Genomic DNA, 54,341 nt, shown 5'->3' on the forward strand with positions numbered 1-54,341 from the left:
CCAAGTAAATCACCTGAAAGACCATCAATATCAATCCACAGAGCTCGGTCCAAACTGACATGGAGTTGGCGGGCTATTTCGGCTTTTTGATCGTCAGCCACAGTAAACGGCAAATTTCTGAAATCAAGGTAATCAGATGCGCTTTGGTAGTCCAACTGACGAGCTGCTGTTAAGAATCCTTGCATACTGGTGCGTGGCGTTTCGCGCCCAAGAGTGTCCCAACCAACAAATGCATTTAACTCTTTTGTTGGTTGTACTTGTAGCTCTGCTTCTTCTTGCTCAAGTAAATCCTTAACGGTTACTTCGTTTTTTGGTTCTGCAATAGCAGAGCCAAAAAACACCATTAAACAAATAAGCACACAACGCCACATCACACTTTTCATGCCCAATAATCCTTCAAACTTGTTGCTGTTTTATACTGGCTATTACGTACCTGATTAAACAGTGCTATTTGTTCTTCGCTTGGTTCATTTGATAGTTTACTGACAACTACTATTGCAATGCTAGCAATAACAAAACCAGGAACAATTTCATACATTAAGCTGCTTAAGCTCTCACCGTTTACAGTGATTGGTAAGTAGATCCAAAGTAACACAGTCGCTGCTCCTGAGATAATCCCTGCAAGGGCGCCTTGTTTGGTCATGCGTGACCAATAAAGGCTAAGAATCACAACAGGTCCAAATGCCGCACCAAAACCAGCCCAAGCGTTACTCACTAAGCTCAAAATAGAACTGTCTCGGTCATATGCAAGGAAAATAGCAAGTAAAGCAACCACTAATACCGAAATACGTCCAACCATTACTAAAGTCGTTTGAGAGGCTTGCTGGTTAAAAAATGCTTTATAAATATCTTCAGTCAATGAGCTTGATGTCACTAATAACTGCGATGAAATGGTACTCATAATTGCCGCTAAAATTGCAGCCAGTAAAAAGCCAGCAATCAGAGGGTGGAACAATACTTGTGAAAGTAAAATAAAAATTGTTTCAGCGTCTTTTAATTCTGTGCCCGTTTGATTCACATACACGACACCAACAAAGCCAGTAGCTAACGCACCTATTAATGAGACAATCATCCAGCTCATACCGATACGTCTGGCGATTGGTAAGTCTTTAACTGAGCGAATCGCCATAAAGCGTACAATAATATGTGGTTGACCAAAATAACCTAAGCCCCATGCCATTGCAGAAATCACACCTAGTACAGACACACCAGAAACAAAGCTCAATAATGAAGGATTTAGTTGCTCAACTGTTGTCACAGCATTTGATAATCCACCAACTTCAGTAAGCACCACTATCGGCACCAAAACAAGTGCCAAAAACATAATACAGCCTTGAACAAAATCGGTTAGACTCACCGCTAGAAAGCCACCAAACAATGTATACACCACAACAACACCTGCTGTGACATACAAACCTAACTCGTAACTCATGCCAAAGCTTGATTCAAATAGCTTGCCGCCAGCTACAACACCTGACGAAGTATACAGTGTAAAGAAAATAATAATTACCAAAGATGAAATCACGCGTAAAATGCGTTTATCATCATTAAAACGATTTTCAAAAAAGTCCGGTAAGGTAATTGAATCATTGGCAAGCTCGGTATAGCTGCGAAGACGCGGCGCCACAATTAAATAGTTTAGGTAAGCACCAATAATTAAGCCAATGCCAATCCAGGCGCTGCTTAAGCCCGATAAATACATTGCACCTGGAAGGCCCATTAGCATCCAGCCACTCATATCAGACGCACCTGCAGATAAAGCAGTAACACTCGGGCTTAGATTGCGCCCCCCTAGCATATAGCCTGATACATCGCTGGTCGATTTTTTATAGGCATAAAGGCCTATGCCCAACATGACTACAAAATATAGCCCTAACGAAAAAATGGTGCCAAACTCCAAAGTAACTCTCCCACATACCCAACTTGGTACTTTATTCGCATTTTCTCAATGAATGCGAGATGTCATAATATTTCACTATATCAAAACATTACTTTGATTTGTTTATTTCTTGCGATAAAAGCAATTGGTAGTGCGTCAAATTAATTCACCTACGAAAAAATAACCAAAAGTAGGTGAAATACACACTCAATTATCCTATATTCAGATCATAAAAAAACACAAGACAACACACAGGACCTCTGCTTTTATGTATTTTTATGCAGCGAGACAGCCTATCTTAAACCGTAATAAAGAATTAATTGGCTATGAGCTACTCTTTAGAGACAGTTTAGAAAATGTTTTTCCTAATATTAATGAAGACGAAGCAACTTCGCGCCTTATAGAAGGAAGCCAGCTAAGCCTAGGGCTAGAAGATATGACGGGAGATAAACCCGCATTTATCAACTTTACGCTTGAAACATTAGTTAAGGGTTATGCAAAAACCTTAGGCACCAAAGAAGTTGTTGTCGAAATTTTAGAGACCGTGCAACCTGGTAAACGTTTACTAGCTGCAGTAAAAGAATTAAAAGAAATGGGCTATACCATTGCCCTTGATGACTATAAACATGCACCTGTGTGGCGTCACTTTTATCCTTTTGTCGACATCATTAAAATTGACTGGCTCGATACTTCAATTGAGCAGATCAAAGAAATCATTGAACAAACCAAAGATTTTCCAAGTATTCAATTTCTTGCAGAAAAAGTAGAAACACCAGAGCAATTTGAACAAGCGATGGAACTTGGTTTTCACTACTTCCAAGGCTTCTTCTTTGCTAAGCCAGAAGTTGTGCAAAGCCGTGCTTTAGCGCCTAACGAGATGACGCTTGCAGAGCTACTTTATCAAACATCAAGCCCAGAAATGGACTTAAAGAAAGTGACAGAAGTTTTTGAGCGTGATGTAAACTTATCATACAAGCTTCTGCGTTATTCAAACTCTGCTGCATTTAAGCGCCGCGCTGAAATAAGCACTATCAAGCAAGCGCTAGTTGTTTTGGGTGTTGAAGAATTAAAACGCTTTTTATCAGTGCTATTCACAGCACAAGTTGCCTCAGACAAGCCACCTGAGTTAATGCGTTTATGTTTAACCAGAGCAAAGTTTGCTGAACTACTTTCAGAGCAAGCAGGCCAATATCAAGAATCTTCAAAGGCATTCTTAACAGGCATGCTATCGTTAATTGATGGTATTTTAGATCAGTCAATGGAATCTATTTTAGAGAAGCTTCCGCTGTCAGAAGAGATTAAGCTTGCTATCTTAAAACGTGAAGGACGTCTTGCAGAGTACTTAGGCTTAGTAGAAGCTTATGAGAAAGCGATGTGGAACGAAGCAAACGAAATTCAAGCGCAGCTTAAGCTTAACTCTGATGAAATTCCAACTGCTTACCACGATGCTCTGCAGTGGGCTAATATCCAAATGGATACGATGAGTAAATAATTACATTACTTATCAATAAAAAAACCGACGTTGACGTCGGTTTTTTTATATCAAAAGTTAAGCTATAGACTTTCAAAAAAGTCATCATTCGCTGTTTCTTCTTGCGTCTTTTCTTTTTCAGGTAACGGTGGGTTACCATCATATAGCTCGTAAAGTTGACGCTGCAAATAAATGTCTTTCATAAACAAATAAGGGTCGAGTGATTCGTTTAATAAGGCCTCTTGCGGGATCAGTGATGCACGCGCTTCTAACACCTTAATTACCCACTTACCAATCGTCACAGGCGTACCGAGCGTTAAACTCGGTAACACAAAGGCATCCACCATATCACCTGACATATTTCGCACAGTGCTTGGACCATAAGCCGGGAACATCAAGTATGCACCATTGCCTGCCCCCCAAACACCTAAGGTTTGGCCAAAGTCTTCTGTTTCTTCAACCAAACCAATTTCTGAGGCAACATCAAAAATTCCAAACAGACCTACTGTTGAGTTCACCAAAAAACGCGCAACATTCACACCTGAATTTGACACCTTTCCTTGTAATAAGGAGTTTGTCGCATCAATTGGGGCATCAAGATTGTTAGTCGCATTAACTAAACCATTACGAACAGGTTGCGGCGTAATTTTGCTATAACCGACTGCAACAGGCCTTAACATGTATGCATCAAGCACATCCATATTAAAATCATAAATTGGTCTGTTGATTGACTGCAATGGGTCGCGTGCGTCTTCCTTTTCAGGCGGCACCTGTGCACACCCTGTTAGCAGTAGGCAACCCCATACCACTATCAAGGTGATGATCATTTGGCATTTTTGATTAAGCACTCAGAATCCCTATTATAACTTAGAGTAATGTATCAATTGTTAATTCTACTTGATTGACTTGTTCGATATCGAAACCGTTAGTCTGCCCTTCAAGTTCGCCTGCTTGCGTATCAACCTTATCGTCATTACTAATTCGTGCGACAACTTTAACACGCTTAAACTCAGCAAACGTCATGCCTGCTACCATTGCATCACTTTCAGATAAAGTGACTTGCAAAGGCAACTGCCAATTTGCCTGCTTTACAACAGCCAATGGCATCGGCGGGCCAACTTCTGCTTTTGCAAAAACAAATAACACACCATTACGTGGCAATTTATCTTTCAGTTCATCAGCAAGTGTAATATTTACCGTGACAGCAAGGCCTTGTCCAAGTGAATTTTGTTTAGAAGTGTTAGTTTCTTGAGCTACTTTAGCCTTTAGCTCTTCAACACGGGCACTCAACATCGCATAACTTGGGTTAGTCTCTGACATACGCCCTAGAATAAGCTCAAAAGCTGCTAGCGACTGTTGCCAATCACCACGCTCATAGGCAATTAATGCCAACATCGAAAGTGCATCTGAGTTACTAGGTTCAATTTTAAGTACATTAGATACTACTTTTGCAGCCTTACTAATAGAAAGCTCAGATCCTTCTAGCATTAGTACCTGCGCTTTACTCACCAATGCATTCACATTTTTAGGATTCATCGCGATGGCTTTCTCAAATGACATATTTGCTGATTCAAAATCATTTAACATCAGCATAATACGGCCTAATAAAAGCCATGCCATTTCATCATCACCTTGCTCAGCAAGTTTGGTGCGAAGCCCTAAAGCAAGCTCTTGCATTTCGTTATTAGACAGTGGTTCACCCTGCTGTAAAACAGCACGTTTACCTAGCTCTGGTAAGTTATCTTTTGCTTCTTGCCATTGTGTAAGTAAATTAAAGCTACCTGTCATCAAGTAAAAGACGACACAAAAAGTCACGGTGAACAAGCTAGCAGTTAATGCTATTACCGAGCGATTTCCGCGCTGATTAAGCTGTTGCTCAGGCGCTAGTTCCTGTAACAGTGCTTGTTTTTGCTCAATTACTGCAATGTTATAAGCTTCTTCGCTAAGTTTGCCTGTATCGACTTCTTGCGATAGCTCTTCGAGTCGCGATTCATAATCAGAAATGCGTAAAGCATTAGCATTTGGGTTGGTTTTAATTGCTTTTTCTTTACGTGTGAATGGAAAAACCACGAAAAACAAACCAACTACTACAAGGGTTGCAGCATAAAAATAAAACGACGTAATCATGCTGGTTCCTTATACTTGGCAATAAGTTTTGCCAGTTTTTGCTCGTCACTATCGCTCCACTGTGCACTGTTTTTCGCCTGTTTCTTTTGCTTAAACAAAATAAAAACAAAACCGAGAAAAACGAAACCCAATGGTAATACCCAAAGTAATAACGTGAGCGGTGTTACAGGTGGTTTGTAGTGAACAAAATAACCATAGCGGTCAATCATATAGTCAACCACTTGGTCTTTATCATTCCCTTCTTGCACCAACTGCAGTACTTTTTCACGTAAATCTTTAGCCACAACCGCATCCGAATCGGCAATATTCTGGTTTTGGCATTTAGGGCAGCGCAGCTCAGCCGTTAGCTCACGAAACAGTTGCTCTTCTTGAGCACTGTTAAACTGATATTGATTTTCTGCAGCAAATAAATGTGCCGAGAAAATCGTTAATAACACAATTAAAAACTTCTTCATTACTGGAGCTCTAATAGCTTAGGTGCAAATTTAGCACGCCATACTCGTTCATTAATATCACCGGTGTGATGCAGGATAATCTTACCGTCTTTATCCACCAGGAAATGCTCTGGTGCACCTGAAACGCCTAGGTCTAACGCGAGGGTACGATTAAGATCTAAAATGTTAAACTGGTACGGATCACCGGTGCGTGACAACATGCCCTTAACCTCACGTTGTAATGCAGGCAAGTCAAACACGTCGCCAAAATCGGGATCGTAGTTTTGCTCATAGTATAAGCCGATTATTTTAACACCTTGGCCGCGAAGCTTGGTTAAATAAGGTAGTTCAATTAAACAGGTCGGGCACCAAGTGCCCCACACATTCAATAAATACACTTCACCAAGTAGGTCTTTGTCTGTCCAACGTTTATTTTCATCCATTAAATCCGGTAAATTAAACGCAGGCATTGTTTGACCTAAACGCCCTGTTTCAATTTCCTTTGGATTGCCAAATAAGCCTTTTAGTAAAAATACACATAACACTGCGAAAATAATAAAAGGAACCAACATTAAGCTTTTGTTTTTCATGCAGTAACTCCTTTTACTTCAGCAGCTACAGCTGTTTTACGGCGGTAACGCTTATCTAACATCATAAATAAGCCTGCAAAGGCCATTAGGAAACCACCTAACCACATCCAACGTACAAACGGTTTTTCATAAATCCGTAACGCCCATGCACCGTTGCTAAGTTGCTCACCAAGCGCAAGGTATAAATCTCGGCTTAATTTGGCATCAATTGCAGCTTCCGTCATCACTTGCATACCCACATCGTATTGACGCTTTTCTGCATAGAGCTCAGTGACTTTCTGGTTATCCTTAAATACCGTTACAACTTTTACACCTTCAAAGCGGTAGCTGTAATCATTTAATTGGACTTGCTCACCAGGGTTCACTTTAACTTGTTTTTCAACCGAGTAAGCAGACGTTAATGTTACGCCGAGCACAACACAAGCAAAGCCTAAATGCGCTGTGTGCATTGCCCAAAAACTATTACCCAATTTTGCGATTGAAGCACCCTCTTTACTCAATTTCTCAAGTAAGTCGATAGCACCAGTTAAACAAACCCAAAGTGCAAAAAAGACACCGACAAGAGTTGTGGTTGAAACATTTTCATAACTTGAGTAAAGCCAAGCAAACGTAATCACTGTTGTCACAACTAACGCGCCAACTAACTTTTTCATCAAATGTGAATACTGGTTTTGTTTCCAGCGCAGCATTGGCCCTAAGCCAAGTAACAGCGAAAATGGCACTAGCAAGTAAAAAAACATTTGATTAAAGAAAGGCACACCAATGGAAATTGTTCCCATACCGAGTTCTTTGTGCACCATAGGAAGTAATGTACCAAGAAGCACAATGAGCGTCGCAACACATAGTAATAAGTTGTTTAACCAAAGGGCCACTTCGCGAGAGAACAGTTTATAACGTGATGTTGATTCAACTGTGCCTGCTCTTAAGCCATAAAGTAATAAGCTTCCGCCTACAACGATAGCAAGGAAAGATAAGATAAATGAACCACGACCAGGATCAGTAGTAAAGGCATGTACCGATACAATAATACCCGAGCGCACTATAAATGTACCAAGCAGTGTGAGTGAGAACGCAGCAATTGCTAGTAACACCGTCCACGACTTAAACACACCACGCTTTTCAGTTACCGCAAGTGAGTGAATAAGTGCAGTAGCAACAAGCCATGGCATTAGTGATGCGTTTTCAACTGGATCCCAGAACCACCAGCCGCCCCAGCCAAGCTCGGCATAGGCCCACCAAGAACCAATTGTAATACCAAGGGTTAAGAACAACCACGCGGCCATAGTCCAAGGACGTGACCATTTTGCCCAGGTATTATCTAACTTACCCATTAAAAGCGCCGCAATCGCAAATGCGAATGACACCGATAAACCTACATAACCCATATACAGTAATGGCGGGTGAATAATCATGCCTGGATCTTGTAACAATGGATTTAAATCATGACCTTCAATTGGGTAGTAAGGTAATAAACGCTCAAATGGACTCGACATCAGAAGCGTGTAGAGAATAAAACCAAGTCCTAGGAAGCCTAAAATCGACAATACGCGAGCGCGCAACTGCCATGGTAATGATTTAGAGGCAAATGCCACAATGGCAGTCCAGCCTGTTTGCATAAGCACCCAAAGCAATACAGCACCTTCGTGACCACCCCAGGTAGAGGTAACTTTGTAATACCAAGGTAATGTAGTACTGCTGTGGCTCGCCACATATGCCACTGTAAAATCATCAATTAAGGTGACGTAAATTAAGATACCAAATGAAAGCGCAGTAAAAATAAACTGCGCTAAGGCAAACGATGGTGCACTTTGCATTAGGCGTAAATTACCTTTAACAGCACCATACATAGGATAAACACTGAGTAATATCGCAAACGCTAGCGCTAGCGTTAACGATAAATAACCTAATTCAGCAATCATAATTAGTAACCGCCGTTATTCAGATTATATTTTGGTTTTTCGTGTTTAATTCCTTTTACTGCTTCAGCAACATCAGCAGGCATGTATTCTTCATCATGCTTTGCTAACACTTCAAATGCTTCAATTACATTTGGTTCAATTAGCACACCCTGTGCAACAATACCCTGACCTTCTCGGAATAAATCTGGAAGAATACCGTGATAACGAATGGTTACTAATGGACCGGTATCAATCAGTTTAAACTCTACATCTAACGATTCTTCATTGCGCACAACTGAGCCTGGCACAACCATACCGCCAATGCGCAGTTTTTGACCGACAAATGGCTTCTCTTTATTAGGCCCTTTACCCTCAATTAGCTCGGATGGAGTATAAAATAGGTTGATGTTTTCTTGTAACGCGTAAAGCGTTAGGCCAATCGCCGAGCCGATACCCAAAAGCACCGCAATAATGGTAAACATACGTTTTTTACGTCTTGGATTCACAGCCCCTGCTCCTTCGCCTTTTTAATACGTGCTTCGCGCGCAATTTGCGATTTTACATCGTCTAAAATTTTGCCGTGAGTGCGTTTACTCGATATAAAAATACCTAATAAAATCACTGCACATGCCCCATATGAGAGCCAGACATAAAAGCCATAGCCACCCATCGCGAAAAATTCTGAAAGCGAGTTAAACTGCATTTTTACCTCCACTCACTAAATTACGCACCCAGGGGCGGTGCTTTTCTCTTTCTAAAATTTCATTCTTTAAGCGCATTAACACAATAACAGCCATTAAACATGCAAATGCTAAAATATTGATAAGCAAAGGATACAACATGCTGCTATCGATTGCTGAACCATCAAACTTGGTAATCGTTGAGCCTTGGTGCAAAGTATTCCACCACTCAACTGAGTAATGAATAATTGGCACATTAACCACACCAACCATAGCTAAGATACATGATGCACGACCTGCTGCACCTTTATCTTCAAAAGCGTGATAAAGCGCAATCACACCAATATATAAAAACAGTAAAATCAGCATGGTGGTTAAGCGTGCATCCCATACCCACCATGTACCCCACATAGGTTTACCCCATGCAGCACCAGTGATTAAGGCAATTGCGGCAACCGCTGCACCCACTGGAGCAATAGCAATTACGGCCAATTCAGCATTTCGGATCTGCCACACCATAGCAATAAATGCGGTAATCGCCATTGAGGTGTAAGCCCCCATTGACAATATGGCGGAAGGAACATGAATAAAGATAATTCGATAACTGTCTTTTTGTTGATAATCTGCTGGCGCATACGCAAGGCCCCATGTCCAGCCAACTATTAAACCAATCACAGCAACGACGGCAAAATACGGCATCAAAGTATTACAAACTTGATAAGCTTTTTCTGCTTTCGCATATGGATGTAACCACTTCCACATAACTAACTCACACTCACTTTTAAAGATGATGAAACGGCAAATGGCGCCAATACACTTGCACCCGCAAGAAGCGCCCCTAATATGGCTAATTGACCAGAGTAGTCAAGCGACATCGCCCCCGCGTCGATAGCGGATGTCGCAAAAATTAATACTGGAATATATAGTGGCAATACTAACAAGCTAAGTAGTACTCCCCCCTTTTGTAACCCAACCGTTAACGCCGCACCTATCGCCCCGATTAGGCTTAATAACGGTGTACCAATCAGTAGCGTTAACAAGGTCGCCGTTAACGCTTCACTTTCTAGGTTGAGCAGTAAAGCAAACATAGGGGTCATTAAAACCAAAGGTAACCCAGTTACAGTCCAATGTGCCGCTATCTTCGCCAACACAGTTAATGATGTCGGGAATGGGCTCAGCATCATTTGCTCTAACGTACCATCCACGTAGTCATCACGGAACATTTTATCTAAACCTAACATGGTAGACAGCAATGCAGCTACCCAAATTATGCCAGGTGCCATGCGCGCTAATAGATTAGGCTCAGGCCCAACGCCTAACGGAAATAAAGTAATCACAATAATAAAAAATAAAACAGGATTAATTATTTCTGAGCGCTGACGAAATGCTAACGTAAGGTCTTTTTTATAAATACTTGAAAATAAGCGCCAGTAAGAATCGTGAGTTTTCATTTAGAAACGGTACTCCAGTACTAAGCGCGACAGCTCCGGGAAATGTTCTGTAAGGTCTTGGTGGCTTGTTAATATAATCGCGCCACCTTGTGCTAAATGTTTTTTGAATTGTTGCTGTAACAGTACTACACCTTTTTTATCGACCGCAGTAAAGGGTTCATCTAGCATCCAAAGCTTTGCTTTGTTAAGCCAAAGGCGTGCAAGTGCAACACGGCGTTGCTGCCCAGCCGAAAGTAATCGGACTGGCACATCTTCAAGGCCAACTAGACCTAATTGCGCCAATACATCGAGAAGATCTTGTCGTGTTTCTAAACCATGAGTTTCTAGCCAAAAAGCCAGATTTTCAAGTGCGGTTAATTGCCCATTAACGCCAGTTTTATGGCCAATATAAAGTGTGTCGCAAGCAAATTGTAAATTGTCTTTTGCAATATCCACACCTTGCCACATCACTTTGCCAGATTCAGCACGTACAAAACCAGCTAAAATACGTAATAGCGAGGTTTTACCTGCACCATTTTGCCCTTCTAACTGGACAATTTGCCCTTGATGTAATTCAAAAGAGAGATCTTCAAACAAACATCTATCTTGCCGAACGCAGCAAATTGAATCTACTTTTAACAAGTTTAACTATCTCTCGACCTAAAATTGGGCATTAGTCTAACATAATGGTATTGTAAAACGTAATCTCCTCGACAAGAGAAATTGGCAATAGCTTGATTTAAAACAGATGACAGATATCCAATCTCTGCTAAATATTGTATCTACCCCAAGTAATGAGCTTGAGCAAAGCACGTTATCTCAACTTACGCAAAGCCAATTAACGCAGGTAAAACAGCTACAACAACTTTTACAACAACTGAATTTACCGCCTAAAGCAAGCCAACAACTTATTAGCGCATTAATGAAGGAGACTGTGAACGTTACTAACCTCTCTGTAACGGACAATAAATTATCTTTCACGCTATCACAATTAACACCAAAACTAGTTGAATTGACGATCCCTTCTCAGCCACTGCAATTACAAACAGATAAAGCACAACTGTCAGTGAAAACAAACTTGAGTGAACTTCTAATAAATCTGCCAAAACAGAGCATTAAGTTGCCACATCAAGTTATTTTTCAACTTTTTAAGCTTGCAACAAATAGTGCAGAAACAACGCAAGGCAAGTTTGCAATACCTGCCCAAATCACAAATTTAGATAAACATCTGTTGGTAAAGGCAAATCATGTGGCAATATCAGCCGAATTGCCTAAAAGTCTTGCAAGCTTAGTGAAACATCAGCAGCCGGCAATTATTGAAGTTGAGAGTAAACGCGAGCAATTAAGTTTAAATATTAAACTTGATAAGCACAGCCAACCGGTGCAATCACAAGTATTACCAATTAAAAAGGCTATCGAGCTTGTAAAACTGCAATCACCTCTTTTACAGTTTGATGCGAAGAAGACACCTGCACTTAGTATTAATAACAGCCCTGTAGTACTAACAAATATCCCCCAAGTTATCACAAATCAAAAGCTTACATTTAATCTTAATAACCTAGGTGATAAAGCAGTATTAAATCTGCCATCGCAAGTATTTAAGGTAGCGCTCAACACCTCTCAATCCCCATTAAAAATTGCACCGCGAGAATTGATTTCTGCGCCTCAATTAGCAGTAAAAGAACTGCCAATCATAAATAGTGTGAACGCGACGCAAAAAAGCTTTAGCCAATCAGTTATAGCACCAATGTTAGCAAGTATTAAAGCCGTTTTGTTTGAACGAAGTATCACGCTAAATCATGCAACTAAAGGGAGTGTAAATTTGCCAAAGCTTGATATAACAAACACTCTACAAATAGCTGATTCTTCTATAAAGCAGGATGTTACACCTTCAAAATTACCATTATTAACAGCAATTTCCGAAAGCCAGCAAAAAGCAGCAGTTTATAGCAGACCAGTTAGAGCAGCTTTACTACAGCATCAAGACACAGATAATTCAAAAGGAGATATAACGACTCGCGTTAAAGCCAATGTCGATATAGCAAAACCAACCCAATTATCGTTAGAAGCAATTGCAAAGCAAAACCCTTTGCATACCTTAGCGACACAACTTAATAAAACAGCAGCATCTCCTCTATTGCCCGAAGCATTAACCAAATTGGTTAATTCAGCCTTCAGTAGGATGATAAATGAGTCAACAGCCTTGCAACCCGTTGTGATGCAAATAAAATCAATCATTGCACCAGCACAAATTACGCAATTTGACTCCTTGCAAACACCCATTGGTATAATTGAACACGCTAAGATTTCCCTTGCCGCAAATGGTTTATTACAACAAAACAATCTCGTGAGCGAACAGCAAGGAAAGTTAGAAAATTTACTGCCATTATTGCTCAGCTTAACAAAGGGATTACAGAATAAAAAAGAAAGTAAGTCACTTAAGGGACAGTTAACACTGCCGGGTGCTTTACAAAAAAGCTTGAGTGACAACTTAACGTCACTGCAAAAAAACTTACAAGGCACTTTTCAGTCAAGTTCACAGCAAGCCTCAAATAATGAACAGCCCCTAGTAAATATCCAATTTGCTTTACCACAACAACAAACAGAAAAACTTACCACGACGCCAATTACCATCGAGCAAGAACAGCGTAAAATGAGTAATGGTGAGGTTGTTTCTATTTGGCATATAAACTTGGCATTTGAAATTGAGAATTACATTTTAAATATTGGAGCAGAGCTTAATAAACAGCAGTTAGCACTAAATTTTAGCTCTGACAGCGCAGCACTAATAAACAAAGCAAAAACGCAAGCACAGTTACTTGAACAAAAGTTAACGCAGCATGGTATTGAAATTTTAAGCAGCGAGTTTAACTTAACTGAGCAGCATCAGCTTAAGACCCGCTCTGGCATAGTGAATATTAAGGTTTAATATGACAACACAAAAATCAGCAATAGGCCTTTTCTATGATGGGCAAGGCGCACCTGAAGTAAGCAGTAAGGGCTTCGATGAGTTAGCCGAGCACATTATTCAGTATGCAAAAGACAACGATATTTTATTACATCAAGATGCAGCATTAGCAACTAGCTTAGCTAACCTAGAAATTGGTCAGCAAATTCCTGAAGAGCTGTATTATGTGATTGCTGAATTGATTGCGTTTTCTTATGTATTACAAGGTAAATTTCCACCAGGGTGGCAGGCGTTACATAACAAATTGGATGTAAAAGCCTAGAAAATTTTGACCTTTTCGGTCTAATCACTAGGCTTTAATTTGGCATGTTACCCTTCTTTTTGGTGAAGCGTAAAAAGTAGTTCGGCTTCTGCTCGCGGTAATTCACATTCGCGAATAACTTCCTCGATGTCAGCGCCTAACTCAATCATCTTAACTGCACGAGAATAAATTTTTGATTCTGGATCAGCAAGTTGAATATCTTGCTGTTTTTGCTTTAGCTCTTGTGCTTCTGATTGTAGCTCCATTACATGTTTACCAATTTTAAGTAAACCTGAACGGATCTCTTCTATTTCATTTTTATTAATTGTTTGTTGTTTTACTAATTGTGACTCGCTGTCTTTGTGTGTTTTTTGTACCTGCTTTAAGCGTGACAAAGCGCTAAACGCAATCATGCAGGCACAAATTGCAACACACAGAGCAACTATCGAGATAATCTGCCAAATCATTAGAAATTACTTAGCTCATCCCACTCTTCATCGCTTAGTAACTTATTCAAATCAACTAAGATTAGTAACTCACCATCACGGTTAGAAACACCTTGAATAAATTTCGCACTTTCTTCTGTACCGATGTTTGGCGCACTGTCAATTTCTGAACTGCGTAAGTAAACTACTTCGGCAACGCTATCAACCAAAATACCAATCACTTGTTTTTCTGCTTCAATAATCACAATACGTGAATTATCGGTAACTTCAGCACTGTTTAAGCCAAAACGTGTGCGTGTATCAATAACCGTTACAACGTTACCGCGTAAGTTGATAATACCCAGTACATAAACAGGAGCACCCGGTACCGGAGCAATTTCACTATAACGAAGCACTTCTTGTACTTGCATTACATTGATACCGTACGTTTCATCTCCTAAGTGAAACGTCACCCATTGCAAAACTTCATCATTCACGTCGGCTGCATTTGACGAAAGAACTCTTTCTTCACTCATTTTTTAGCTCCTATCCAATGTGGATATGTGTTAACTGCGACTAACTTAACGATATTGCATTACGCATTATCGTCTTGGCTATCTAAACCTTGATCTAACAATTCAGTCATTGCCGATACATTAATTAAAGCACACATTTTCTCTTTAATTAATCCGGCAAGCCATGGCCTGCGGCCAGCTTTATCACGCCATTTAATATCTTGGTGCGATAAACTAACATTATCGATTAAACGCTCGGCTAACAGCCCCCAGTTAGATTCACCTAACATTATAAGATACTGATAGTTTAGCGCTTCTTCTAACTTTTTGTTATATTTTTCTGGCATTACCCAACGCGCTGAATCAACAACATTGAGTTTTTCTTCACGGTGTAACATTACACCTTTAAACCAGACTGGCTTGCCAAACAGTTGATTTATTTCACCTAATTGATAAATTCCACCAAGAGATTTAAGTGGAACCGCAAGTGTTAGGCCTGCAACTTCAAAATAAAGTGCTTGGAATTCATCGGCATTAAAGCTCTCATCTTGAGTACGAAGTGGTGGTAATGCGACTTCAACCGCTTCGACGAATTCGCTACTAGTAACTTCTTCAATAATGGGCTTAGCAGGTGCTACCGGTGCTTTAATAGGTTGCGCAATTGACTTTTGATGCTCTGCCGCTTTAACTTCAACATCGCTCAATAGATTTTCAACAGGGCTTACAATATTTTCAGATGACTCTTCTTGTAACAGCGCATCTAAATATTGTTTCATGACCTTTTCATTAGCAAATAACTGCTTAGTCATCCCTTGCCCCTTCTAAGTGCTCAAGCAATGACGTGTATGCAAATACCCCTCGAGATTTAGGGCAGTATTGATGCGGCGCTTGCATAGCAAGACTTGCATCTCTTAACTTAGTATCTACTGGCACAACACCAGGCCAGACTTTCTCACCATATAAGGCGCGTAACTTTTTATACGCTTCTAAGGAAGCTTTTGTGCGTTTATCATACATGGTTGGCACAATGGTGAAGTTATAAGATTTATTCTGCGAACTTTGCATTAACTCCATGGTTCGCATCATGCGATCTAAGCCTTTAAGGGCTAAAAACTCTGTTTGCACAGGAATTAAAACGCGATTACATGCAGCAAGGGCATTCACCATCAGCACCCCAAGCACAGGCGGGCAATCGAGAATTGCAATATCATATTCATCACTTATTTTATCAAGGGCATTGCGTAAAATAAGCCCCATACCGCTTTTTTTACCAAGGCTTCTATCGAGAGTGGCAATGGCCATTGTCGCTGGAAGAATATCTAAGTTATCAACGCCTGAAGGACATAAAGACTGCAAAATTTCTTCCCGAGCCATTGCTTTGCCACGTGTAAAAATATCAAATACGCTAACTTCTAGCTCTTCAGAATCAATACCGAAATAATAGGTCAAGGATGCATGTGGGTCGGTATCTATCAGCAAAACACGCTTTCCTCGCGAAGCAAGTAAGCCTCCCAAGGTCACTGTTGTGGTGGTTTTACCTACACCACCTTTTTGGTTTGCTACCGTCCAAATTTTCAATTCAGTACCTATTGTTGTTCTTGTTCTCTGGTTGTAATGCGGATCCCGCCATTTGGCAATTGGATTACCTTAAGTGTATCGTCTTGAGTTGCTTGTTGCTTTAATTTTTCAATTTGTAATTCTGTATTCTTAGCCGATGCATTTTGTGATTCAGCTTCATCATTTTCTGGCAGCGCATATTTCGAAATAGCAATCACAACCTTACGGTTTTGCTGACGACCCTCTTCTGTCTCATTATCACTAAACGGTGAATGCTGCCCATACCCTTCAATTGCCATTCTTGCAGAAGTCACTCCGAGGTATTCCAACCACACAAGTACCTCAGTTGCTCTTGCAACAGACAAATGCCAATTAGAGCGAAAAATTTCATTGTTTATAGGTAAGTTATCGGTATAGCCACGAATTCTTAAGTAGTTACGATTAGCTGTTAAAATTGGTAACAATGACCTTAGAACATCTCTAGCACGCTCAGTAGCAACTGCGCTACCACTAGCAAATAATAAACTTGAGCTTAATTCTATTGTAAGCCAATCCATATCTTTTTCTAAAAGGGCTTGCCCTGTTTCTAACTCATCAGATATGGCCTTTTTAAGTTCATCTTCTAATGAATCAAGTGGCTGACCTAAATATTTTTGTGTTAGGTTGCTTAGTTCTCCACGCCCATCGACAATTTCAGGTCCTTTTTCTTCATTTACAATACTAATGCCATGCAAATTACTATCAACATTCGGTTCGTTACCATTTAATAACCCTTCGCCTGTTACACCCGTACCATCAGCTTTGACAAATTTGTCGTTAGATTTAAAAACATGAGAAATGGTATCGGATAACACTGAGAACTTTTCTTCTTCAATTATCGCCATTGCATACATTACCACAAACAAGGCAAACATCAGCGTCATATAATCGGCATACGAGACTAACCATCTGTGGCTGCTATCGTTGTGCTCTGGCTTTTTTAATTGCTTAAACCGCGCCATAAAGATTACCGAAACAATGAACTATTATTTTTTTCTATTAAATACGCCGATAACTTTTGTTCAATCAAATTAGGCGAATCGCCTTGTAAAATACAATACATCCCCTCTGCAAGCATTTGGTGGTAACGACAATGCTCATCAACTAAATTTGCCAGTTTATTGGCTATCGGAATATAAATTAGGTTTGCAAAACCAACACCATAAATTGTCGCCACAAATGCTGTTGCAATGCCTGCACCTAACATATCCGGCTGCTGTATAAAATTCATAGCCTGAATTAAACCAAGTACAGCACCTAATATTCCGAGTGTCGGGCTATATCCACCCATTGCATGATAAACTTGACTGGATTCGTGAAGAGCATGGCGTCTTTGCAAAATTTCATTTTCCATAGTGTCAAAAAACTGTTGCTCTTCACTGCCATCAACAAGAAGGTTCAAACCTTTAGAGACAAAATAATCTTTCTCATCTATGGCTAAATTCTCAAGAGAAAGATAGCCATCATGACGGACTTTAGCCGCCCAACTTTTTACCTGTTCAATGCCTTTTTGAAAATCATGCATTGGCGGTTTAAACACCCAAGGTAACATTTTAATAGCAGTGGAAAATTGGTATTTCGTAGCTTGTAGCATCACTGCGCCAATCGTACCACCAAATACTATGATAAACGCTGAAAGATCAAATAAATTACCCAGTACACCACCTTCAATAGTGTACCCAAGCGCAATTGCTACAAACGCTAAAATTGCGCCAAAAATGGCGAGTTTATCCACAACTTATTTCCGTATTGATGTGTTTTGCAACGTCTTCAAGCGCAATACTTTTCTCGCTTAAGCCAGCACTGGCTACCGCTTGAGGCATACCATAAACAACACAACTTGCTTCATCTTGCGCCCAAATTTTTGAGCCTGCCTGTTTAAGTAAACGTGCACCGTCCCTGCCGTCTGCCCCCATACCAGTAAGTACAATAGCAAGCACAGCATCGCCAAAAATTTTTGCAGCACTTGCAAAAGTTATATCCACACTTGGCTTGTAAGTTACGCGAGCACTGTCATCTTCATAAATTCGAAGCTTTTGACTAAAGCGACTCCAGGTTTCAGTAAATCACCATTTTCAGCTTCTTTTACACTTATTTTACACAATGTATCTAAACGCTGTGCAAACGCAGGGGTAAACGCGCCCGGCATATGTTGTATTAACAATATTGGGTGAGGAAAATTAGCGGGTAATTGAGTAAGTACTTTTTGTAAAGCGACAGGCCCGCCTGTAGAGGTGCCAATTGCCATTAATTTATATTTTTTACCAGACGCTTTAGGCCTTTCTGATGACGTTGTAGCCCGTGCATCTGCAACAGGCGTTCTTGCCGAGAAAGTTCTATCTGGCTGGCGAAGTGTCGAGGATGTTGTTCTTACAGCAGACGGTCTCGTTGTGCTACCACTCGGCGTTATTGCTCTTTGAGCTCGAAAGCCACCTACTCGACGACGACCAATTTCTTTAACTTTTTGTTGTAAAACTTGAGTTGCTTCTTCTTTATCGCGTGCAATATCTTCAAACTTTTTTGGTAAAAAATCCAAAGCACCGGCATCTAAGGCATCAAGGGTTGCACTAGCACCATCGTGTGTTAATGAAGAAAACATTAAAATTGGCGTTGGTGTTTGCTGCATAATCTGTTTAACAGCGCTAATACCATCCAGTACCGGCATTTCAATGTCCATTGTAATGACCGATGGCATTAATTCAGCGGCCTTTTCAACCGCTTCTTTACCATTATTTGCAGTACCAATCACTTCAATGTTGGGATCTTGATTCAAAATTTCGCTAACGCGACGGCGAAAGAAACTTGAATCATCTACAACTAATACCCTAATTGTCATTAAATGCTCACTTACTTTTTATTGCGACCTTGGCCTGCATAGTGCTTTAACAAGCTCGGAACATCCAGAATTAGCGCTATACCACCGTCTGAAGTAATCGTTGCTCCGGCCATACCAGGCGTGCCTTGTAGAAGCGCATCTAATGGCTTAATAACCACTTCTTCCTGACCAATCAGTGAATCTACCACAAAGCCCATTTGTTGAGTGCCAAGTTGCACAATAACAACATGTCCTTGTGAGCGTTTTTGCTCAGTACGGGGATTACGAAGTAACCATTTTTCTAGGTAAAATAACGGTATCGCTTTATCGCGAACGATAATAGTTAGTTGACCGTCAACTAAGTTCGTTTTTGTTAAATCTAAGTGGAAAATTTCATTCACACCAGCAAGTGGTAATGCGAAGGTCTGTTGACCAACCACCACCATTAACGTTGGTAGAATTGCTAGGGTTAGTGGTACTTTAATTTCAAGTACAGTGCCTTTACCTTTCTCAGATTCAATATTCACAGTACCGTTAAGTTGGGTGATCTTGGTCTTAACCACATCCATTCCCACACCACGGCCTGAAATATCTGAAATTTCTTCTTTTGTTGAGAAGCCTGGGGCAAAAATTAAGTTATAAGCTTCATTGTTAGAAAGTCTTGCCGCCTGATCAGCGTCAATCACACCTTTGCTAATAGCAATGCTCTTTAATTTTTCCGCATCCATACCTGCACCATCATCTTCGATGGTTAGTAGAATATGATCGCCTTCTTGTGATGCTGAAAGAGTCACTGTACCTGTTCTTGGTTTTCCTGCAGCTTCACGGTCATCCGGCATTTCAATGCCGTGATCTACTGAATTTCGAACTAAATGCACAAGTGGATCTGCAAGTGCTTCCACTAAGTTTTTATCAAGGTCTGTTTCTTCACCAACTAATTGTAAATTGATTTCTTTTTTCAAGCTTCGAGCTAAGTCACGCACAACGCGAGGAAAACGACCAAATACCTTTTTAATTGGTTGCATGCGCGTTTTCATTACTGCGCCTTGCAAATCTGCAGTAACCACATCCAAGTTAGAAATCGCTTTGCCCATGCTCTCGTTGCTAACATTAGCACCTAAGCTAACTAAACGATTACGCACAAGTACCAGTTCACCGACCATATTCATTATCTGGTCAAGACGTTTGGTATCGACTCGAACAGTGGTTTCAGCTGGCGGAGCTGCTGGTTTTGCAGGCGCTTTTGGTATCGACTCGAACAGTGGTTTCAGCTGGCGGAGCTGCTGGTTTTGCAGGCGCTTTATTCGCAGCTGGTGCAGGAGCACTTGCTGCCGATTTTGCTGGTGCAGCAGGCGCTGGCGCGGCAACAGACTTAGCTGGTTCTGGTTTTGCTTTCTGAGGTGGAGCTGTTGGTTTTGACTCAACAGGTGTTGCTACAGCCTCAGTATTGAAGGAATTTTCACTGGCTTTTGGTGCACTACCTTTGCCATGCAGTTCATCAAGTAATGCTTCAAACTCATCTTCGGTGATGTCTTCATCATCACCACTCGCGGCAACCGGTGCAGGTGAAGCTGGCGTTTCAACTTGATTAGTTGGCGCAGAGCTAGATGCTTCTTCTGCAGCACCTCCAAACGAACCTGCACCGTGCAGCTCATCTAAAAGGCTTTCAAATTCATCGTCTGTGATTTCATCAGAATCTGAACTTGGTGAATCCGGGTTTGATGTAGCTGCTGGGCCATTTCCTGAACCATGAAGCTCATCAAGCAAACTCTCAAATTCTTCTTCAGTAATGTCATCAACACTGCCTGAACCATCTAATGAACTTGTGTCATCAGCATCAAATAAAATATCATCAAAGGGATCTTCTTCGATTGCCTCAGGTGCAGATTCTTCTACGACTGGAACAGGCTCTTCTGCTACAACAGCTTGCGCTTCATCAGCACTTTCTGGCTGGCTTAAACGGTGCAATTCGGCAAGTAACTGAGGATCTGCAGGGTCCGGTTGAGCACGATTTTGAATGTGAGCAAACATTTCATTAATAGTGTCAAGTGCTTGCAAAATCACATCCATTAATTCAGGAGTAACTCTGCGTTTGCCTTGGCGTAATACATCGAAAATATTTTCCGCACCGTGACAGGCATCAACCAATTCTGTCATTGAGAGGAAACCTGCCCCCCCTTTAACGGTATGAAAGCCCCTAAATATTGCATTCAGTAGGTCAGCATCTTCTGGATTATTTTCCAATTCAACCAACTGTTCTGAGAGCAACTCTAAGATTTCACCGGCTTCGACTAAAAAGTCTTGTAAAATATCTTCATCGACATCAAAGCTCATGCATTTTTCTCCGATTAGAAGCCCAAACTAGATAATAGATCGTCTACTTCATCTTGACCTGAAACCACATCTTCACGGGTTTCAGCATTTATAATTGGGCCTTCAGCTACTTGGTCTAATTCACCATCAGCAACCATTTGTTGTTCTTGTTGTAATGTCGTCTCAGGTGATTCTGTATGTTCAACAGGTGAACCAAACACCGTCAACATATGAATCAGACTATCTTCGACTTCGCGCACTAGCTCTATTACGCGACGAATAACTTGACCAGTTAAATCCTGATACCCTTGAGCCATCAGTACTTCGGTCATTAAACTATTCAATTCATCCGAGTTAGACTTTGCTTCTTCCATAAAGCCATTTAACTCATGACACAATACCTTAAACTCACCTACTTTGAGGTCTCGAGTCATTAATTTATCCCATTTGGGTTTAATGTTATTGAGGCCAGTTTGGAGTTTATCGGCAATTGGCAGAGAAGCTTCAACTGCATCCATAGTTGTGTTTGCAGCTTGTTCTGTCATTTCCATCACATAATTAAGACGCTCTTTAGCATCAGGGATGGACTCGTTTGTTAACGCCGACAACGTAGTATCTAATTGAAAGTTTTTTAATGAATCATGAAGTTGACGAGTTAGCTTTCCTACCTCACCAAATAATTCATCTTGCTCAATTGCCGTAACTTGCTTTAACAGCTCTTGCGCTTGTTGTTGTTCACCATTTTCAAGAAACGCAACGAGCTGTTTAGCTTGTTCTAAGGTAATTTGAGGCGCAGCACTTGCTGACATGAACCTCTCCTTCCCAATTAGCCTAAACGCTCAAAAACTTTATCAAGCTTAGTTTTTAGCGTTGCTGCAGTGAATGGTTTAACAATGTACCCGTTAACACCGGCTTGTGCGGCAGCAATAATTTGTTCTTTCTTAGCTTCTGCTGTCACCATTAACACAGGAATATGTTTAAGGCTGTCGTCCGCGCGAATTGCACGTAACAAGTCAATACCTTGCATACCTGGCATGTTCCAATCCGTAACTACAAAGTCAAATTCTTGATTTTGTAACATCGGCAACGCAGTGCTTCCATCGTCCGCCTCTTGTACGTTTGTGAAACCAAGATCTCTTAACAGGTTTTTAATGATTCTTCTCATCGTTGAAAAGTCGTCAACTACAAGAATTTTCATGTTTTTATCCAAAATATCCTCCAGTGAGGTATGCACCTAATTGTTTACTTACTACTTTTATTCTATATCCAGTCATGGATTTTTGCTTTAAGGCGCACCATGGCCTGACTATGTATTTGGCTAACTCTTGATTCACTCACCTCAAGAATCAAACCGATTTCTTTTAAATTCATTTCGTCATTGTAGTAAAGCGACAGCACTAACGCTTCTCTTTCTGGTAAGGTTTGTATTGCCGTTACCAATGCTTTATTAAATTTATCTTGTTGAATATCAACTAATGGATTTTGCTCATTGTTACCAAGGCCAGCATCGATTACATCTTCATCAACACCTAAGTCCTCGATGCCAATAATCTTACCATTACTTATATCCCTAAGAATATGATGGTACTCATCTATCGTAATATCAAGTTTTTCAGCAACTTCACTATCTTTTGGTTCACGACCTAGTTCGGCTTCTAACTTATTAATGGCTGCAGCAACCTCTCGAGCATTTTTATGCACAGAGCGCGGCACCCAGTCCCCTTTACGGGTTTCATCTATAATTGCACCGCGAATGCGAATACCAGCATAGGTTTCAAAGCTTGCACCCTTAGTGCCGTCAAAATTCTTTGCAGCTTCTATCAGGCCTATCATGCCAGCTTGAATTAAGTCTTCAACAATCACACTCGCAGGTAAGCGCGCAAGAATATGATAGGCAATGCGTTTAACCAACGGCGTATGCTGTTCAACAAGATGAGATAATTGATTCTGGCTAGCATAGGCAGTGGTTCGTTTCATAGGCATTCCTAGTTGCTAACCAGTTTCTCGATAAAAAACTCAAGATGTCCCGACGGCTGATTCGGAACTGGCCAAGTCGCAGCCTTGCTTGCTAATGCTTTAAAAGCAATTGCCGCAGGTGATTTAGGAAATACATCTACAATGGTTTTTTGTTTACGAATCGCTTTACGAATATTTTCATCAAATGGCACTGTTGCCACTAATTCAAGTGAGACATCTAAAAATCTATCAGTGACTTTTGATAACTTGGCAAACAGTTCCTGGCCTTCCTTCAAGCTGCGCACCATATTTGCTACAATTTTAAACTTGTAAACGCCATGCTCACGGCTTAAGACTTTAATCAATGCGTAGGCATCCGTAATCGAAGTTGGTTCATCACACACAACAACAAGCACATCTTGAGATGCACGCGAAAAGCTAAGCACCATATCTGAAATACCTGCAGCTGTATCAACTACCAGCACATCGTAGTGAGAGTCTAATTCACCAAATGCACGAATAAGTCCTGCATGTTCAGAAGGTGTTAGTTCAACCATATTTTGTGAACCTGAAGTAGCAGGCACAATTTTTACGCCATAAGGACCTTCTACTAAGATGTCTTCAAGGTCACATTCACCAGATAACACGTGTGATAAGTTTCGCTCTACACGTAAGCCAAGCATCACATCGCAGTTTGCTAAACCCAAATCGGCATCCAGTACCAGTACTTTTTGGCCTTGCTGAGACATGGCGATTGCCATGTTTAGAGAAACATTGGTTTTACCAACTCCCCCTTTACCTCCAGTTACCGCAATTACTTTTACAGCCTTGTTATTGTTTGTCATTTTCCGCAGGCCACTAGCTTGATCTAATTCTGGGTTAATCATACATTCCTACTGCTTGATGCGCCATGCCTGATGCACGTCTTGCTTGCGCGTTTGTTCGTTTTGCATACAACTGCTGAGCTTTGCTGACCAATTTTTCCGCATTTGCTACACGGATGTCCTCTGGTACACGTTGACCATTGGTAAGATAGCCTATTGGCAGTCGATTTTGAATGGCTACACTGATAATTTCACCTAAACTTAGACATTCATCAAGTTTTGTGAAGATACAACCACTTAACTGTACCTGTTTGAACTGCTTAATAGCTTCCTGCTGTACCTCTAATTGTGCCGTAGCACTTAAAACAAGGTAGCTTCTAATATCAACTCGACTATTTCGCATTAATGTATTCAGTTGCTCAGTCAAACGCAAGTCCCGTTGGCTCATTCCTGCTGTATCAATTAATACTAGACGTTTATTTCTTAAATGATAAAGAATTTCAGTGAGTTCTTCTGCATTTTTAACCTGTTTAACAGGACAGCCAATAATGCGACCATAAGTCGATAATTGTTCATATGCACCAATACGATAGGTATCCGTTGTGATCAATGCAATATTATTGGCGCCAAACTTTTGCGCGCCAAGCGCTGCAAGTTTTGCCACTGTCGTTGTTTTACCAACACCCGTTGGGCCAACCAAGGCATACACACCACCGCGACGTAAAATTTCATTATTTGCGGTGTAAAGTTGCTTACTTAGCATATTGAGTGTTTCTTGCCATGCTTGACGCGGTGCAACGTCATCGGGAATAAAACACGCTAATTGGTCTGCAACAGCTTCACTAATACCCATCCCTTTTAGACGATCAAGTAATAACGCTCTAGTTGGGTCGCGACGTGCCATATCTTCATTCATCAAGCCAGAAAGCTGGTGCTCTAGTAACTGTCTAATAGAGGCCATTTCATCACGCATTGCTTGCATTTCGTGTGCAGCTTGTGGCTCTGAATTCATCGTTGCAGGTTGTTTTGTTTGATTAAACCCATTAAATGACTCTTCTTGAGCAGAAGTAAGTTTATCTTCATCAAACCAATTATGAGGTTGCTTTGGTTCAGGTGCTTTATCAAATTGAGGTGATTTTTTCGCTTGGCGTTCAAGTAGTGCCGATAAACTATCTGCTACCACTGCTTGCTTTTCAGGCTTTGCCATTTGCGGTTTAGGTTTTACAAACTGACTGTTAAATCTCGGCTTTTCTTCCGAAAGTTTTGGTGAAACAGGTGCACTTTGTACCGTTTTTTCATAATCAACAGCAGCCACAATTTCAATGCCATCAGCCATACGTTTGTTTGACATGATCACCGCATCTGGGCCTAATTCATGCTTTACTTCATTTAATGCTGTACGCATATCTTTTGCAAAAAAACGTTTAATTTTCATGTCAAACCTCACCTTGTCTTATTACTGTTGACCAACCGAGCAAACTATTTTTATTTGTTTTTCTTCAGGTACTTCCTGATATGACATCACACGCAGTCCTGGTAGGCTGTGTTTCACAAATCGTGATAACACACTGCGCAGCATACCCGATGTCAACAGTATTGAAGGTTCACCAGCCATTTCTTGGTTTTGATGGGCATCGCCGAGAGAGTTTTGAAGTCTTTCTGCAAGCCCTGGCTCAATGCCAGCACCTTCATCACCTGCACTTTGAAGTGACTGATGCAACATCTGTTCCAACTCAGGCGCCAATGTAATGACAGGAATTTCAGGGGCGTTGCCAGCAACGTCTTGAACAATTAAACGACGTAGCGAAATACGCACTGCAGCCGTTAATACATCTGGGTCTTGGCTGCGCGGTCCATACTCAACCAAGGTTTGAACAATAGAGCGCATATCGCGAATTGGCACACCTTCGTTCAACAAGTTTTGCAGCACTTTTACAATGGTAGTAAGCGGTAAAATGTCTGGTACAAGCCCTTCAATTAGACGTGGGTGAGATTTGCCCAACATATCTAATAAGTTTTGCACTTCTTCATGCCCAATTAATAATGCGGCGTGGTTGTGAAGCAGTTGAGAAATGTGAGTAGCAACCACGGTTGCAGCATCAACTACAGTGTAACCTAATGATTGCGCTTCATCTTTTTGCTCTGGTGCAATCCATACTGCATCTAAACCAAACGCAGGATCTTTTGTCGCAACACCTTTAACTTCGCCAAAAACTTGTCCCGGATTAATTGCTAATTCATTGTTATGCTTTAACTCACCATGACCGCTCGATACGCCCATTAAGGTTATGCGGTATTCATTTGGATCAAGCTCTAGGTTGTCACGAATATGCACAGGAGGTACTAAAAAGCCTAATTCTTGCGATAGTTTTTTACGCACACCCTTAATTCGACTAAGTAGCTCACCACCTTGAGATTGGTCAACTAACGGAATTAAGCGGTATCCAACTTCAAGACCAATTACATCTACTTGCTGTACATCATCCCAACCAAGTTCTTTTTGTTCAATTTGCGCTTGTTCTTGATTCGGCGATTTACCTTTGGCTTGTTGCTGTGCTTCATCTTCTGCTTTTTGCGTTTTAATGCGTTGATTCCAGTAGGCGATACCGCCAATTAAAAATCCTAAACCTAAGAATGCCACTTTTGGCATACCTGGCACTAACCCCATTACGATTAAAATACCAGCCGAAATATAAAGCGCTTTATCATTACCAAGTTGAGCATGGAATTGTTCGCCCATATTTTGAGATTCATTTTGACGTGTCACTACAATCGCGGTACCAATTGATAATAGTAACGAAGGTAATTGAGCAACAAGACCGTCACCAATGGTCAACAGTGTATAAACTTCCATTGCACGGCTAAAAGATAAGTCGTGTTGGATCATGCCTATAAACAAGCCACCAATAATATTGATCACCAAGATGATGATACCTGCGATAGCATCACCTTTAACGAATTTACTCGCACCATCCATCGAACCGTAGAAATCAGCCTCTCGGGTCACTTCGGTGCGACGTTCACGCGCTTGTTCAGCTGTGATAAAGCCCGCATTCAAATCCGCGTCAATTGCCATTTGTTTACCAGGCATTGCATCTAATGTAAAACGTGCTGAAACTTCTGAAATACGGCCTGCACCTTTGGTTATTACCACAAAGTTGATAATAATTAGAATTAAAAACACCACTAAACCAACAGCGTAATTACCACCGATAACTACCGAGCCGAATGCTTCAATCACTTTACCTGCAGCATCACCGCCCTCATGACCTTCAAGTAAAACCACCCGCGTACTTGCCACATTAAGCGCTAGGCGCAATATAGTTGCTATCAGCAGCACGGTTGGGAAAATACCAAAATCGAGAGGCTTAAGTGTGTACAAAGTTATGAGTAGTACTACTAACGAGAGTGCAATATTAAATGAGAATAAAATATCGAGCAGAAATGCAGGCATAGGCAAAACGACCATACCGAGAGCCGCAAGAACAAGAATAGGTGTTCCTATACCTTTTAAGTAATCTGATTTATTCGCATTAAGTTGATTTAACGTGGCTTTGAAGTCCATACAACAGCTATTCAAAATATTGACACTGGTATAGCTAAAGCAAATTATGTTCCAACTAACTTAAAATTATAACTTATTGATTAGTATTTAAAATCTTCAGGTATAGGTAGGTTTTTAGCTAATTTCTCAGGGCGTTTACCACGGCCCTTATTAAATTGTTTTAATTGATATACATAAGCAAGTACTTGTGCCACGGCAACAAATAACTGCTCAGGTATTTGCTGTCCAATTTCGCCTGTATGGTAAAGCGAACGCGCAAGTAGAGGGGATTCAACTATTGGCACTTCATAACGGTCTGCAATTTTACGAATTTGTAGCGCGATTTCGTCACCACCAATAGCAATCACAATTGGCGCACCAGCCTTTTCAGTATCATATTTAAGTGCGACTGCGTAATGAGTTGGGTTGGTGACAACAACATCTGCATCTGGCACATCTTGCATCATTCTGCGCTGTGACATTTCACGTTGAGTACGGCGAATACGCGCCTTAATTTGCGGATCACCTTCGCTGTTTTTGTATTCGTCCTTCACCTCTTGCAAAGTCATTTTTAGCTGTTCGTTATGGTTCCACTTCTGAAAGGGGGCATCTATTGCAGCAATTATAATTAACGTCATTGCTAATGCAAAAAACATCCAGGCAAGGATCCATAGAGCATGTTCAATATTTCCGGGGACAGCTTCTAAACTCAGCGTTAAAATCTCTGGGAAATACCCTTTAATTAAATAAACAGCAACCGTTGCAATAAGGCCAAACTTGAGTAATGCTTTTACAAGTTCAATGGCTGCCTGTTTACCAAACATCCTTGCAAAACCCTTGATTGGCGACATTTTACTAGCTTTAGGAGCAGCAGCCTCCCAGCTAAAATTAAAGCCTCCCAAAAAGGTGTTACCAATTACACCAGCGACTAATAAACATAACACAAACATCGTCATGCCATACCAAAGCTCACTGGCAATTTCGCCCCAAACTGAGAACATTTTTGTAGTGTCATACACTTCATTACGGTTAAGCGATAGTAATCGCCCCATCACATTATAAAGGCCAACAGCTATGTCTTTACCGAAGAGTAAAAAGCTAACAGCTGCAGTTACCAATACAAATGTGGTACCTGTTTCTTTTGAACGTGCCACCTGCCCTTTTTTAGCTGCATCAGCTAATTTTTTGGCGGTCGGTTCTTCGGTGCGTTCTTGATCTGAGCCTTCTGCCATAATAACTCTCTATACTTGGCAACCAACAAGGTCGCACATTAGCTCAATCATCTTTAACCATTGAAACTCAAACTGTGCAATAAAATTAGTCATAGTTGCCCAAATAATCACAAGCCCAGCTAAAAGGGTAAAAGGAAAACCAATTGTAAAAATATTAAGTTGCGGCGCTGCACGTGTCATAACACCAAATGAAAAGTTTATCACTAGCATGGCAGTTAAAGGCGCTAACGACAACACTAAAGCAGTTGCAAACATCCAGCTGCCCCACAAAGCAATTTTTTGAAAGTTTGCAACGGGCCACCATGTTCCATCAATTGGTAGCGCAGTAAAACTGTGTACCAACATCTGAATCATCATTAAATGACCGTCATAAACCCAAAAAAGTAAGGTCGCTAAAATCAAATAGAATTGACCAACTGCAGGCACATTTTGCCCATTGGCAGGGTCAACAATCGATGCAAAACCTAAACCTGTTTGCATTGCTAGAATTTGACCTGCCAAAATAAAGGTATTCAGCATCATTACTGAAGCAAGCCCCATCGCTGCACCAATGAGTATTTGTTGCAGCACTACTAGTACCATTGGAAAACTAAATAATTCGTTAAATTGGCTCGGTGGCAAGATAGGCATTACAAGTAAGGTAACTAAGACGGAAAGTCCGAGCTTTACGCGCGTTGGCACGGTTTTAACACCAATACCAACCATCACCATAAACATCGCAGAGATACGTGCTAACGGTAATAAAAAATCTGATAAATATTGTACAAGCTGGCTAAATAATATTTCCATAAATAGCCCAGCTAGCCGGCAATTTGCGGAATAATCTCCACCATTTGATGGAAATAGTCAGTGAGTTTTTGTGTAATCCAGTGAGCACCGTAGATAAGCGCCAACAGCGTCACAACTAAACGTGGTAGAAAGCTTAATGTTTGTTCGTTAATTGAGGTTGCGGCTTGAAATATAGCCACAACCAAGCCCACAATTAAACTAGGTACGATAATCGCAGCAACAAGCTTTATAACAAGAAAGAGCGCATCACTCAGAACTTCAACAAATATTTCCGGTTGCATCTAACCTCCCGACATTTTGGTCTGGTTAAACATTGCTTTAGGTTCCTAAGCCATAACTACGGGCTAATGTTCCCATCACTAATGACCAGCCGTCGACTAATACAAACAGCATAATTTTAAAAGGCAGCGACACAATCATTGGCGATAGCATCATCATACCCATGGCCATCAAGACACTTGCAACCACTAAATCAACAATCAAAAAGGGAATAAAGAACATAAAACCAATAATAAATGCGGTTTGTAACTCGCTGGTAATGAACGCCGGGATAACAACAATAAACGGGGTATCTTCAGGTGCATCGAGTTTTTCATAGCCAGCTATCTTGGCAAATGTTTCTAAATCTGAAATACGGGTTTGCGACAACATAAATGCTTTAAGCGGCTCTTTTGCCTGGTCGAGCGCTTGAATAGATGTTAGCTCTTCTTTTAAATAAGGTTGAATAGCACGGTCATCAATTTGCTTATAGATAGGCGCCATAATAAATATGCTCATAAATAGAGCCATACCTACCAACAGCTGACTAGAAGGTGTTTGTTGTAAACCAATCGCTTGACGCAGTATTGCTAACACCACAATGATACGTGTAAACGACGTCATCATAATCACAGCTGCTGGAATAAAACTCAGCGCTGTCATCATTATCAATACTTGTAATGTGACTGAATACTCTTGCGCGCCATCTGCTGTGGTTTTAACAGTTAAAGCCTGTAAACCATCATTCGCAAACGCCATTTCTGGAAGGATAAAAAACAGCGCGACAACGAATAATTTAAGACACATTCGGTTCATATTATTTCTTATTTTTAGGATTCATAAAATGCGCCAATTGCTTGGCAAATTCTGGCATTTGCTGTTCTGCAAGAGGTGATTCTAACTGGTATAAATAGTTTATCGAACCTGATGTTACACCGAGTACATGGTGCTTATTATCCATCTCAACTACCAGTAACCTTTCTTTACTGCCCAAATTAATGGTTCGAATAACTTTAAAATCGTCGCTTTGTGTTATTTGTGGATTAAAGCGTTTAATTAACAGCCCCAAGATAACAATGCACACAACCACCAAGATTAAAGACAATAACATTGAAGCCAACTGTTGAAAACCCGCTGGCTCGGCTGCTAACACGTTAAATGGTAATAATAAAAGTGCAAGGCGTTTTATCATCGTAGCTTTTTGATCCGCTCAATTTGGCTGATAACATCCGTTAAACGAATACCAAATTTATCATTAACTACAACAACTTCACCATGCGCAATAAGTGTACCATTGACCAGTACATCTAACGGCTCACCAGCAACACGGTCAAGTTCAACCACTGAACCTTGGTTAAGCTGAAGTAAGTTACGAATACTAATTTTAGAACGCCCTACTTCCATCGAAATAGTGACTGGAATATCTAAGATTGTATCCAGCTTACGTTTTTCTTCTGTGGTTAAATCCGCTTTTGAATCTTCAGACAACTCTTCGAGTTCAGCAACTTCAGCTTCACCACCGTCTTCACCTTCTGCTTCAGCTAGGGCTGCAGCCCATTCGTCCATTGTATCTTGATCATCGCTCATACTAAATTTCTCTCAATTAATTACCAGTCGAGGTCTACACCATCTGATAAATGTAAATCTTCTTCTAATTGCTCTAATTCAGCATCTGAATCGAGCTTTTTACCACCTTTGGTAAATACATGCAGTTCTGACTTAACCGATTCAGGACGTTTAATCTTTTCGCTAATTTGTACTGCAACATTGTCGCGCGAACGTCCCATTTTAGCGCGATAAGTTGGTAAGTCTTCAATAAATACGGTGATATGCTCAGGCATTTCAACAGGAATGATATCGCCTTCTTTTAAGTCCATAATTTGCTGCAAACTTAAATCGACTTCAAGCATACGAGTACTCAAATCGACTTCCACATCCATGATTTCATCACGCAATGCCTTAGACCAACGTAAGTCTGTATCTTCAGTATCAGATTGAACACCTGCATCGAGTAATTCACGAATTGGCTCAAGCATTGAATACGGCAGTGCAATATGGAAGTCACCACCGCCACCATCAAGCTCAATATGAAATGAACTAATAACCACCACTTCAGTAGGGCTTACAATATTAGCCATTGCAGGGTTCACTTCTGAATCAAGGTATTCAAAAGAAACATCCATTACCGGCGCCCATGCTTCTTTATAATCTTCAAAGATAATTTTCAGCAGCATTTGTACAATTCGGCGTTCGGTGGGTGTGAATTCTCGACCTTCAATTTTTGCGTGGTAACGCCCGTCGCCACCAAAGAAGTTATCTACCAAAATGAAAACTAAGCGCGCTTCCATGGTGATTAAGCCGGTGCCTTTTAATGGTCTAAAGCGCACCATATTTAAACTGGTTGGTACAAATAAGGTGTGAATGTACTCACCGAATTTAATCATTTGAACGCCATTAATTGATACTTCGGCCGTGCGACGCATCATGTTAAACAGCGAAATCCGCATATGGCGAGCAAATCGTTCATTAACGATTTCAAGCGTAGGCATACGACCACGTACAATACGGTCCTGCGACGAGAAATCGTATTGCAGCGCGGAGGCATCGCTATCGCCGCCTTCGTCTATCTCTTCTTCATCAACATCATCAACGCCGTGTAAGAGCGCGTCAATTTCGTCTTGAGATAATAAATCGCTCACCTAAACTCCTAATTATTGCATTACAAAGCCAGTAAACAGAACACGTTCAACAACTTTGCTGTCTTCAATTTCAACTAATGCATTTTGCACTTCCGTCAGTGCGTTATAACGCAGCGCTTCTTTGCCTGCGGTTGTACCTAAATCGTCTGCGTTACTTGCTGAGAAAACGCGAAGAAGCGTATTTTCAATAAGTGGAATATGGCGCTTTGCGGTTTCTTCATTTACATCACCGCGCACTAAAAGTTGTACTTTAATTTGCACAAGGCGGTCTTTCGTGGCGCCTGGCACATTAAAAACAAACGGTCTTGGCATACCAACATACAGTGCACTACCCATTTCAGCGCTACTGCCTTTTGGTTGTCCTTCGCCACCTTCAGTCGAAGCGGTCTCTTCAGAAAGCGTTTCAGCAGGTGGACTGTCGTCACCGCCTAAAAAGAAAAAGGCACCGCCGCCACCTGCGAGTAAGACAACAACAGCAATGATGATAATCATCATCTTATTGCCTTTTTTCTCTCCACCTTCTTCTATTTCAAGATCTTTTTCTTCTGCCATTGTGACATTTCCATAGCTGCTATTTGTTATTTTATATAATAGTGCGTTTATTTCGGTTTAATAGCAATTAGTGTTATGCGTAAAAATCGATTCCATCTTGCTGTTTGCTGAGAATTTGTTCAGATACTTCACTACTGCTCTCAACGTTACCCTCATTCGGTAAAGAAGACCCTGAATTTTCTGCAGTTTGCTGCTCGCTCTGGCCTTGTTCAGAGACATTACTTTCACCTAAATTAATACCTTGCTCTGCAAGCATTTCTCGTAAGCGCCCCATCGACTGCTCGAGCATTTCTTTTGCTTGCTGACTTTGTACAACAAAGTTAATTTGCGCTTGCTCGGCATCTGATCGAATACGAATTTGCATTGAGCCAAGCTCTGGTGGATCAAGCCTAATCTCTGCTTCTTTGAGGTTCAGATTTAACAGCATATTTGCCTTATCGAACAATGCTTTTGCCGCATCACTTCGAGCGATATTAACAGGCTGCTGTAATGCTTGCTCAGCACTGGCGTGGGTTTGTTTTGTATTTTGGATTACCTGCGCTGTTTGCAACGCAATATGCTGTTGATTAACATCTCGTAATTCAGCTTGTTGTAACTGGCTAGATTGAATTTGCGCTACGAGCTGTGATAACACAGGTGTATTTGCATTATTTTTTAAAGAGTTAAGTAATTTACTAAAGCTAAGTGGTTGCTCATTATCTTGCTTTGCTAAATCAGTATCGATTTCAGCATCAAGTTTTTCACCGTCTGAAACCACTTGCTTTGTAATGCTACTTAATTCTACACGCGCTTGTTGTTTATGTTTATTGTCTTGAGTAATCGAAGCTGTTTGCGCTTGCGAAGTAACTTGCTGATTTAATAAATCAGAAGATTTTTGGTTAACGTTAGATGCATTCTCTGTATCATTCGATACCGCTTGTGCTACCGCACTGCCAACACTAGTGAGCGTATGTGGCATTTGTTTATCAGGATGCGTTATTGTGCCTACCTTATCAGCTGGAATAATAGTTTTGCCATTTTCGATTAATTGGCTAAGTGCATTTTGCGTTTTCTCATTCATCTTGATTGCATCATTATTTTTGATATCACTCTTGCTATCAACAGCTTCAGGTTCAACGCCTTCTTTTGAAGATTTAGCTAATACGGATTGCAGTGTCACGTTTTGTTGTAATGGTTTAGAATCAAGACGTTCAAGCACAATGTTAATTTTTTCAATAAGTTGACGTAGATCTTGTTTTGATAACCCAAGCTGCTCGCTACTTTCGTCGTCAAGTGTTGCAAAGAATTGCTTCAGTGTTGCTAAGTCAGCTTTATCTAATTTAGCGAATTCTTTTTCTAACGTAATTATGTTCTGGCTAAGCTTAATATCGCCTTCTTGCTCAATACTATTAATGGTATTTTCTGATACTTTAGCAATTAGTTTGCTATCGGTATTTTGCTCACTTACCGTCTTGGATAAACCTACATTCAGTGATTGGCTTTTAGTTAATTGATCAAGAAAGGCTGATGCATCTTCAGTTTCTGGCGCTGAATTATTCGCGTCAGTCAAAGCTGAGCGAGTTGTATTCGCAAATTCGTTAACGTGAGTACTTACTTTACGTTCTGAATTTTCAATCTCTGTGATGCCACTCTTATTTATTTCAATTTGACCTGTATCTTCTTCGTTCAAATCTTCTTTATTCTGATTTACGCTAGAATTAACTAACTGCTGATATTCCTTAGAGCGTGTAATTGAGACATCATCTTGACTAGGTAGTTTATCTGGCATGTCAGAAACTGGTTGTAGAATTTTCTCAGAGTTATCTTCACCATTATTCTGTTGAGAATCATCTTGAGTGCTTACTTTTTCTACCACATCAATATCTGATGCATCTGCTTCCTTAACTTCATCACTTTCGTTAGCTGCTTCTTGCGCAAACAAATTCAATTTATCTTTCGCGGCATCCAAGTGCTTTGTTTCGGACTCAGTTTGAACAGATTCGAATACGGCTAAAAAACTGCTTTTATTTTCAGCTTCTGAAGTAGAGGAAGTTAATCCCACATCAAGGTTTGTAACGCTTAACTGTGAATCAATTATTGCCATAACACGCTTCTCGTCTTGTTAAAGTTTGCCGCTTTTCGCTGGTATAGAAATAAAAGCAAGAACTAAGCCAGTGTTTTTCTATTTCTTACAAAAATATTGGTGGCAAATTCATCAAGTTGTTTTTGTTCAGCTTTTGCAAGTATTGCTTGCTGTTTTAACTGTTTTCGCTGCTTTAATTTTTCTATAGCTTCAAGCTTTGCTTTTTGCGCTAACCAAAGTTCCTCACGTTGTTTGAGGACTTTATTTGCCGTATTTATCGCATTCAATTGATGTTTTAAAGCATCATCTAGTTTGCCTATAAACTGCTGAAATTGATTATAATAACTGCCACCAACCCCCTGAGTTGCACGGTTTTGCAACTGCGCTAGGTAGTCAGAACGAAAAGTTTCGATACCAGTTAACTGACGCTGTAAATTAGCGAGGTGCTGCTGTGCACCGATAAAATCCATGCGTAACTTTTCTTCTTTATCTGATTCAAGCTTAATCAATAATGCAAGTTGATCGCGTGCCATTAACCTTGTCCTAGTATGCGTGATAAACTAATTAACCCTTCATCATAAGGGATTACATCTGTCATACCTTGCTGTAAAAAGTGATTAATACCCGGCATCATTTCAATGGTTTTATCTAACATCGGGTCACTGCCTTTTTGATATGCACCCAATGTGATTAAATCCTTATTCTGTTGATAAAGCGAATAGATTTGTTTTAATACTCTTGCCTGCTGCAGATGTGCTTCACTAATCACTTGCGGCATTACACGGCTGATTGATTTTTCGATATCGATGGCGGGGTAATGGCCTGAATCTGCTAACTCTCGGGATAACACAATATGACCATCAAGAATCGCACGAGCAGCATCAGCAATTGGATCTTGCATATCATCGCCTTCGGATAAAACAGTAAAAAACGCGGTGATACTGCCTTGCCCTTCCCCCCCATTACCAGCCCGTTCCACCAGCGCAGGTAATTTTGCAAACACCGAAGGTGGGTAGCCTTTCGTTGCTGGCGGTTCACCTACAGCAAGGGCTATCTCACGCTGTGCCATGGCATAACGTGTTACTGAATCCAATAACAATAAAACGTTCAATCCTTGATCTCGAAAATACTCAGCAATGGTAACTGCTGTTTCACAGCCTTTTAAGCGCATTAAGGGGGATGCATCAGCAGGAGCTGCAACCACCACTGAGCGTGCACGCCCTTCTGGCCCTAGTATTTCTTCAATAAACTCTTTTACTTCTCGACCACGTTCACCCACTAAACCAACCACAATAACATCCGCATTAGCGCCCCGGGTCATCATGCCAAGTAATACCGACTTACCCACACCACTTCCGGCAAATAAGCCCATGCGTTGGCCTTGACCAACTGTTAGTACTGAATTAATCGCACGTACGCCAACATCCATTGGTTGTTTAATAGGGCGTCTGGCAAGAGGATTGATTGGCTTAGCGGCAAATTTGAGTTTTGTTTCAGCCTGAATTGGTCCGAGCCCATCGAGCGGGCGACCTAGTCCATCAACGACACGGCCTAATAAACTCATGCCTACTGGTAGGCCAGCATCAGAGTGTTGTGGGATTACGCGCGCTCCTGGTAACACGCCAGAAATTGCATCATTGGGCATCAAATAAAGCGTGTCACCACTAAAACCAACTACTTCAGCCTCAACCAAACCGTGTTGCGTTTCGATTTTGCAGCTGCTGCCGACAGGTGCTTTTAAACCTTCCGCCTCCAGTGTTAAACCGACAACGCGTTTTAAACTGCCAGCAACCGCTGGACGATGTGTTTTGATTTTAGTTTGGTAACTGGCGAGACGCTCAGCAAGCCCTTGGCTCATAATTAACTGTCGTGATTTTGACTATCGATACCAGCTTCTTGCAAAAAGCTTTCCAGTATTTCTTTGAGGCGTAATTCTACCGAGTAATCAATTGATGAATTGTCAGAATTGATGTGAAGGCCTCCCTTAGTGATACTCGGCTCAACTACTAGCTTCCAATTTCTATCTGATAACTGTTCAGCGGGGATCGCTTGATTTACCAGTTCAAAATCTTCAGGGTTTAATAATATTTCAAGGGCATGATGCTGGTTTTTAAGTGCATCCGTTGCCACTTTCATTGCATTGAATATTGCTTTTTCATTAACGGTGAGTTCGCCATGAACAACCGCTTTAGCAAGCTCAGTTGCCAACAATACAACTTGCTTTTCAACTTCATTACTGACCTGCTCAAAAGGGGTTGCCAACTCATCAAGTAACTTGGTCAATTGCGCAATTTTTTCCGCAATTTCTGGTTTAGCGCTTTCTAAGCCTTCTTGCTTACCTTGCTCAAGCCCTTCTTCATAGCCTTTTTGTGCACCTTCCAACTTGCCTTGTTCAAACCCTTCTTGATAACCGGCTTCTTTGCCCTCAGCGTGGCCTTCTTGATAGGCCTCTTCACGGATCTGTTCGATTTCTTGTATGCTTAATGGGGTAAACTCTTCTTCCTGCTCAAGGGCTTGTTCTACCTGTTTTTTTTGATAAAGCTCTTCGAGCGATTTGCCCATTGCGGTAGAGCGGCCCTTGAGATTTCGTCGCTCATCCTTAACATCAGGGATAGGCCAACTTTCCAATAAGGTTTCAATGGCCTCTGCATTTTCAATTTTTTGACCTGAGCGGTACTTTCCTAGCTTCATAAATTAGAGGAACTCCTCACCACCGCCGCCACCAAGCATAATTTCGCCTGAGTCAGCAAGACGACGTGCCACACTGAGGATTTCTTTTTGCGCAGCTTCTACTTCACTAATACGAACCGGCCCCATAGCTTCAAGGTCATCAACCATCATTTCAGCGGCACGTTTAGACATATTATTAAGAATTTTATCTTTAAGTCCTTCATCAGCCCCTTTAATCGCTTTCATCAGTACATCTTGTTGTACCTCACGAAGAATCGCTTGAATACCGCGGTCATCCACATCGATTAAATTATCAAAGACAAACATTAAGTCTTGGATTTGTTGCGACATTTCTTCATCATGCTCGCGAATTGCATCCATTAGCTGACCTTCTACATTGGTATCGAGGTAGTTCATAATGTCTGCCGCAGCTTTCAAGCCACCCATTTTCGCAGCTTGCGCACCCGCTTGACCGGCAAATTGTTTCTCCATGATTTCATTTAATTCTTGTAATGCCGCTGGTTGAACTTCTTCAAGGTTGGCAATACGCATGGTTAAATCAAGGCGAACTTTTTCAGGAAACTGATTAATAATTTCCGCTGACTGTTCAGGCTCTAAGTAGGCAAGAACAATGGTTTGGATCTGCGGGTGTTCATTACGAATAATATTTGCTACCTGCTTCGAGTCCATCCATTTCAGTGAATCAAGACCTTTAGCTCCCGAGCCCATAATAATTTGGTCAATCAAATTCGCCGCTTTTTCTTCACCAAGTGCCGCAGTAAGTGCTTTCTTAATAAAGTCTTCTGATTGGAAGCCAATCGTACTAAAACTTTGAATTTGGTCTATAAACAACTTGTGTACAGCTGCTATTTTCGATTGACTTAAATCATCGAGACCCGCCATTGCCATACCCACTTTTTGCACTTGTTTTGGCTCTAAGTGCTTTAAAATTTGTGCAGCATCTTCTTCTGATAAGCTCAATAAAAGAATCGAGGCTTTTTCAACACCATCAAGCTTATCAACATCAAAACTAGCGTTCGATTGTTCTGCTACTTGGTTCTCTTGATCAGTCATCTTCGGTTAACCACGCTTTAACTACTTGAGAAGAAAGTTCCGGCTCATTTGCTACAAGTGCTCTTACAGCTTTCAGTAGGTCTTCATCGCCATGTAAATCTGGTAACTGAAGCGTACCATCAGGGCTAAAGCCTACCGCGGACTCGTCAAATTCTTGACTCAGCATATCAATTGTATCATCACCTAAGTCTACACCTGCAGATAGGCTTGCGTCATCATAATCCTCAGTTGTGTCTTCTGGACTAATTAGTTTGCGTAACATCGGACGTACAACAGCCAGAATCAGAACAATAATGACAAGCGCACCCAGTGCTAAACGAACAACTTTAAAGAACCACGGTTGCTCCCAAAGTGGTAACTCAATGACTTCACCCAGCTCTTCTTGCACAAATGGAATGGTTACGACTTCTAACGCATCCCCACGTTGCATATCAAAGCCAATACCGCCTTGCAGTAAACGACGAATATTTGCAAGTTCCTGTTGTGTACGAGGATCACGAGTGGCCTCACCGCCTTCTGCCACACCATTTTTATAGTTGACAGCAACAGATACACTAATACGACGAATTACACCCGTTTGTTGGCGCTTGTGCGAAATAGTGGTATCCAATTCATAGTTGCGTGTCGCTTCTTTACTGTTGCGACTTGGCATAGTGCTTTGCGATGAATCCGAGCCCGCTTGTTCAGGAATTTGAGAATTCACTGGTGGCTGGTTGGTAAGTGCACCAGGAATGCCCACTGCCAGACCGCCAATATTGGTATCTTCACGGGTCATCTCACTGCGCACTGCAGGTAAATCTGGGTTGAAACGTTTTTGTGTTTCTTCGATTGAACTAAAGTCCATCACTAAATCAACTTGAGCTGTGTAGTTCCCAAGACCAACCACAGGGATCATGATAGAGTCGATTTTTTCTAAATATTCTTGTTCACGTTTACGCTCAATTTCATACTCTTTGCGCGAACGGGCGGTCAGGGAGTTTTGCGAACCTGAATTCAGTAAGCGGCCATTTTGATCGGTTACAGTAACACGACTTGGCTCAAGTCCTTGTACCGCAGACGCTACCATATCCACCACCGAATCCACTTCTTCGCCATCAAGTGTACGACCGCGTCTTACTGTTAAAACTACTGTTGCACTAGGTTTTTTCTCTCTGCGTGCAAATACGTTTTCTTTTGGGATTGCAAGTAGCACTTTTGCACGGGCAACTTTGCTCAACTCTTCAATTGTTCGCGCAAGTTGTTGTTCGCGAGAGTGCTTTAAGCGTTCTCGCTCTAACCGCTGACTCACACCAAAACCCATATCTTGCATCAAAATTTCAGTGCCAGATGAAGGTGTTTGCTCTAATCCTTCTTTTGCCATTAATAGCTTAATGTTCTGATAGGCTTCTACCGGCACCATCACCACATTGCCATCAAGTTTATACTCAACTTTTTGCGCATCAAGGAATTCAAGGGTTTGGATAAGCTCATCCATTGGCATCTTGCCAAGTGGGCGCATATCAGGCTCTTTAGCCCAAATCATGATAAACACTGCAATTGCAACACAAATGGTTAATGCAATGATTAACGTCACTTGACGCATTACATCAACACCACTCAAGCTGCCAAGGAAACCCGATTTTTGTTCTTGATTGTCACTTTCCATGTCAGTGACAGCTAAGTCATTGGTGTCCATTGTTGTTAAATCTGTTGATGAATTAGCCACAACCCTACTCCACTATCGCTTAAACTGGCATGTTCATGATGTCTTTATAAGCTTCAACAAGCTTATTTCGCACCTGAACCGTTGCCTCAAAGGCCACTGATGATTTTTGTGAAGCGATCATCACTTCCGCAAGAGAAACATTGCGGTCACCCATTTCTAAAGCAGTTGCTTTTGCTTTTGAATCTGCTTGCAAACCGCTAACGGTATCTAACGCATCTTTAAGTAAGTTATTGAACTCAACTTGCGAGCTACCTTGAATGGTTTCAATCGGCTGTTTTGGTTTTGAGAAATTACTTGCTTCAACTGCAAGCGACTGCATTTCCTGATAAAGATTGTTTGCTGAAATATTCATGCTGACAAACCGTACTAAATAAACTTACCAATATGAATGCAAACTTAATGCCAGAAATAAAACCCTATTTATCAGTTATTTACAAAGCCATTATTTTGACAAGGTAGAATATTTAAACAACAAGAAGCCCTCAGAACGAGGGCTTAAGAAGAGTGAAACGCTTTCTTATGCAGGCAGCTCGATGCCCATTTCACGCATTTTTGCTAACTTGTAACGTAATGTACGAGGACTTATGCCAAGTTTATCCGCGACATCTTTACGTTTACCATTGCACGCTTTGAGCATATCAAGAATTATCGAGTTTTCTTTGTCTTTCAACTCTTGTTTGTATCCAAGTGACTCATCATGAATGGGGTCTTTGCTTTGTAACGTTGCAATATCAGGTATGATTTCACTTTTTTCTGCAGCATTCGCTGTAACTTTAGTCGATTGCAAACTAGCAACTGAGCCTAAGAAAATATCATCCGCATGAATGGTTTTATCACTTTGTAAAATCAACGCGCGTTGCACCACGTTTTCAAGTTCACGTACATTACCCGGCCAGGCATGACTTAATAATTTTGCTTTTGCAGCCTCATCAAATTGCACTGGCATGTCATTATTATGACGCTGAATTAAATGTTCTGCTAACGGGATAATATCCCCTGGGCGCTCTGCTAGCGGTAACCATTCAAGTGGAAACACATTTAAACGGTAATATAAATCTTCACGGAACACCCCTTCTGCAACCGCCTCTCGCAAGTCGCGGTTTGACGTTGCAAGAACGCGTACATCAAGTTTAATGGTTTTACGTGAGCCTAATCGCTCTACTTCACGCTCTTGCAGTACGCGTAGCAGTTTTGCCTGTAGACTTAAATCCATCTCAGTGATTTCATCAAGTAAAATGGTGCCACCTTGCGCCTGTTCAAACTTACCTGGGCAGGCTTGAATTGCGCCTGTAAATGCCCCCTTTTCATAACCAAACAATGTGGCTTCAAGCATGTTTTCAGGAATGGCTGCGCAGTTGATAGCAACAAAATTTTCTTCTGAGCGTAATGACTTGTCGTGGATATAGCGGGCCATAACTTCTTTACCCGAACCACTTGGACCCAGCACCATCACAGATGCATCTGACTTCGCTACTTTCTCAGCAAGTTTCATTAATGCTTTACTGGCAGGATCTTCTACAATAGGACCATCTTTAATCGATTCTTTTTCAGGTAGATAACGACTTACCATATTTAGCAATACTTCTGGCGCAAATGGCTTCGCCATATAATCAATAGCACCAAGACGCATCGCTTCAACTGCATCATCTATAGTGGCATATGCAGTCATCATTAATACTGGTAGATCTGGGTAATTTAGCTTGATGCTTTTAAGTAAATCGATGCCTGACATAGCCCCCATTTGCACGTCACTCACCACCAGTGAAATACCACCTTGTTTTAATTTGATAATGGCTTGTTCGGCACTATCGGCTTCAATGCAGCTAATATCTGCCAATGCTAAGGTATCAACTAAAGCTTCGCGTAAACCAGAATCATCTTCTACTACTAATACTTTTGCATCGCTCATAATGTCTCCTAACACGCTTTTTTGCCAATAATAGGAAGGTATAAATTAAATTCGGCACCACCGAGTTCACCATTGCCCGCTTTAACAAACCCTTGATGGCTGTTTGCAACCGACTGCACAACTGCAAGACCTAAACCTGTACCATGTGACTTGGTAGTAAAAAACGGTTCAAAAATTTGCTGAGCGGCATTTTCACTGAGACCTGGCCCATTATCTTGCACCGAAATTTTGACATGTTCCGCAAATCGCTCTGAACGCGTTGCGCTTAAAATAATTTTGCCACCTTGCCCAGATGCCTGCACTGCATTATGAACCAAGTTACTAATAGCGCTGCTAAGCGCCACTTTATTGGCAATTATCTCAATATCCGGCTCTGGTAACTTCAAATCAAGTTCACACTGCTGGCGCATTATCATGGCTTCAGACGCATTGGTAACATCTGTTAGTAATGCCTGCATTGATACGGGTGCTAACACTTGCTGTTCACCACTTTTAGCAAATAGCAGCATGTCATTAACTTGGCTTTCTAAATCTTGTAAACGCGACATCAGCTTTTCATGAAAATTGGTGCGCGCTGTCGGGTTTAATTTTTCAGACGATAAATTGGCGGCATATAACATTGCAGCAGAAAGTGGCGTACGCACTTGGTGTGCAAGCGAGGCGACCATTTTGCCTAATGCACTCAGGCGTTGCATATGTGCAATACGCGATTGTAACTGCCTTGTTTGGGTTAAATCTGTCATTAAGATCAACTGACCCGGCTCAGGTGTCAGTGGCGAGATATCAAGCTTTACTAAACGACCATCGCGTAATGTCACTTCATGACCATCACTACCGTTAGGTGCAAACGAGCGCTGAATAATCGTAAACCAACGTTCCCCCTCAAGCGGCTCTCCCAGTAAATCAATAGCGATTTGGTTTGCTTTCGCTACCATTCCTTTACCATCAAGCACAATCACACCGGCAGGCATGGTATCAACTAAATGACTCAACCAACTTGCTTGTTTTCTCAGTTCACTAAGTTCACCCACGTACTTTTCCTGCATCAAACATGGGTTATATACCTCGTGAAATTGTTGGGGTATGATTTGCGCTAATGCCATAATGGTACACCAATTAATTACTCTAACTAATGAGTACTTATACACGAAGTGTGCCAATTTTTATTTTTATATAATACAATAACTTAAAGCACAAAAAAGACGTCAATTATTTGTCTAAGGGATTTATATGTGCCAACGATGTGAGTGGCTCGATACCACAAAAGCGGATTATATTGCCTACCATGATACCGAGTGGGGCGTGCCATTATTTGATGACCATTTGTTGTTTGAGTTTCTTACACTTGAGTCAGCCCAAGCAGGATTAAGTTGGTATACCATTTTAAAAAAACGCGATAATTATCGAAAAGCCTTTGCTAATTTCGACCCAAATCAAGTCGCACAGTTTGATGAAAGTAAGAAGCTTGAGTTAATGGAAGACAGTGGCATTATTCGCAATCGACTTAAAATTAACGCCGCGGTAAATAATGCACAACAGTTTTTAGCGATTCAAAAGGAGTTTGGCAGTTTTGCCAACTATCAGTGGCAGTTTGTAAATAACAAACCAATAATTAACGACATCAACAGCAAAGGTGATTATCAAGCCACCACCAAAGAATCCGAAGCCTTTGCTAAAGACCTCAAGAAAAGAGGTTTTAAATTTTTAGGACCAACCACAGTTTATGCACATATGCAGGCTTGTGGCATGGTAAACGACCATCATAATCACTGTTTTCGCAAACAAGAAGTTATTGCACTCTACCCTTCTCTTTTTTCTTAACGAACCGCTTCCTAATCCTGCTTATTGATAGTCAAAAGTGAATAATGAATTCACTTTTGAACTATTAAAATTCAAATGAAGCTCAATTAAAGTGTGCCTATCTAATTAAGGAAATGATTATGGTTTTCGATAACGAAACTAAGTTCGGTACAGTTAGCAAAGTATTCCATTGGCTGAGTGCCATAGTAATTCTCGGACTATTTGCCGTCGGTTTCTGGATGGTCGATTTAAACTACTACAGCGAATGGTACCGCACAGCACCATATTGGCATAAGAGTATTGGTATTCTTTTACTTGGGTTTACGCTGGCTAGATTACTGTGGAAATTTATAACGCCATCACCAAAAACATTAACAACGCATACAAAGCTAACCCAATTAGCAACAAAATTAGGACATTTAGCGCTGTACAGCATTTTATTAGTGATCCTCATTAGCGGTTATCTCATTTCAACTGCAGATGGGCGTGCAATTGAAGTATTCACTTGGTTTGAAGTTATGAGCCTTGGTGAACTGATTGCAAACCAAGAAGACGTTGCTGGCAGCATTCATAAATATGCAGCTTACAGTTTAATGGCAATAGTATTAATACATATTTTAGCGGCGCTAAAGCATCACTTTATCGATAAAGATGACACCTTGCGCCGTATGATTAAGTAAATTTATAAGGAAAATGACGATGAAGAAAACACTATTAGCATCAGCTCTTGCACTTAGCAGTTTGGCTATGCCTGTAATGGCCGCAGACTATGTGATTGATACTAAAGGCGCCCATGCTTCGATTAATTTTAAGGTTAAACACTTAGGTTACAGCTGGCTAACAGGTCGTTTTAATACTTTTTCTGGAGAGTTCAACTACGATGAAAAACAACCTGAAGCGAGCAAAATTTCAGTAAACATTGATACAACCAGTGTTGATTCCAATCATGCAGAGCGCGACAAGCACTTACGTGACAGTGATTTTCTAGATGTTAAGAAGTTTTCAACCGCAACCTTCAACAGTACTAAAGTGACTGATTTAGGCAATGGTAAACTTGCTATAACAGGTATTTTATCACTGCAAGGGATTGAAAAAGAAATCACTATCGACGCTAAAAAAATTGGTGAAGGTAAAGACCCATGGGGTGGTTATCGCGCAGGTTTTGCTGGCACAACATCGATTCAAATGAAAGACTTTGGCTACAAAATGGACTTTGGTCAAATTGACTTTGACCTTCATATTGAAGGCATAAAAAAGTAAAAAGTTGATAAGATGAGCAGTTAAATCTCTGCTCATCTAAATCAAATAGTTACTTTCAATATCACATACGGAACTAAATTAAAGAAAACAATAAGTACTTTATAAAACGCAAAATACTGCACATAAAGTAAGTTGAGTGCTTTATGCTCTACATTAAAAAGCTGACTGTGAATTGTTACTATTGATTGGCGAAAAAGTAATAAAAGCACTGCGCTGACGCTTAAAATAACCATATTAACAATCGTTGACCATCCTAAAAAACTCACAATTTGTTCAATCGCCATAATATTTATTCCCTTCTAATTCATTACGCTAGATTAATCCAACCAACTAGTCATCGCAATGCTATCATGGCGTTTCTCTATAAACAGTGGTATTAATTTATAAAAAAGGAATTGGGATCAACAAAGACACTTTATTTTTTCATGGTTACTGATATAGTACTGTATAAAACAACAGTTGAAAAGGTGCGATATGGCCGTTGAGGTATGTTACAAAGTAGTTAGAGATGGGGTGGAACGAATGACATTTACATCAAAAAAAGATGCGGACGCATATGACAAAATGTTAGACATCGCGGAAGCACTTGAAGCCATGTTAGGCGAAGTCGATGTACCACTGAGTGATCAACAAAATGAAGCGCTAGCATTAGAAATGGCTAAACGCAAAGATCAGTTTATTGCAGCTCTCAAAGGCGGAAAGCCCACCCCGCCAAACAACAAAGCAAAAGTAACTGACATTAAAAAAGTCAGCTAAATAAAAAAGCCACCTAAGCGGTGGCTTTTTTAATAGCAATAATCTTACTTGATTACAGTCGCAACGGCATCTGCAAAGTAATCGATGTTTGCTTTACTTACACCTGCAACATTCACACGACTTGAACCAACGATGTAAATTGAATACTCTTTTTGTAAACGCTCAATTTGCTCAGGCGTAATACTTAAGAAAGAAAACATACCGTGTTGCTTTTCAATAAATGAAAAATCTTGTGCAACACCACGGCTGTGAAGCGCTTCTACAATGGTGCTACGTAAACCGTTAATACGATTACGCATTTCAGCTAATTCCTGATGCCACTCAGCAGTTAGTTCTTCACTGCCTAAAATAGTATCAACAATAGTTGCACCGTGTGCAGGTGGCATCGAGTAAATACTACGAACCACACTTAACAGTACTGAGTTGGCAATATCAGCAACAGCACTTGATTCTGAGATAATTGAACATGCACCAATACGCTCACGGTATAGACCAAAGTTTTTCGAACAAGATGAGCAGATAATCATCTCATCAACTGTAGCTGCTAATAAACGAAGACCTGCAGCGTCTTCATCTAAACTTGTGCCGAAGCCTTGGTATGCAATATCAACTAACGGAGTAAAACCAACCTCTTTAGCAAGATCAGCAACTTGTTGCCATTGTTCTGCATTTAAGTCCATACCACTTGGGTTATGACAACATGCGTGAAGTAAAACAATATCGCCTTTTGGAACAGTTTTAAGTGTCGCCATCATTTCGTCAAACAATAGGCCTTTATTCGCATAGTCGTAATAAGGATATTCTTTAACGGTTAAACCTGCAGCGGAAAACAAACCAATGTGGTTTGCCCATGTCGGCGTCGTTACCCAAACACTTGCATTTGGATTTGCTTTAGCAATAAATTCTGCCGCAACACGAAGTGCGCCTGTGCCACCTGGAGCTTGTGCTGTTCTTACACGATTTCCTAAAAGTGCTGGATGCTCACCAAGTAAAAGAGTTTCCATTTTTGCACAAAAACCTAAGTCGCCAGCTAAGCCAATGTAAGACTTGCTAGTTTCATTATCTAAGCGGAATTTTTCTGCTTTTTTTACACAGCTTAGAATTGGCGTATCGCCTTCTTCAGTTTTATAAACACCTACGCCTAGGTCGATTTTATTTGGATTTGTATCTTGGCGGTATTTAGCCATCAAACCTAAAATTGGATCCGTTGGTAATGGCTTTAAGTTTGCAAACATAGTTATCTCTTAAATTGATTTTTTGCTATGGGATGAAGCCTTAGCTTATCACACTCTTAGTTTTGAAGAAGTATCTAAAGAAAATTTCATGACATGATTGTATAGAACTTTTTGCTTTAGATTATTCAGGTAAGTAATTGGGCACAACCTCGCATATAGCTTGTAAAAGCGCTAATGCATCCTGATTAAAAACGTCATTATCAAATGCTTCAGCGTCTATGATGCCTAACACCTCACCTGAATCTGAAAAATACGGTAAACACACTTCTGATTTAACCGCAGGATCGCAGGTATAATATTCACCGCCATTAGCCACATATTGCTTAACGTTATTAATCACTCGGCCTTTTCCATGTAATGCAACAAACGCATTATTGCTTATACGCGCATAGTTCTCATCTACTGGAAATAATGGACGGCTTGGATTACCAAAATAACTTAATTTAAGTAGCTGTGTTTGACCTTCAATCTGACGCGATTGGTAAATTCCAAACCAATCAATAAGCTTTTGTTTCTCAACAAAAGAAACAACACTTGTTAGTGCTGCTAAAGCTTGAGTATTTGACTCGTTTGCTGCAATGTATTGGGTTAACTCAAAGGGAGCTTCTTGTAACTGACCAAATAAACTGCAACTGCCACCTTCACCAAGCTCTGGAATTAAATACTGCCATACAATTTGTTGTTCATTTGATTGCTGAATTTCGGTTTCAAGTTGCTGACGAAAATCCGCCACTTTAGCTGGGTCGATTACATAATCAGTAAAATCTATTGAATTAGCCATCTAAACATCTACACTTCTTAATTTAAAGTTAGAGTTTATATTTCTTTTATGTTGTTATGCAAGCAAAGTTTAACTGTGAATTAACGAGTAAGTTACCGTAATTTTATTGCCACATTCATTTAAGTTAACAGACTCAGCAATTTCCTTAATTAAGCTAAGGCCTCTGCCATGAAAGTTACTGTCATCATGCGCATCTGTTTTAATAAACCCACTGCCAGAATCTGCGATAGTAAAACTGATTTTAGGAGTATCAGGGGTATAACTGATATCTAATTTAATTTCACCGTCAGTCAAATCAGCTAAACGTTCAGCACGCAATTCGTAGTACTGACAAAAACCATCATCGCTATCTTTGAGGCTCGATTCTAACCCCAATACGCCATGCTCTAATGCATTATTAAAGGTTTCTGAAATAAGTAAAAATAAATTTGAACGATGATCTGAACATCCTTTAATGGCACAAATCATTTCGACCACGTCGAGTACAGGATCAGTGCTTTTTAAACGTTCTGCATCAAGTGCCATTGAAACATTAAGCGGTGTACTCATGTATTCATCACTTAGCTTCGGCTTTATTGGTGATGGCAAACACTTTATAAGGGCTAAACTGAGATCATCTTGTTGATCTTGCTTGCCTGTAAAACGCTTAACTGATTCAACAATAGAGCCGAGCTCAGTAAACGAAGGGGCAGATACTTTGCGTAACAAACGCTCTTCACCAAAAAACTCGCCTCGGTTGTTTTCGGCCTCAATTACACCATCCGTGTACAAGATAATTTTGTCATTTAAATCAGTCTCAACATACACAGTGTCACGCTCAAATTCATATTCATCTAGAATCCCTAACGCCATGTGTCTTGATGTCAGTTTTTGTTTTATTTTTCCATCTTTACTTAGTAAAAAGCCATCGGGCAAACCACCTAACCAAGCAGAAAAAGAGCGACCCGAGCTATTCAATTCAAGAATTGTCGCAGCACAAAACATGTTACCCGGCAATAAATCATACAAGGTGTGGTTTAACTCAGCGGCAATATCACCAACAGATAACCCTTTTTGAGTCATAGAATAGAAAATTTTTGACGCAGGAAGAGCGCCCATTGCAGCAGCTAACCCATGCCCTGTGAAATCCCCCATCAGCACATATACCCCACCTGTACAGCTGGGCGCCATTAAAAATAAATCACCATTAAACATTGAGGCAGGTGAGAGATTAAATTCGATAAGTTCAGGTAATAAAAAGCGGTTTTCTAGTGCGTTATCAAAAATATGTTCGACTAACTCGTGCTCTCGTTCGGTATGAAGTTGATAATACGCAAGCTCGCGATTTTGTTTATACGTTTTTTTGCTTAATTCACGAGTACGCGCATGAGCTTTAATTTTTGCTGACAGTATAACTTTGTCAAACGGCTTGTTGAGAAAGTCATCACCACCAACTTGCAAACACTTTTCAAGGCTGCTTTTGTCATCAAGTGCAGTAATAAAGATGATGGGTAAATAAACTTCTGCAGATTTTGCCTTAAGCAATGGCGCAACCTCAAAACCATCCATTTTGGGCATCACAACATCGAGTAAAACAAGATCGGGGGCAAATTCATCAAAGACGGTTAGCGCTTCCTCTCCGTCCACTGCAAGAGCAACTTGATGCTGCTCCTGCTCGAGCATAAAACGCAAAAGATTGCGGTTTAGCTCCTGATCATCAACAACCAATATTTTCATTGGTTAATCAATCAATATCAAATTTCTTATCAAAACGCGAAATTTGCAAAATCTTTTTAATTTGTGGTCTGCAATTTGTTATATGAATGCCACTAACCGAATCACCAAGTGACTTTTTCATATTGAGCAACATGCCTAAAGCAGAGCTGTCCATATACTCGGTTTCACGTAAATCGATAATGACTTTTGGGGTACTACTGCCAACATCTGCATAAGCACTTCTAAATGATTGAACTAGGTTAAAATCAAACTTGCCCTTAATTTCAATCGTAAATAATTTGCCATCTGGCGAAAGAGCCTTATTCAAACTCATTTAATTCTCCTTGGAATGTCCAAATGCATTGCTAAAATCACGCCATTCGCTTTATTTAAATTAAGTATCTAACCCGCTAATTTGCAAATAATAACTGAAAAAAAACTAAAATAGATAGGACAAATAGTATATTTAAAAAATATGTTAAACTTGCGACATTAGTAATTACTTGGATTTTGTATGTCTGATTCAAATTTAGTTTACTCCACTGAAACCGGAAGAATAAAACAACCCAAAGAAGCACCTGAGTTTGAGGTCAAGTTATTTAAAGATGGCGCTGTGCGCATTGAAAGGCAAACAAAAGGACGCAAAGGCAAAGGCGTAATGCTAGTTGTCGGTATCAACCCAGAAGAGCACGATATCAAGAAGTTGGCAAAATCCCTTAAATCTAAAATGGGACAAGGCGGCGCAGTGAAAGATGGCGTAATTGAAATCCAGGGTGATGACCGAGAAAAGTTAAAAGGACTGTTAGAACAACAAGGCTTTAAGGTAAAAATTGCTGGCGGATAATATAATTGGGAGATAACCTCGGTTATCTCCCAACCTCAAATCACGGCTAAAACTTGTGGCCTTGAATTTTATCAATCATCAATGAAATTTCATGTTCTGGTACAGGCTTGCTATAGAAATAGCCCTGCACTACATCACAATTATTCAATTTCAAAAACTCAACTTGCTCGTCACTTTCTACACCTTCAGCAACTAACTCAAGATTAAGTTTCTGTGCCATTGCAATAATCGCGGCAGTAATTTCCATATCATTGCTGTCTTCTGGTATATCTTTAATGAAAGAGCGGTCAATTTTAAGAATATCGAGAGGAAAACGTTTTAAATAACTTAAAGACGAATAACCGGTACCAAAATCATCAATCGACAATGACACCCCCAGCGCTTTAAGTTGATGCATCTGCTTAATTGAACCCTCAACATCACCCATTAGCATACTTTCTGTCAGCTCTAAGTGAATTCGCGCAGCATCTATTCCTGTTTTGGCGATTACTTTTTCTAGCAATGGAATCAGGCTCGTATCTTTAAATTGGCGTGCCGATAAGTTAATTGAAATATTACTGCCGTGATCTTTCAAGGCCATACGCTGTGCGAAGGCACACGATTCCCACAATACCCACTCACCTAATTCAACAATTAAGCCTGTTGTTTCGGCGATTGGAATAAACTTGTCAGGGGCAATATAACCTAACGTTGGATGATGCCATCGAATAAGCGCTTCAAAACCAACAATTTGATCATTATTAATGTTGATTTGAGGCTGATAATAAAGCTCAAACTGCTGCTCTTTAATACCAATTCTAAGTTCATTTTCAATGAACAAGCGCTCTTTTGCTGCAGCATCTAAGGTGTCATTGTAGAAATAATAGGTGTTTTTACCGAGCGCTTTTGCTTCATACATTGCAAGATCAGCATGCTTAAGCAAGACATCTTCTTCAGGACTTTGTTCCGACGCCATAGTAATACCAATACTGGCACTTACAATAACCTCATTACTACCTAAGCGAATTGGTTGGCTTAAGGTATTTTGAATCGTTAAAGCGACATCAGCAGCCTGCTCTCTGTCATCTATACCGCTAAGTAAAACAGCAAATTCATCACCACCTAAACGTGCAATGGTATCTTCAGCGCGAAGGCGCTTTTGTAGACGTTGTGCCACTTCTAGAAGCAATTGGTCACCAGCGTCATGACCTAGCGTATCATTGATACGTTTAAACTCATCTAAGTCAAAATAAAAGAGCGCAAAAGAATAGTGACCACGCAAAGCTAAAGCTAAAGATTTCTTTAATTGCATACGGAATAACGCACGGTTAGCAAGCCCGGTTAATGTGTCATAGTAGGCCAGCTGTTCCATTTTGCGCTGACTTTCTTTAACAAACGAAATATCCTGCGCTGATGCCACATAGCTATACACTTTGTGATTATCGTCACGGATAGGTGAAACCGATAATGAGACCCAAAGCGCACGTTTATCCGTATTGTGTAATAGTGTGTCACCCTTCCAGTGATGACGAGCTAGTAAGTCCTGTACGATGTCTTCTACTAAGATCATCATATCAGGCTCCATTAGCACCAATAATGGCTGACCAATAAAATGACTTTTCTCAAACCCTGTCATTTCAATCAATTTCGGGTTTACATATTCAATATTCAAATGCTCATCAGTAATGACAACTGCTGAGCCCGAGAATTCAACGGCTTTAGAAAGACGACGAGCACGCTGCTCTGCTTGTTCTTTTTCAGCAAGCTCTAGGCGTAAATCACCCATAGTTTTTTCAAGCTTGCCAGCCATTGCACCAAACTCAAAATTCAAAAGGCCAATTTCATCTTTATTTACTGCCAATTTTTGCGCTGTTTCAAACTGCCCTCTTGCTACTTCACGAGAGCTTGCAACCAGTGCTTTAATGCGTTTAATAACTAAGTGTGACAGTGTTTGATGAAGTAATAATACGACCAAAACAGCATATAAGATAAACAGACCAAAGAACTTAACTTCAATTTCATCTATTGCTGAAAGCGCTTCTGAATGGGTTTTATAAACGCCAATATACCAATCAAAATCACTAAACTTCTTGATACTAAAAATGTGTTTACTGTCATCAATAGCGAACTCGCCCTGCAACTCATGGCGTTTATTAACCAATAAATTATCTACTTGCGAGCGCAACTCTTCTGGCAACTGTTTTTTTGTATTCAGTGTGTCGTTCATGCTGCCACTGATACGGGTAATAATGTCTGTTTTACCTTCAAACTGAATTATTTGCCCTGCACTGTTAAGCACAAACAGTTTTGCATCACCCACTTTATCTGGAAACATTGCCTGTAATTTGGGCAACTCAATATCACTACCAGTTACACCTTTAAATTCGCCACCATAATGCAAAGGCACAATCAGGCTTATCACCCAACGTTCCCAAATATCGTCATAATAAATGGGAGTCCAAGAAGCCTCTAGATTAGGGTTAGATTTCGGAGTACCGATTTCATAAAACACATCTTGTCTAAAATCGTGGCTTGCAGGCACGTTAAGTGCCCAATTAGGTGGAGAAATGCGAATAAAGCGATCTTGGCTTATAAAGTAGAAATTAAAGAAGGTTTCATCTGTTAAAATGGGTGCTAGTTGCGACCACACCTTTTCAGTTTGGGCAAAAATACGTTTGTATTCGTGACTATAACTTTGCTGGGGTAAGAATGCAGCAGAACGCACACCGGCCACATTCGTGCTAGAGGAGCTACGAATACTACCATCTTTTCCAAATACTAATTTGCTTGGTACTATTTTTTCAGCAAGTGCCGACTCTGAATATAACGCTTCAGTCACAATCGTATTAGCGTCAATCGCTATTCGTTTTTTTTCGTTAAGAAGACTTTCAAAACGCTCTACAAAAGGCTTTGAAAGCTCGGTAAGCACACCATACTCTTCAAAAAGTAACTGCTTTCGCTCAGATTTTACCATCAAGTAGGCAGCGGTTAATCCAGCGATTAAACAAATCGCCGATATTAGTATGGATAACTTAGCACTTAGCGCGTTGATACCAAAACTCGCATCCAAATGTTTAGAGTTCACAATGTAACCTTACTTCTGCTGCAACTCGTTTTTATTATGCTTTGAACTATAAAAGAATCTAATCAATTTCTACACCTTTTTTTAGGTTTAATGCAAAAAAGCCATAATAAATAATGATAAATTTTATTCTCAAGCAAGATACAACCATTTAACAGTTGACTTTGCCACCACTTCTTCCTACATTCGAACTATGAACAGATTAATTTTTAACTTTAGCTTCTTTTTTCACCATCCGTAACTCGGGAGGCGA

At 40.6% G+C, this 54,341-nt stretch carries 55 protein-coding genes and 2 pseudogenes (1 of these 57 only partly in view); 8 read left to right on the forward strand and 49 right to left on the reverse strand.

The annotated features are described in order from the left end of the window. On the reverse strand, positions 1 to 383 hold the 5' portion of the coding sequence (locus ON073_RS03745) for a mechanosensitive ion channel family protein (protein ID WP_274760532.1). The gene continues 1,225 nt to the left of window position 1, outside the view; the window shows 383 of its 1,608 coding nt (coding positions 1–383); it begins with the start codon at positions 381 to 383; its stop codon lies beyond the left edge, outside the window. After that, a complete protein-coding gene (gene putP / locus ON073_RS03750) occupies positions 380 to 1,900 on the reverse strand; it encodes a sodium/proline symporter PutP (RefSeq protein WP_274760533.1) in 1,521 nt (506 codons plus the stop codon). Before putP ends, ON073_RS03745 begins: the two co-directional genes overlap by 4 nt. Positions 1,901 to 2,147: 247 nt before the next feature. Here putP and ON073_RS03755 point away from each other — a divergent pair, with 247 nt between their 5' ends. Continuing rightward, on the forward strand, positions 2,148 to 3,371 hold the full coding sequence (locus ON073_RS03755) for an EAL and HDOD domain-containing protein (RefSeq protein WP_274760534.1): 1,224 nt from the start codon (positions 2,148 to 2,150) through the stop codon (positions 3,369 to 3,371). A gap of 62 nt (positions 3,372 to 3,433) precedes the next feature. Here ON073_RS03755 and ON073_RS03760 read toward each other — a convergent pair whose 3' ends face one another. Genes ON073_RS03760 through ccmA form a run of 10 tightly spaced genes read right to left on the reverse strand, consistent with a single transcriptional unit; the run spans position 3,434 to position 11,151 of the window. Continuing rightward, positions 3,434 to 4,177, reverse strand: a complete 744-nt coding sequence (locus ON073_RS03760; RefSeq protein ID WP_274760581.1) for an MlaA family lipoprotein — start codon at positions 4,175 to 4,177, stop codon at positions 3,434 to 3,436. A 40-nt stretch (positions 4,178 to 4,217) separates the two neighbouring features. Then, positions 4,218 to 5,477, reverse strand: coding sequence for a c-type cytochrome biogenesis protein CcmI (gene ccmI, locus ON073_RS03765; RefSeq protein WP_274760535.1), 1,260 nt, complete (start codon positions 5,475 to 5,477; stop codon positions 4,218 to 4,220). Beyond that, complete coding sequence (locus ON073_RS03770) at positions 5,474 to 5,932, reverse strand: cytochrome c-type biogenesis protein (RefSeq protein WP_274760536.1); 459 nt, start codon at positions 5,930 to 5,932, stop codon at positions 5,474 to 5,476. Before ON073_RS03770 ends, ccmI begins: the two co-directional genes overlap by 4 nt. Next, complete coding sequence (locus ON073_RS03775; protein ID WP_274760537.1) at positions 5,932 to 6,501, reverse strand: redoxin family protein; 570 nt, start codon at positions 6,499 to 6,501, stop codon at positions 5,932 to 5,934. Before ON073_RS03775 ends, ON073_RS03770 begins: the two co-directional genes overlap by 1 nt. Beyond that, positions 6,498 to 8,420: a heme lyase CcmF/NrfE family subunit gene (locus ON073_RS03780; protein WP_274760538.1), complete on the reverse strand. Its 1,923-nt coding sequence runs from the start codon at positions 8,418 to 8,420 to the stop codon at positions 6,498 to 6,500. The genes ON073_RS03775 and ON073_RS03780 overlap by 4 nt, the downstream gene beginning before the upstream one ends. A 2-nt stretch (positions 8,421 to 8,422) precedes the next feature. Beyond that, positions 8,423 to 8,905 carry a cytochrome c maturation protein CcmE gene (gene ccmE, locus ON073_RS03785; RefSeq protein ID WP_010560552.1) on the reverse strand — a complete coding sequence of 161 codons (483 nt, stop codon included), beginning with the start codon at positions 8,903 to 8,905 and terminating at the stop codon, positions 8,423 to 8,425. Beyond that, entirely contained in the window at positions 8,902 to 9,102 is a 201-nt protein-coding gene (ccmD, locus tag ON073_RS03790) for a heme exporter protein CcmD (RefSeq protein ID WP_274760539.1), read from the reverse strand. Before ccmD ends, ccmE begins: the two co-directional genes overlap by 4 nt. Continuing rightward, positions 9,092 to 9,841, reverse strand: coding sequence for a heme ABC transporter permease (locus ON073_RS03795; protein WP_274760540.1), 750 nt, complete (start codon positions 9,839 to 9,841; stop codon positions 9,092 to 9,094). Before ON073_RS03795 ends, ccmD begins: the two co-directional genes overlap by 11 nt. 2 nt (positions 9,842 to 9,843) lie before the next feature. After that, the gene (ccmB, locus tag ON073_RS03800) at positions 9,844 to 10,530 is read right to left on the reverse strand and encodes a heme exporter protein CcmB (RefSeq protein WP_274760541.1); all 687 of its coding nucleotides are present in this window, start codon (positions 10,528 to 10,530) and stop codon (positions 9,844 to 9,846) included. Continuing rightward, positions 10,531 to 11,151, reverse strand: coding sequence for a cytochrome c biogenesis heme-transporting ATPase CcmA (gene ccmA / locus ON073_RS03805; protein WP_274760542.1), 621 nt, complete (start codon positions 11,149 to 11,151; stop codon positions 10,531 to 10,533). Between the two features lie 106 nt (positions 11,152 to 11,257). Between ccmA and ON073_RS03810 the strand changes: the two genes are divergently transcribed. Next, complete coding sequence (locus ON073_RS03810; RefSeq protein ID WP_274760543.1) at positions 11,258 to 13,438, forward strand: hypothetical protein; 2,181 nt, start codon at positions 11,258 to 11,260, stop codon at positions 13,436 to 13,438. A 1-nt stretch (position 13,439) separates the two neighbouring features. Continuing rightward, positions 13,440 to 13,739 carry an EscU/YscU/HrcU family type III secretion system export apparatus switch protein gene (locus tag ON073_RS03815; RefSeq protein ID WP_274760544.1) on the forward strand — a complete coding sequence of 100 codons (300 nt, stop codon included), beginning with the start codon at positions 13,440 to 13,442 and terminating at the stop codon, positions 13,737 to 13,739. 47 nt (positions 13,740 to 13,786) lie between these two features. On the opposite strand, the gene ON073_RS03820 is transcribed toward ON073_RS03815, so the two are convergent. The 31 genes and pseudogenes from ON073_RS03820 to ON073_RS03970 all read right to left on the reverse strand — a co-directional run bounded on the left by ON073_RS03820 (position 13,787) and on the right by ON073_RS03970 (position 43,759). Beyond that, positions 13,787 to 14,185 (reverse strand): DUF2802 domain-containing protein, encoded by a 399-nt coding sequence (locus tag ON073_RS03820; RefSeq protein WP_274760545.1) that lies wholly within the window; start codon positions 14,183 to 14,185, stop codon positions 13,787 to 13,789. Then, positions 14,185 to 14,679 (reverse strand): chemotaxis protein CheW, encoded by a 495-nt coding sequence (locus ON073_RS03825; RefSeq protein WP_274760546.1) that lies wholly within the window; start codon positions 14,677 to 14,679, stop codon positions 14,185 to 14,187. Before ON073_RS03825 ends, ON073_RS03820 begins: the two co-directional genes overlap by 1 nt. A gap of 59 nt (positions 14,680 to 14,738) precedes the next feature. Beyond that, a complete protein-coding gene (locus ON073_RS03830) occupies positions 14,739 to 15,467 on the reverse strand; it encodes a chemotaxis protein CheW (RefSeq protein WP_274760547.1) in 729 nt (242 codons plus the stop codon). Continuing rightward, positions 15,460 to 16,236 carry a ParA family protein gene (locus tag ON073_RS03835; protein WP_274760548.1) on the reverse strand — a complete coding sequence of 259 codons (777 nt, stop codon included), beginning with the start codon at positions 16,234 to 16,236 and terminating at the stop codon, positions 15,460 to 15,462. Before ON073_RS03835 ends, ON073_RS03830 begins: the two co-directional genes overlap by 8 nt. An 8-nt stretch (positions 16,237 to 16,244) precedes the next feature. Further along, entirely contained in the window at positions 16,245 to 17,216 is a 972-nt protein-coding gene (locus ON073_RS03840; protein WP_274760549.1) for a flagellar motor protein MotB, read from the reverse strand. 5 nt (positions 17,217 to 17,221) lie between these two features. Then, positions 17,222 to 17,989, reverse strand: a complete 768-nt coding sequence (locus ON073_RS03845; RefSeq protein ID WP_274760550.1) for a flagellar motor protein — start codon at positions 17,987 to 17,989, stop codon at positions 17,222 to 17,224. After that, positions 17,982 to 19,090 (reverse strand): annotated as a pseudogene (locus ON073_RS03850) (protein-glutamate methylesterase/protein-glutamine glutaminase). The gene ON073_RS03845 and the pseudogene ON073_RS03850 overlap by 8 nt, the downstream one beginning before the upstream one ends. An 11-nt stretch (positions 19,091 to 19,101) precedes the next feature. Continuing rightward, positions 19,102 to 21,403 (reverse strand): annotated as a pseudogene (locus tag ON073_RS03855) (chemotaxis protein CheA). A gap of 14 nt (positions 21,404 to 21,417) precedes the next feature. Continuing rightward, positions 21,418 to 22,191, reverse strand: coding sequence for a protein phosphatase CheZ (locus ON073_RS03860; RefSeq protein WP_274760551.1), 774 nt, complete (start codon positions 22,189 to 22,191; stop codon positions 21,418 to 21,420). A 17-nt stretch (positions 22,192 to 22,208) separates the two neighbouring features. After that, entirely contained in the window at positions 22,209 to 22,592 is a 384-nt protein-coding gene (gene cheY, locus ON073_RS03865; protein WP_010560568.1) for a chemotaxis response regulator CheY, read from the reverse strand. 50 nt (positions 22,593 to 22,642) lie between these two features. Beyond that, the gene (locus tag ON073_RS03870) at positions 22,643 to 23,359 is read right to left on the reverse strand and encodes an RNA polymerase sigma factor FliA (RefSeq protein ID WP_274760552.1); all 717 of its coding nucleotides are present in this window, start codon (positions 23,357 to 23,359) and stop codon (positions 22,643 to 22,645) included. Between the two features lie 8 nt (positions 23,360 to 23,367). Next, positions 23,368 to 24,225, reverse strand: a complete 858-nt coding sequence (locus ON073_RS03875; protein ID WP_274760553.1) for a MinD/ParA family protein — start codon at positions 24,223 to 24,225, stop codon at positions 23,368 to 23,370. After that, entirely contained in the window at positions 24,218 to 25,597 is a 1,380-nt protein-coding gene (flhF, locus tag ON073_RS03880) for a flagellar biosynthesis protein FlhF (protein ID WP_274760554.1), read from the reverse strand. Before flhF ends, ON073_RS03875 begins: the two co-directional genes overlap by 8 nt. Positions 25,598 to 25,618: 21 nt before the next feature. Continuing rightward, positions 25,619 to 27,727, reverse strand: coding sequence for a flagellar biosynthesis protein FlhA (flhA, locus tag ON073_RS03885; protein ID WP_274760555.1), 2,109 nt, complete (start codon positions 27,725 to 27,727; stop codon positions 25,619 to 25,621). 80 nt (positions 27,728 to 27,807) lie between these two features. After that, positions 27,808 to 28,938: a flagellar biosynthesis protein FlhB gene (gene flhB, locus ON073_RS03890; protein WP_274760556.1), complete on the reverse strand. Its 1,131-nt coding sequence runs from the start codon at positions 28,936 to 28,938 to the stop codon at positions 27,808 to 27,810. A 9-nt stretch (positions 28,939 to 28,947) separates the two neighbouring features. Next, complete coding sequence (gene fliR / locus ON073_RS03895) at positions 28,948 to 29,727, reverse strand: flagellar biosynthetic protein FliR (protein WP_274760557.1); 780 nt, start codon at positions 29,725 to 29,727, stop codon at positions 28,948 to 28,950. 11 nt (positions 29,728 to 29,738) lie between these two features. After that, on the reverse strand, positions 29,739 to 30,008 hold the full coding sequence (fliQ, locus tag ON073_RS03900) for a flagellar biosynthesis protein FliQ (RefSeq protein ID WP_274760558.1): 270 nt from the start codon (positions 30,006 to 30,008) through the stop codon (positions 29,739 to 29,741). A gap of 37 nt (positions 30,009 to 30,045) precedes the next feature. After that, the gene (gene fliP, locus ON073_RS03905; RefSeq protein ID WP_274760582.1) at positions 30,046 to 30,744 is read right to left on the reverse strand and encodes a flagellar type III secretion system pore protein FliP; all 699 of its coding nucleotides are present in this window, start codon (positions 30,742 to 30,744) and stop codon (positions 30,046 to 30,048) included. A 58-nt stretch (positions 30,745 to 30,802) separates the two neighbouring features. Next, positions 30,803 to 31,177: a flagellar biosynthetic protein FliO gene (gene fliO / locus ON073_RS03910; protein WP_274760559.1), complete on the reverse strand. Its 375-nt coding sequence runs from the start codon at positions 31,175 to 31,177 to the stop codon at positions 30,803 to 30,805. Then, on the reverse strand, positions 31,174 to 31,572 hold the full coding sequence (gene fliN, locus ON073_RS03915) for a flagellar motor switch protein FliN (protein WP_038640627.1): 399 nt from the start codon (positions 31,570 to 31,572) through the stop codon (positions 31,174 to 31,176). Before fliN ends, fliO begins: the two co-directional genes overlap by 4 nt. A gap of 20 nt (positions 31,573 to 31,592) precedes the next feature. Further along, complete coding sequence (gene fliM, locus ON073_RS03920; RefSeq protein WP_274760560.1) at positions 31,593 to 32,684, reverse strand: flagellar motor switch protein FliM; 1,092 nt, start codon at positions 32,682 to 32,684, stop codon at positions 31,593 to 31,595. 12 nt (positions 32,685 to 32,696) lie between these two features. After that, on the reverse strand, positions 32,697 to 33,236 hold the full coding sequence (gene fliL / locus ON073_RS03925; RefSeq protein ID WP_274760561.1) for a flagellar basal body-associated protein FliL: 540 nt from the start codon (positions 33,234 to 33,236) through the stop codon (positions 32,697 to 32,699). 73 nt (positions 33,237 to 33,309) lie between these two features. Then, positions 33,310 to 35,319: a flagellar hook-length control protein FliK gene (locus tag ON073_RS03930; RefSeq protein ID WP_274760562.1), complete on the reverse strand. Its 2,010-nt coding sequence runs from the start codon at positions 35,317 to 35,319 to the stop codon at positions 33,310 to 33,312. 62 nt (positions 35,320 to 35,381) lie between these two features. Further along, positions 35,382 to 35,831 (reverse strand): flagellar export protein FliJ, encoded by a 450-nt coding sequence (gene fliJ / locus ON073_RS03935; protein ID WP_274760563.1) that lies wholly within the window; start codon positions 35,829 to 35,831, stop codon positions 35,382 to 35,384. Next, positions 35,831 to 37,156, reverse strand: a complete 1,326-nt coding sequence (gene fliI, locus ON073_RS03940; protein WP_274760564.1) for a flagellar protein export ATPase FliI — start codon at positions 37,154 to 37,156, stop codon at positions 35,831 to 35,833. Before fliI ends, fliJ begins: the two co-directional genes overlap by 1 nt. 2 nt (positions 37,157 to 37,158) lie before the next feature. After that, positions 37,159 to 37,989, reverse strand: coding sequence for a flagellar assembly protein FliH (gene fliH / locus ON073_RS03945; RefSeq protein WP_274760565.1), 831 nt, complete (start codon positions 37,987 to 37,989; stop codon positions 37,159 to 37,161). Positions 37,990 to 37,992: 3 nt separating this feature from the next. Continuing rightward, positions 37,993 to 39,042, reverse strand: a complete 1,050-nt coding sequence (fliG, locus tag ON073_RS03950; protein ID WP_274760566.1) for a flagellar motor switch protein FliG — start codon at positions 39,040 to 39,042, stop codon at positions 37,993 to 37,995. Continuing rightward, positions 39,035 to 40,717 carry a flagellar basal-body MS-ring/collar protein FliF gene (gene fliF / locus ON073_RS03955; RefSeq protein WP_274760583.1) on the reverse strand — a complete coding sequence of 561 codons (1,683 nt, stop codon included), beginning with the start codon at positions 40,715 to 40,717 and terminating at the stop codon, positions 39,035 to 39,037. The genes fliG and fliF overlap by 8 nt, the downstream gene beginning before the upstream one ends. A 49-nt stretch (positions 40,718 to 40,766) precedes the next feature. Then, a complete protein-coding gene (gene fliE / locus ON073_RS03960; protein WP_274760567.1) occupies positions 40,767 to 41,099 on the reverse strand; it encodes a flagellar hook-basal body complex protein FliE in 333 nt (110 codons plus the stop codon). Between the two features lie 165 nt (positions 41,100 to 41,264). Next, a complete protein-coding gene (locus ON073_RS03965; RefSeq protein ID WP_274760568.1) occupies positions 41,265 to 42,656 on the reverse strand; it encodes a sigma-54-dependent transcriptional regulator in 1,392 nt (463 codons plus the stop codon). Positions 42,657 to 42,664: 8 nt separating this feature from the next. Further along, positions 42,665 to 43,759, reverse strand: a complete 1,095-nt coding sequence (locus ON073_RS03970; RefSeq protein WP_274760569.1) for a sensor histidine kinase — start codon at positions 43,757 to 43,759, stop codon at positions 42,665 to 42,667. A gap of 127 nt (positions 43,760 to 43,886) precedes the next feature. On the opposite strand from ON073_RS03970, the gene ON073_RS03975 reads away from it, so the two are divergent. The 3 genes from ON073_RS03975 (at position 43,887) to ON073_RS03985 (ending at position 45,716) form a co-directional block, all read left to right on the forward strand. Further along, complete coding sequence (locus ON073_RS03975; RefSeq protein WP_274760570.1) at positions 43,887 to 44,477, forward strand: DNA-3-methyladenine glycosylase I; 591 nt, start codon at positions 43,887 to 43,889, stop codon at positions 44,475 to 44,477. A 119-nt stretch (positions 44,478 to 44,596) separates the two neighbouring features. Next, positions 44,597 to 45,136, forward strand: coding sequence for a cytochrome b (locus tag ON073_RS03980; RefSeq protein WP_274760571.1), 540 nt, complete (start codon positions 44,597 to 44,599; stop codon positions 45,134 to 45,136). A 19-nt stretch (positions 45,137 to 45,155) separates the two neighbouring features. Next, positions 45,156 to 45,716, forward strand: coding sequence for a YceI family protein (locus ON073_RS03985; RefSeq protein WP_274760572.1), 561 nt, complete (start codon positions 45,156 to 45,158; stop codon positions 45,714 to 45,716). A gap of 41 nt (positions 45,717 to 45,757) precedes the next feature. On the opposite strand, the gene ON073_RS03990 is transcribed toward ON073_RS03985, so the two are convergent. Continuing rightward, the gene (locus ON073_RS03990; protein WP_274760573.1) at positions 45,758 to 46,000 is read right to left on the reverse strand and encodes a DUF6868 family protein; all 243 of its coding nucleotides are present in this window, start codon (positions 45,998 to 46,000) and stop codon (positions 45,758 to 45,760) included. A 190-nt stretch (positions 46,001 to 46,190) separates the two neighbouring features. Between ON073_RS03990 and ON073_RS03995 the strand changes: the two genes are divergently transcribed. Beyond that, complete coding sequence (locus ON073_RS03995; protein ID WP_274760574.1) at positions 46,191 to 46,472, forward strand: YebG family protein; 282 nt, start codon at positions 46,191 to 46,193, stop codon at positions 46,470 to 46,472. Between the two features lie 44 nt (positions 46,473 to 46,516). Here the strand turns inward: ON073_RS03995 and ON073_RS04000 are convergent, their stop codons facing one another. From ON073_RS04000 to ON073_RS04015, 4 genes are all read right to left on the reverse strand, one after another. Next, the gene (locus tag ON073_RS04000) at positions 46,517 to 47,707 is read right to left on the reverse strand and encodes an amino acid aminotransferase (protein ID WP_274760575.1); all 1,191 of its coding nucleotides are present in this window, start codon (positions 47,705 to 47,707) and stop codon (positions 46,517 to 46,519) included. A 121-nt stretch (positions 47,708 to 47,828) separates the two neighbouring features. Then, positions 47,829 to 48,488, reverse strand: a complete 660-nt coding sequence (locus tag ON073_RS04005) for a GAF domain-containing protein (RefSeq protein ID WP_274760576.1) — start codon at positions 48,486 to 48,488, stop codon at positions 47,829 to 47,831. Between the two features lie 69 nt (positions 48,489 to 48,557). Then, positions 48,558 to 50,204, reverse strand: coding sequence for an ATP-binding SpoIIE family protein phosphatase (locus tag ON073_RS04010; RefSeq protein ID WP_274760577.1), 1,647 nt, complete (start codon positions 50,202 to 50,204; stop codon positions 48,558 to 48,560). Positions 50,205 to 50,211: 7 nt separating this feature from the next. Continuing rightward, positions 50,212 to 50,517: an STAS domain-containing protein gene (locus ON073_RS04015; protein ID WP_274760578.1), complete on the reverse strand. Its 306-nt coding sequence runs from the start codon at positions 50,515 to 50,517 to the stop codon at positions 50,212 to 50,214. Between the two features lie 180 nt (positions 50,518 to 50,697). Between ON073_RS04015 and ON073_RS04020 the strand changes: the two genes are divergently transcribed. Further along, positions 50,698 to 51,027: a stress response translation initiation inhibitor YciH gene (locus ON073_RS04020; protein WP_274760579.1), complete on the forward strand. Its 330-nt coding sequence runs from the start codon at positions 50,698 to 50,700 to the stop codon at positions 51,025 to 51,027. 46 nt (positions 51,028 to 51,073) lie between these two features. On the opposite strand, the gene ON073_RS04025 is transcribed toward ON073_RS04020, so the two are convergent. After that, positions 51,074 to 54,091, reverse strand: a complete 3,018-nt coding sequence (locus ON073_RS04025) for a bifunctional diguanylate cyclase/phosphodiesterase (RefSeq protein ID WP_274760580.1) — start codon at positions 54,089 to 54,091, stop codon at positions 51,074 to 51,076. Positions 54,092 to 54,341 lie beyond the last annotated feature (250 nt).

The organism is Pseudoalteromonas sp. G4 (assembly GCF_028875915.1).
Classification (GTDB): Bacteria; Pseudomonadota; Gammaproteobacteria; order Enterobacterales; family Alteromonadaceae; genus Pseudoalteromonas.

Bases quoted from the DNA above. Each gene is read 5' to 3' on its own strand.
- ON073_RS03980 (WP_274760571.1), top strand. From the start codon at position 44,597: ATGGTTTTCGATAACGAAACTAAGTTCGGTACAGTTAGCAAAGTATTC.
- ON073_RS03820 (WP_274760545.1), bottom strand. From the start codon at position 14,185: ATGATTTGGCAGATTATCTCGATAGTTGCTCTGTGTGTTGCAATTTGT.
- ccmB (WP_274760541.1), bottom strand. From the start codon at position 10,530: ATGAAAACTCACGATTCTTACTGGCGCTTATTTTCAAGTATTTATAAA.
- ON073_RS04005 (WP_274760576.1), bottom strand. From the start codon at position 48,488: ATGGCTAATTCAATAGATTTTACTGATTATGTAATCGACCCAGCTAAA.
- fliO (WP_274760559.1), bottom strand. From the start codon at position 31,177: ATGATAAAACGCCTTGCACTTTTATTATTACCATTTAACGTGTTAGCA.
- ON073_RS04020 (WP_274760579.1), top strand. From the start codon at position 50,698: ATGTCTGATTCAAATTTAGTTTACTCCACTGAAACCGGAAGAATAAAA.
- ON073_RS03985 (WP_274760572.1), top strand. From the start codon at position 45,156: ATGAAGAAAACACTATTAGCATCAGCTCTTGCACTTAGCAGTTTGGCT.
- fliH (WP_274760565.1), bottom strand. From the start codon at position 37,989: ATGAAGCTAGGAAAGTACCGCTCAGGTCAAAAAATTGAAAATGCAGAG.
- fliI (WP_274760564.1), bottom strand. From the start codon at position 37,156: ATGAGCCAAGGGCTTGCTGAGCGTCTCGCCAGTTACCAAACTAAAATC.
- ON073_RS03970 (WP_274760569.1), bottom strand. From the start codon at position 43,759: ATGGCATTAGCGCAAATCATACCCCAACAATTTCACGAGGTATATAAC.
- ON073_RS03810 (WP_274760543.1), top strand. From the start codon at position 11,258: ATGACAGATATCCAATCTCTGCTAAATATTGTATCTACCCCAAGTAAT.
- ON073_RS03995 (WP_274760574.1), top strand. From the start codon at position 46,191: ATGGCCGTTGAGGTATGTTACAAAGTAGTTAGAGATGGGGTGGAACGA.
- ON073_RS03755 (WP_274760534.1), top strand. From the start codon at position 2,148: ATGTATTTTTATGCAGCGAGACAGCCTATCTTAAACCGTAATAAAGAA.
- ON073_RS03795 (WP_274760540.1), bottom strand. From the start codon at position 9,841: ATGTGGAAGTGGTTACATCCATATGCGAAAGCAGAAAAAGCTTATCAA.
- fliR (WP_274760557.1), bottom strand. From the start codon at position 29,727: ATGGAAATATTATTTAGCCAGCTTGTACAATATTTATCAGATTTTTTA.
- fliE (WP_274760567.1), bottom strand. From the start codon at position 41,099: ATGAATATTTCAGCAAACAATCTTTATCAGGAAATGCAGTCGCTTGCA.
- fliN (WP_038640627.1), bottom strand. From the start codon at position 31,572: ATGAGCGATGATCAAGATACAATGGACGAATGGGCTGCAGCCCTAGCT.
- fliQ (WP_274760558.1), bottom strand. From the start codon at position 30,008: ATGCAACCGGAAATATTTGTTGAAGTTCTGAGTGATGCGCTCTTTCTT.
- fliG (WP_274760566.1), bottom strand. From the start codon at position 39,042: ATGACTGATCAAGAGAACCAAGTAGCAGAACAATCGAACGCTAGTTTT.
- ON073_RS03770 (WP_274760536.1), bottom strand. From the start codon at position 5,932: ATGAAGAAGTTTTTAATTGTGTTATTAACGATTTTCTCGGCACATTTA.
- ON073_RS04000 (WP_274760575.1), bottom strand. From the start codon at position 47,707: ATGTTTGCAAACTTAAAGCCATTACCAACGGATCCAATTTTAGGTTTG.
- ON073_RS03870 (WP_274760552.1), bottom strand. From the start codon at position 23,359: ATGAAACGAACCACTGCCTATGCTAGCCAGAATCAATTATCTCATCTT.
- ccmI (WP_274760535.1), bottom strand. From the start codon at position 5,477: ATGATTACGTCGTTTTATTTTTATGCTGCAACCCTTGTAGTAGTTGGT.
- ON073_RS03760 (WP_274760581.1), bottom strand. From the start codon at position 4,177: ATGATCATCACCTTGATAGTGGTATGGGGTTGCCTACTGCTAACAGGG.
- ON073_RS03815 (WP_274760544.1), top strand. From the start codon at position 13,440: ATGACAACACAAAAATCAGCAATAGGCCTTTTCTATGATGGGCAAGGC.
- ON073_RS03975 (WP_274760570.1), top strand. From the start codon at position 43,887: ATGTGCCAACGATGTGAGTGGCTCGATACCACAAAAGCGGATTATATT.
- fliJ (WP_274760563.1), bottom strand. From the start codon at position 35,831: ATGGCACGCGATCAACTTGCATTATTGATTAAGCTTGAATCAGATAAA.
- flhA (WP_274760555.1), bottom strand. From the start codon at position 27,727: ATGGACTTCAAAGCCACGTTAAATCAACTTAATGCGAATAAATCAGAT.
- ON073_RS04015 (WP_274760578.1), bottom strand. From the start codon at position 50,517: ATGAGTTTGAATAAGGCTCTTTCGCCAGATGGCAAATTATTTACGATT.
- ON073_RS03840 (WP_274760549.1), bottom strand. From the start codon at position 17,216: ATGGCGCGGTTTAAGCAATTAAAAAAGCCAGAGCACAACGATAGCAGC.
- ON073_RS03860 (WP_274760551.1), bottom strand. From the start codon at position 22,191: ATGTCAGCAAGTGCTGCGCCTCAAATTACCTTAGAACAAGCTAAACAG.
- ON073_RS03825 (WP_274760546.1), bottom strand. From the start codon at position 14,679: ATGAGTGAAGAAAGAGTTCTTTCGTCAAATGCAGCCGACGTGAATGAT.
- fliL (WP_274760561.1), bottom strand. From the start codon at position 33,236: ATGGCAGAAGAAAAAGATCTTGAAATAGAAGAAGGTGGAGAGAAAAAA.
- ON073_RS03780 (WP_274760538.1), bottom strand. From the start codon at position 8,420: ATGATTGCTGAATTAGGTTATTTATCGTTAACGCTAGCGCTAGCGTTT.
- fliP (WP_274760582.1), bottom strand. From the start codon at position 30,744: ATGGCGTTTGCGAATGATGGTTTACAGGCTTTAACTGTTAAAACCACA.
- ON073_RS04010 (WP_274760577.1), bottom strand. From the start codon at position 50,204: ATGAAAATATTGGTTGTTGATGATCAGGAGCTAAACCGCAATCTTTTG.
- fliF (WP_274760583.1), bottom strand. From the start codon at position 40,717: ATGGACACCAATGACTTAGCTGTCACTGACATGGAAAGTGACAATCAA.
- ON073_RS03775 (WP_274760537.1), bottom strand. From the start codon at position 6,501: ATGAAAAACAAAAGCTTAATGTTGGTTCCTTTTATTATTTTCGCAGTG.
- ccmD (WP_274760539.1), bottom strand. From the start codon at position 9,102: ATGCAGTTTAACTCGCTTTCAGAATTTTTCGCGATGGGTGGCTATGGC.
- ON073_RS03875 (WP_274760553.1), bottom strand. From the start codon at position 24,225: ATGATTAACCCAGAATTAGATCAAGCTAGTGGCCTGCGGAAAATGACA.
- ON073_RS03930 (WP_274760562.1), bottom strand. From the start codon at position 35,319: ATGGCAATAATTGATTCACAGTTAAGCGTTACAAACCTTGATGTGGGA.
- flhB (WP_274760556.1), bottom strand. From the start codon at position 28,938: ATGGCAGAAGGCTCAGATCAAGAACGCACCGAAGAACCGACCGCCAAA.
- ON073_RS03965 (WP_274760568.1), bottom strand. From the start codon at position 42,656: ATGAGCGATGCAAAAGTATTAGTAGTAGAAGATGATTCTGGTTTACGC.
- flhF (WP_274760554.1), bottom strand. From the start codon at position 25,597: ATGAAAATTAAACGTTTTTTTGCAAAAGATATGCGTACAGCATTAAAT.
- ON073_RS03830 (WP_274760547.1), bottom strand. From the start codon at position 15,467: ATGACTAAGCAGTTATTTGCTAATGAAAAGGTCATGAAACAATATTTA.
- ON073_RS03990 (WP_274760573.1), bottom strand. From the start codon at position 46,000: ATGGCGATTGAACAAATTGTGAGTTTTTTAGGATGGTCAACGATTGTT.